General features: G+C 71.3%; 57 protein-coding genes, 2 tRNA genes and 1 pseudogene (2 of these 60 running past the window's edge). 28 read left to right on the forward strand and 32 right to left on the reverse strand.

Annotation, left to right across the window (positions count from 1 at the left end; genetic code table 11):
* The 8 genes from ACWEN6_RS25180 to ACWEN6_RS25215 all read right to left on the reverse strand — a co-directional run.
* Positions 1-348 carry the 5' portion of a TIGR03668 family PPOX class F420-dependent oxidoreductase gene (locus tag ACWEN6_RS25180; protein WP_452573324.1) on the reverse strand. Its footprint begins 117 nt before the window's first position, so only the first 348 of its 465 coding nucleotides appear in the window; it begins with the start codon at positions 346-348; its stop codon lies off the left edge, out of view.
* A gap of 567 nt (positions 349-915) precedes the next feature.
* Positions 916-1554, reverse strand: coding sequence for a maleylpyruvate isomerase N-terminal domain-containing protein (locus ACWEN6_RS25185; protein ID WP_452573326.1), 639 nt, complete (start codon positions 1552-1554; stop codon positions 916-918).
* Positions 1555-1703: 149 nt separating this feature from the next.
* On the reverse strand, positions 1704-2654 hold the full coding sequence (locus ACWEN6_RS25190) for a DUF418 domain-containing protein (protein WP_452573494.1): 951 nt from the start codon (positions 2652-2654) through the stop codon (positions 1704-1706).
* A gap of 414 nt (positions 2655-3068) precedes the next feature.
* Entirely contained in the window at positions 3069-3725 is a 657-nt protein-coding gene (locus tag ACWEN6_RS25195) for a cadmium resistance transporter (protein ID WP_452573328.1), read from the reverse strand.
* A 373-nt stretch (positions 3726-4098) separates the two neighbouring features.
* On the reverse strand, positions 4099-4404 hold the full coding sequence (locus tag ACWEN6_RS25200) for a hypothetical protein (RefSeq protein ID WP_452573330.1): 306 nt from the start codon (positions 4402-4404) through the stop codon (positions 4099-4101).
* A 192-nt stretch (positions 4405-4596) separates the two neighbouring features.
* Positions 4597-5337, reverse strand: coding sequence for a DUF3618 domain-containing protein (locus ACWEN6_RS25205; RefSeq protein WP_452573332.1), 741 nt, complete (start codon positions 5335-5337; stop codon positions 4597-4599).
* Positions 5313-5705, reverse strand: a complete 393-nt coding sequence (locus ACWEN6_RS25210; protein WP_452573496.1) for a phage holin family protein — start codon at positions 5703-5705, stop codon at positions 5313-5315. The genes ACWEN6_RS25205 and ACWEN6_RS25210 overlap by 25 nt, the downstream gene beginning before the upstream one ends.
* A 2-nt stretch (positions 5706-5707) precedes the next feature.
* A complete protein-coding gene (locus tag ACWEN6_RS25215) occupies positions 5708-6577 on the reverse strand; it encodes a hypothetical protein (RefSeq protein WP_452573334.1) in 870 nt (289 codons plus the stop codon).
* Positions 6578-6903: 326 nt separating this feature from the next.
* Here ACWEN6_RS25215 and ACWEN6_RS25220 point away from each other — a divergent pair, with 326 nt between their 5' ends.
* Positions 6904-7659 carry a class I SAM-dependent DNA methyltransferase gene (locus ACWEN6_RS25220; protein ID WP_452573336.1) on the forward strand — a complete coding sequence of 252 codons (756 nt, stop codon included), beginning with the start codon at positions 6904-6906 and terminating at the stop codon, positions 7657-7659.
* A gap of 119 nt (positions 7660-7778) precedes the next feature.
* The gene (locus ACWEN6_RS25225) at positions 7779-7928 is read left to right on the forward strand and encodes a hypothetical protein (RefSeq protein ID WP_452573338.1); all 150 of its coding nucleotides are present in this window, start codon (positions 7779-7781) and stop codon (positions 7926-7928) included.
* A 121-nt stretch (positions 7929-8049) separates the two neighbouring features.
* On the opposite strand, the gene ACWEN6_RS25230 is transcribed toward ACWEN6_RS25225, so the two are convergent.
* Both ACWEN6_RS25230 and ACWEN6_RS25235 read right to left on the reverse strand, forming a co-directional pair.
* On the reverse strand, positions 8050-8361 hold the full coding sequence (locus ACWEN6_RS25230) for a hypothetical protein (RefSeq protein ID WP_452573340.1): 312 nt from the start codon (positions 8359-8361) through the stop codon (positions 8050-8052).
* A gap of 247 nt (positions 8362-8608) precedes the next feature.
* Positions 8609-9067, reverse strand: coding sequence for a MarR family winged helix-turn-helix transcriptional regulator (locus tag ACWEN6_RS25235; protein WP_452573342.1), 459 nt, complete (start codon positions 9065-9067; stop codon positions 8609-8611).
* Positions 9068-9130: 63 nt separating this feature from the next.
* Here ACWEN6_RS25235 and ACWEN6_RS25240 point away from each other — a divergent pair, with 63 nt between their 5' ends.
* Entirely contained in the window at positions 9131-9499 is a 369-nt protein-coding gene (locus ACWEN6_RS25240; protein WP_452573344.1) for a VOC family protein, read from the forward strand.
* A 150-nt stretch (positions 9500-9649) separates the two neighbouring features.
* On the opposite strand, the gene ACWEN6_RS25245 is transcribed toward ACWEN6_RS25240, so the two are convergent.
* A complete protein-coding gene (locus ACWEN6_RS25245; RefSeq protein ID WP_452573346.1) occupies positions 9650-10468 on the reverse strand; it encodes an SDR family oxidoreductase in 819 nt (272 codons plus the stop codon).
* 44 nt (positions 10469-10512) lie between these two features.
* Between ACWEN6_RS25245 and ACWEN6_RS25250 the strand changes: the two genes are divergently transcribed.
* From ACWEN6_RS25250 to ACWEN6_RS25265, 4 genes are all read left to right on the forward strand, one after another.
* A complete protein-coding gene (locus ACWEN6_RS25250; RefSeq protein ID WP_452573348.1) occupies positions 10513-11355 on the forward strand; it encodes a helix-turn-helix domain-containing protein in 843 nt (280 codons plus the stop codon).
* A gap of 74 nt (positions 11356-11429) precedes the next feature.
* A complete protein-coding gene (locus tag ACWEN6_RS25255; RefSeq protein ID WP_452573350.1) occupies positions 11430-12041 on the forward strand; it encodes a dihydrofolate reductase family protein in 612 nt (203 codons plus the stop codon).
* Between the two features lie 130 nt (positions 12042-12171).
* Complete coding sequence (locus tag ACWEN6_RS25260) at positions 12172-12441, forward strand: hypothetical protein (protein ID WP_452573352.1); 270 nt, start codon at positions 12172-12174, stop codon at positions 12439-12441.
* Positions 12442-12631: 190 nt separating this feature from the next.
* Entirely contained in the window at positions 12632-13246 is a 615-nt protein-coding gene (locus ACWEN6_RS25265; protein ID WP_452573354.1) for a hypothetical protein, read from the forward strand.
* A gap of 97 nt (positions 13247-13343) precedes the next feature.
* Here the strand turns inward: ACWEN6_RS25265 and ACWEN6_RS25270 are convergent.
* Positions 13344-13433, reverse strand: a tRNA-Ser gene (locus ACWEN6_RS25270).
* Positions 13434-13825: 392 nt separating this feature from the next.
* A complete protein-coding gene (locus tag ACWEN6_RS25275; RefSeq protein WP_354844122.1) occupies positions 13826-14389 on the reverse strand; it encodes a YceI family protein in 564 nt (187 codons plus the stop codon).
* A gap of 101 nt (positions 14390-14490) precedes the next feature.
* Here ACWEN6_RS25275 and ACWEN6_RS25280 point away from each other — a divergent pair, with 101 nt between their 5' ends.
* Entirely contained in the window at positions 14491-14991 is a 501-nt protein-coding gene (locus ACWEN6_RS25280) for a MarR family winged helix-turn-helix transcriptional regulator (protein ID WP_452573356.1), read from the forward strand.
* Here ACWEN6_RS25280 and ACWEN6_RS25285 read toward each other — a convergent pair.
* Positions 14972-16567 carry a long-chain fatty acid--CoA ligase gene (locus tag ACWEN6_RS25285; protein ID WP_452573358.1) on the reverse strand — a complete coding sequence of 532 codons (1596 nt, stop codon included), beginning with the start codon at positions 16565-16567 and terminating at the stop codon, positions 14972-14974. The two genes, ACWEN6_RS25280 and ACWEN6_RS25285, sit on opposite strands and share 20 nt — an antisense overlap.
* Before the next feature lie 191 nt (positions 16568-16758).
* The gene (locus tag ACWEN6_RS25290) at positions 16759-17298 is read right to left on the reverse strand and encodes a SigE family RNA polymerase sigma factor (RefSeq protein ID WP_452573360.1); all 540 of its coding nucleotides are present in this window, start codon (positions 17296-17298) and stop codon (positions 16759-16761) included.
* Between the two features lie 293 nt (positions 17299-17591).
* On the opposite strand from ACWEN6_RS25290, the gene ACWEN6_RS25295 reads away from it, so the two are divergent.
* On the forward strand, positions 17592-18533 hold the full coding sequence (locus ACWEN6_RS25295; RefSeq protein ID WP_452573362.1) for a hypothetical protein: 942 nt from the start codon (positions 17592-17594) through the stop codon (positions 18531-18533).
* Positions 18534-18535: 2 nt separating this feature from the next.
* Positions 18536-19378: a MauE/DoxX family redox-associated membrane protein gene (locus tag ACWEN6_RS25300; protein ID WP_452573364.1), complete on the forward strand. Its 843-nt coding sequence runs from the start codon at positions 18536-18538 to the stop codon at positions 19376-19378.
* A 98-nt stretch (positions 19379-19476) separates the two neighbouring features.
* Here ACWEN6_RS25300 and ACWEN6_RS25305 read toward each other — a convergent pair whose 3' ends face one another.
* Both ACWEN6_RS25305 and ACWEN6_RS25310 read right to left on the reverse strand, forming a co-directional pair.
* Complete coding sequence (locus tag ACWEN6_RS25305; protein ID WP_452573366.1) at positions 19477-20283, reverse strand: endonuclease/exonuclease/phosphatase family protein; 807 nt, start codon at positions 20281-20283, stop codon at positions 19477-19479.
* 267 nt (positions 20284-20550) lie between these two features.
* Complete coding sequence (locus ACWEN6_RS25310; RefSeq protein WP_452573368.1) at positions 20551-21732, reverse strand: AAA family ATPase; 1182 nt, start codon at positions 21730-21732, stop codon at positions 20551-20553.
* Positions 21733-22069: 337 nt separating this feature from the next.
* On the opposite strand from ACWEN6_RS25310, the gene ACWEN6_RS25315 reads away from it, so the two are divergent.
* The 4 genes from ACWEN6_RS25315 (at position 22070) to ACWEN6_RS25330 (ending at position 24807) form a co-directional block, all read left to right on the forward strand.
* The gene (locus ACWEN6_RS25315; RefSeq protein WP_452573369.1) at positions 22070-22864 is read left to right on the forward strand and encodes a M15 family metallopeptidase; all 795 of its coding nucleotides are present in this window, start codon (positions 22070-22072) and stop codon (positions 22862-22864) included.
* 152 nt (positions 22865-23016) lie between these two features.
* Positions 23017-23640 (forward strand): hypothetical protein, encoded by a 624-nt coding sequence (locus tag ACWEN6_RS25320; protein WP_452573370.1) that lies wholly within the window; start codon positions 23017-23019, stop codon positions 23638-23640.
* Complete coding sequence (locus ACWEN6_RS25325) at positions 23637-24227, forward strand: hypothetical protein (RefSeq protein ID WP_452573372.1); 591 nt, start codon at positions 23637-23639, stop codon at positions 24225-24227. The genes ACWEN6_RS25320 and ACWEN6_RS25325 overlap by 4 nt, the downstream gene beginning before the upstream one ends.
* A gap of 13 nt (positions 24228-24240) precedes the next feature.
* Positions 24241-24807, forward strand: a complete 567-nt coding sequence (locus tag ACWEN6_RS25330) for a hypothetical protein (RefSeq protein WP_452573374.1) — start codon at positions 24241-24243, stop codon at positions 24805-24807.
* On the opposite strand, the gene ACWEN6_RS25335 is transcribed toward ACWEN6_RS25330, so the two are convergent.
* Positions 24743-26062 (reverse strand): hypothetical protein, encoded by a 1320-nt coding sequence (locus ACWEN6_RS25335; protein WP_452573376.1) that lies wholly within the window; start codon positions 26060-26062, stop codon positions 24743-24745. The genes ACWEN6_RS25330 and ACWEN6_RS25335 overlap by 65 nt on opposite strands.
* Before the next feature lie 76 nt (positions 26063-26138).
* Between ACWEN6_RS25335 and ACWEN6_RS25340 the strand changes: the two genes are divergently transcribed.
* The 4 genes from ACWEN6_RS25340 (at position 26139) to ACWEN6_RS25355 (ending at position 29064) form a co-directional block, all read left to right on the forward strand.
* Positions 26139-27089 (forward strand): NUDIX domain-containing protein, encoded by a 951-nt coding sequence (locus ACWEN6_RS25340; protein ID WP_452573378.1) that lies wholly within the window; start codon positions 26139-26141, stop codon positions 27087-27089.
* Positions 27090-27167: 78 nt separating this feature from the next.
* Positions 27168-28199, forward strand: a complete 1032-nt coding sequence (locus tag ACWEN6_RS25345) for a permease (protein ID WP_452573380.1) — start codon at positions 27168-27170, stop codon at positions 28197-28199.
* A gap of 5 nt (positions 28200-28204) precedes the next feature.
* Positions 28205-28912 carry a TIGR03943 family putative permease subunit gene (locus ACWEN6_RS25350; protein WP_452573498.1) on the forward strand — a complete coding sequence of 236 codons (708 nt, stop codon included), beginning with the start codon at positions 28205-28207 and terminating at the stop codon, positions 28910-28912.
* Between the two features lie 62 nt (positions 28913-28974).
* Positions 28975-29064: transfer RNA gene (locus tag ACWEN6_RS25355), tRNA-Ser, on the forward strand.
* Between the two features lie 97 nt (positions 29065-29161).
* Here ACWEN6_RS25355 and ACWEN6_RS25360 read toward each other — a convergent pair.
* Entirely contained in the window at positions 29162-31648 is a 2487-nt protein-coding gene (locus ACWEN6_RS25360) for a nucleotide-binding protein (protein WP_452573382.1), read from the reverse strand.
* A 114-nt stretch (positions 31649-31762) separates the two neighbouring features.
* Between ACWEN6_RS25360 and ACWEN6_RS25365 the strand changes: the two genes are divergently transcribed.
* Together ACWEN6_RS25365 and ACWEN6_RS25370 are read left to right on the forward strand one after the other, a co-directional pair.
* The gene (locus tag ACWEN6_RS25365; protein ID WP_354844077.1) at positions 31763-32719 is read left to right on the forward strand and encodes an NAD(P)H-quinone oxidoreductase; all 957 of its coding nucleotides are present in this window, start codon (positions 31763-31765) and stop codon (positions 32717-32719) included.
* A gap of 15 nt (positions 32720-32734) precedes the next feature.
* Positions 32735-33259, forward strand: coding sequence for a bacterial proteasome activator family protein (locus ACWEN6_RS25370; protein WP_354924677.1), 525 nt, complete (start codon positions 32735-32737; stop codon positions 33257-33259).
* A gap of 84 nt (positions 33260-33343) precedes the next feature.
* On the opposite strand, the gene ACWEN6_RS25375 is transcribed toward ACWEN6_RS25370, so the two are convergent.
* Positions 33344-34141, reverse strand: coding sequence for an HAD family hydrolase (locus ACWEN6_RS25375; RefSeq protein ID WP_354844071.1), 798 nt, complete (start codon positions 34139-34141; stop codon positions 33344-33346).
* Between the two features lie 238 nt (positions 34142-34379).
* Here ACWEN6_RS25375 and ACWEN6_RS25380 point away from each other — a divergent pair, with 238 nt between their 5' ends.
* Positions 34380-34583, forward strand: a complete 204-nt coding sequence (locus ACWEN6_RS25380) for a cold-shock protein (protein ID WP_189164413.1) — start codon at positions 34380-34382, stop codon at positions 34581-34583.
* Between the two features lie 159 nt (positions 34584-34742).
* Here the strand turns inward: ACWEN6_RS25380 and serS are convergent, their stop codons facing one another.
* The 4 genes from serS to ACWEN6_RS25400 all read right to left on the reverse strand — a co-directional run bounded on the left by serS (position 34743) and on the right by ACWEN6_RS25400 (position 39049).
* Positions 34743-36002 carry a serine--tRNA ligase gene (gene serS, locus ACWEN6_RS25385; protein ID WP_452573384.1) on the reverse strand — a complete coding sequence of 420 codons (1260 nt, stop codon included), beginning with the start codon at positions 36000-36002 and terminating at the stop codon, positions 34743-34745.
* Between the two features lie 97 nt (positions 36003-36099).
* A complete protein-coding gene (gene pheA / locus ACWEN6_RS25390; RefSeq protein ID WP_452573386.1) occupies positions 36100-37020 on the reverse strand; it encodes a prephenate dehydratase in 921 nt (306 codons plus the stop codon).
* A 138-nt stretch (positions 37021-37158) separates the two neighbouring features.
* On the reverse strand, positions 37159-37563 hold the full coding sequence (locus tag ACWEN6_RS25395; RefSeq protein WP_354924673.1) for a DUF4446 family protein: 405 nt from the start codon (positions 37561-37563) through the stop codon (positions 37159-37161).
* A 37-nt stretch (positions 37564-37600) separates the two neighbouring features.
* Positions 37601-39049 carry a glycosyltransferase 87 family protein gene (locus ACWEN6_RS25400; RefSeq protein ID WP_452573388.1) on the reverse strand — a complete coding sequence of 483 codons (1449 nt, stop codon included), beginning with the start codon at positions 39047-39049 and terminating at the stop codon, positions 37601-37603.
* A gap of 932 nt (positions 39050-39981) precedes the next feature.
* Here ACWEN6_RS25400 and ACWEN6_RS25405 point away from each other — a divergent pair.
* Positions 39982-42468: a hypothetical protein gene (locus tag ACWEN6_RS25405; protein WP_452573390.1), complete on the forward strand. Its 2487-nt coding sequence runs from the start codon at positions 39982-39984 to the stop codon at positions 42466-42468.
* Positions 42469-43102: 634 nt separating this feature from the next.
* On the opposite strand, the pseudogene mptB reads toward ACWEN6_RS25405, so the two are convergent.
* The 3 genes and pseudogenes from mptB to ACWEN6_RS25420 form a co-directional block, all read right to left on the reverse strand.
* Positions 43103-44257: pseudogene (gene mptB / locus ACWEN6_RS25410) on the reverse strand (polyprenol phosphomannose-dependent alpha 1,6 mannosyltransferase MptB); the annotation flags it as partial.
* Between the two features lie 176 nt (positions 44258-44433).
* Positions 44434-45177, reverse strand: coding sequence for a glycosyltransferase family 2 protein (locus ACWEN6_RS25415; protein WP_452573392.1), 744 nt, complete (start codon positions 45175-45177; stop codon positions 44434-44436).
* 495 nt (positions 45178-45672) lie between these two features.
* Positions 45673-46023, reverse strand: a complete 351-nt coding sequence (locus ACWEN6_RS25420; RefSeq protein WP_452573394.1) for an STAS domain-containing protein — start codon at positions 46021-46023, stop codon at positions 45673-45675.
* Between the two features lie 269 nt (positions 46024-46292).
* On the opposite strand from ACWEN6_RS25420, the gene ACWEN6_RS25425 reads away from it, so the two are divergent.
* Entirely contained in the window at positions 46293-46751 is a 459-nt protein-coding gene (locus tag ACWEN6_RS25425; RefSeq protein ID WP_452573396.1) for a hypothetical protein, read from the forward strand.
* 99 nt (positions 46752-46850) lie between these two features.
* Here ACWEN6_RS25425 and ACWEN6_RS25430 read toward each other — a convergent pair whose 3' ends face one another.
* Positions 46851-47978, reverse strand: coding sequence for a sensor histidine kinase (locus ACWEN6_RS25430; RefSeq protein WP_452573398.1), 1128 nt, complete (start codon positions 47976-47978; stop codon positions 46851-46853).
* A gap of 46 nt (positions 47979-48024) precedes the next feature.
* Complete coding sequence (locus tag ACWEN6_RS25435) at positions 48025-48756, reverse strand: response regulator transcription factor (protein ID WP_452573400.1); 732 nt, start codon at positions 48754-48756, stop codon at positions 48025-48027.
* Between the two features lie 277 nt (positions 48757-49033).
* Here ACWEN6_RS25435 and ACWEN6_RS25440 point away from each other — a divergent pair, with 277 nt between their 5' ends.
* From ACWEN6_RS25440 to ACWEN6_RS25455, 4 genes are all read left to right on the forward strand, one after another.
* A complete protein-coding gene (locus tag ACWEN6_RS25440) occupies positions 49034-49201 on the forward strand; it encodes a hypothetical protein (protein WP_354844038.1) in 168 nt (55 codons plus the stop codon).
* Position 49202: 1 nt separating this feature from the next.
* Positions 49203-49475, forward strand: a complete 273-nt coding sequence (locus tag ACWEN6_RS25445) for a DUF6412 domain-containing protein (RefSeq protein ID WP_452573402.1) — start codon at positions 49203-49205, stop codon at positions 49473-49475.
* Positions 49476-49588: 113 nt separating this feature from the next.
* Positions 49589-50254 carry a YidC/Oxa1 family membrane protein insertase gene (locus ACWEN6_RS25450; RefSeq protein WP_452573404.1) on the forward strand — a complete coding sequence of 222 codons (666 nt, stop codon included), beginning with the start codon at positions 49589-49591 and terminating at the stop codon, positions 50252-50254.
* Between the two features lie 124 nt (positions 50255-50378).
* The gene (locus ACWEN6_RS25455; protein WP_452573406.1) at positions 50379-51578 is read left to right on the forward strand and encodes an arginine deiminase; all 1200 of its coding nucleotides are present in this window, start codon (positions 50379-50381) and stop codon (positions 51576-51578) included.
* Here the strand turns inward: ACWEN6_RS25455 and ACWEN6_RS25460 are convergent.
* Both ACWEN6_RS25460 and ACWEN6_RS25465 read right to left on the reverse strand, forming a co-directional pair.
* A complete protein-coding gene (locus ACWEN6_RS25460; RefSeq protein ID WP_354844026.1) occupies positions 51561-51995 on the reverse strand; it encodes an ATP-binding protein in 435 nt (144 codons plus the stop codon). The genes ACWEN6_RS25455 and ACWEN6_RS25460 overlap by 18 nt on opposite strands.
* Before the next feature lie 152 nt (positions 51996-52147).
* Entirely contained in the window at positions 52148-54034 is a 1887-nt protein-coding gene (locus ACWEN6_RS25465; RefSeq protein WP_380827505.1) for a PAS domain S-box protein, read from the reverse strand.
* A gap of 161 nt (positions 54035-54195) precedes the next feature.
* Between ACWEN6_RS25465 and ACWEN6_RS25470 the strand changes: the two genes are divergently transcribed.
* Positions 54196-54759, forward strand: coding sequence for a methylated-DNA--[protein]-cysteine S-methyltransferase (locus ACWEN6_RS25470; RefSeq protein ID WP_354844020.1), 564 nt, complete (start codon positions 54196-54198; stop codon positions 54757-54759).
* A gap of 99 nt (positions 54760-54858) precedes the next feature.
* On the opposite strand, the gene ACWEN6_RS25475 is transcribed toward ACWEN6_RS25470, so the two are convergent.
* A protein-coding gene (locus ACWEN6_RS25475; RefSeq protein WP_452573408.1) for a purine-cytosine permease family protein crosses the window boundary here: on the reverse strand, positions 54859-55241 show its end. Its footprint extends 970 nt past the window's final position; only the last 383 of its 1353 coding nucleotides appear in the window; the start codon falls outside the window, past its right edge; its stop codon occupies positions 54859-54861.

Raw genomic sequence — 55241 nt, forward strand, 5'->3', positions numbered from 1 at the left:
CGGGGCGAGCAGTGCGGGGAGACGCTCGTCCCCCCTCTCCACGACCGTCGCGAAGCCGTCGGCCCGCACCCACCACAGGGTCGTCCAGTCTTCGTGGTAGTGGTCCACGAGGACGCACACGTTCGGATTGACCTGGATGTTCCGCAAGCGCCGCAGCCGCGCGCCCGACTTGGGCTTGTGGTCGACGGCGGTGACGAGGCGATCGCCGTCGAGGGCGAAGGTGACCGGCACGAGATGCGGACGGCCGTCATCGCCGACGGTCGCCAGCCTCGCCACCCGGGCCTCGGCCATCCTGCCACGGGCCCATCCGGCGCCGGCCCCGTCCGAACCGATCTCGACCGTGCCCACTCGCGTATCCAAGCACGTCCCGCCCACGCGGACGGTGACCGCCACGGGCGGGCCGGCTCAGGCGGACGAGCGCACGCGGCGGCGCCCGCCGGGTCGTAATCCACGAGGTGGGGTGAGGTCAGGTCGTCCGCGACCGGGGCGGGTAGACGTGGTCACCGAGGTGGTCGATGGGCAGGACGCAGCGACGGCCGGAATCGGCGGTCGCGCATCGTTCGGCTTCGTCCCGGCGAGGCAACGGGGGTGAGCCGAGGGGGCGCGTATCCATGGGATCTGCCTGTTCTCCAGGGCGGGGGCACCCGGAAGTCACGGCCAGGCGGCGGATTCCCGGCCGTTACAGATGTTCTCATGTAGCCGTTCGCGGCTTCCATACTGAAGTGTGCCGTCTACGGTCTTTTCGCGATCGCCGGGCGAGCACGACCAGGGACACCGAGTCCATGCGTTCGAGTTCGACGTGCCGCGCGTCGAGGAGGGGCAGATCTCGCGATCACGACGTTCGACGCGCTCTGCAGGGGGCCCCGGCCCCTCCCGGCCGTCCAGCGGCCAGGACGGTCAGAAGGGGCCGAGGCTTCAGAACGCGGCGATGGTGGCCGGCGCGCGCTCGGCTCTGCTCAGGGCGCGCAGGACGGCCGTCGCACCGTGACGGCGCACCGCGAGGCGGGACAGCAGACCGACCACCGTCTCGACGGCGCTCTCCGGAAGTTCCGGAGTCGGGACCCCGACGCTGACCGCCAGGTCGTCCGAGTGGACGGCGAGCTCCATCAGGCGAGTGACCAGCAGGTCGTCGAGCGTCAGCGACCAGGGCCCCCACACCGGCATCCGGACCGTCCGGTCCGCCGTCCTCGGCAGAACCTCGGCGAGCTCCTCGACGGCTGAGGCGGCGCGATCGGCCAGGGCCGCCGGCCCTTCGGCCGCGACCTCCTCGCCGCTGAGCCGGATGCCGACGTTGAACTCGTCGTCAACGCTCGCGCCGACCCACCGCGCCCGCTTGTAGTGCTCCAGGAGCGGGATGGTCTCCTCCGAAGGGACCGGCCCCGCGAGGACCTGCCGGACGACGAGGATCTGGTAGGCCAGGTGACCGGCGAGACCGCTCACGGTGAACTCGGGCAGTGCGCTCGGCTCCTTCCAGGCGCCGGCGACGGCCGGGTCACGCAGCAGTCCCACGGCCGCGCGCGCCGCGGACAGGAAGTCGTCTTTGATGCCGCTCATCCCTGTGCTCCCTTCACGAACCCATACCGCCTCACGATCTTGTCACGTCCGGTATGGGCGGTGAAGCCGAAGCTCCCTTCCGACCGCCGAACGGGAGCGACCGCCGACACGAAGCGACCGCCGACACGGAACAGCCACGGCCGTCGCGCTCAATGGGCGCGGCGCAAGGGTGGGCGGCGGGCCCAGGTGGCCCAGCGCCAGAGCCATTCGAGCGGGCCTTGCCGGTACCGGCGCAGCCACAGCGTGGACCACGACCACTGGACGGCGAGGATGGCGCCCGCGAGCGCGAAAACCGCCGTCCACGACGAGCCGGCCGGCACTCCGAGGACACGGACGGCGAACAGCACCAGCACCGTCGCGGTCAGGTAGTTGGTCAGCGCCATCCGGCCCAGCGGCTCGAACACCGCCCGCAGCGCCGGCCGGAGCGGCGTCCTGAGCAGAAGCAGCAGGACGCACACGTACACCCCCGCCAGCAGCAGTCCGGGTACGGCCAGCGCGAGGGCGGGGCTCAGGCCATGGGAGTCGCCCGCTCGCGGACGCCCCTGCCACCACAGAGCGGGCGCCGCCCCCGCCGCGAGGAGCAGGCCGAGCACGGCCGGACCACGCGCCGACCGCTCGATCCGGTCGACCACCCCGTACCGGGTCAGCGCGGACCCCAGCAGGAACAGCGCGGGGACGAGCATGGTCCCGCCGCCGTAGAGGGTCAGTGCCACCGCGGCGAGCACGGCGGCGAGGACGGCCACCGCCCAGCGCGGCAGCCAGGTCGAGGGCAGCAGCACCAGCAGGCCCACGACGGCGTAGATGGTGAGGACGTCGCCCCGCCACAGCAGCATGTGCGCCAGTCCGAGGCCGGACAGCACCAGCAGCCGGCGCAGCAGGACCACCCGCGGATTGGCGGTCCGGTCATGGGCCGATCGCAACAGCAGCGAGAATCCGACACCGAACAGCAGGGAGAAGATGGGAAAGAAGCGCTGTTCGACCAGCATTCCCATCCACGGGCTCTCCAGGGCGGCGGACGAACGCCGCATCGCGTCGTCGACGTTGGCGATCGGCTGGACGTTCGCCAGCAGGATCCCGCACAGCGCGAACCCGCGCACCACGTCCAACGCGACGATCCGCGTCCGACGCGTCGGAACCGTCGCGGGGGCACGACCGGCGCCGAGCGTCACGGGAGGATGATCGGCACCGGACGTAGCAGACGTTCCACCGTCGATGGGCGCCGCGGACGGACGACCGGCGCGGGGCCACGCGGGCCCCGCGCCAACGTGGGACGCCGAGGGTGGGGGATCTTCAGGGGGCATGGTGTCATCCTGCGGTCCCCCGCGAGCGCGGACATGAGCCGAAAGCCCGGTTCACCATCGCCGCGGCCGTACTTTCGGCCGACCGGACACCGAGGCGACCACCGTGGTCGCCGGTCGGACACCGAGGCGACCACCGTGGTCGCCGGTCGCACACCGAGGCCACCACCGTGGTCGCCGGTCGCGCATCGAGGCGACGACCAGTGGTCGTCTTGCTCACAGGAGGTCGACCAGGCGGCCGGCGACGCCGGACTCCAGCACGATCACCGCGCCGATCGCGACGAAGACGAGCGGCACCAGCCAATGTCCGAACCGCTCCACGAACGCGATGATCTTCTTGTGGGAGCCGAGCCAGTACCCGGCAGCGCACCACACGGCGATCAGCACGGCGAATACGGCGATGGTGACCAGACTCGCCGTCAGGCCGATGGTGCGGAACATCGGCGTGTACACCGAGAGGTTGTCCGCGCCGTTGGCGATCGTGACGCCCGCGACCGAGAAGGCCCCGCCGGCCACCGCCACCGCCGCCCCGCCCTCCTGCCCACCCTCACGCCCGGCACCTCGTCCACCGTTCCGGTCGCGATGGCGGGCGCGGAGGGCGGCGATCAGGCCGCGGATGCCGAGGGCGAGCGGCACCAGGCCCAGCAGACCGACCCAGCGGTCGGGGATGACGGTGAGGCCGAGGGCGGCGATGGCGGAGACGGCGACCAGCGTGGCGATGCCCGCGTACTGCCCGGCGACGATCTGCCGTGCGCGGGGCTCGCGGCCGGCGCGGGCGGACAGGAACAGCACGGTCAGGATGATGATGTCATCGACGTTCGTGCCCGCGAAAACGGCGCAGGCGGCGCCGAGGGTCGCGACGAAGCCATCCATGAGCGGCCAGCCTATGGCGAACAGGTTCGCGCACTCGACCTCGGTTGCGGCCCGGGCCGCAACGCCGACCACCTCGCTTCCGCCGGCCATGGAGGATCAGCCGGATCTCCCATGACCGGCAGGACTGCAGAGGTGCCTCTACGTCTCAACGCCCGCAGACCCCGTGGCCGCGGAGACCGGCGCACGACTCCATCAGCGGCAAGCCTGGGTCCGCCATCTCCTACTTCAGCTCCTACGGTGGCCAGGTGGACGATCCAGATCTCGCCTTCATCGCCGGCCTGCCACGCGTGCGCGCCGCCGCCGGCTCCGCGTTCGAGTGCGTCGCGGGTCGCGTCATCCCGCGCGGCGCCCGAACGGCCGCCTTGCCCGTCGGTCACTCTGGCGGTTCTCGCAGGCTTTCGAGTTCTACCTGCTGTGCCGCCAGGATGCGGGCGATGGCCAGCTGGACGACGGTCTCTATGGCCTCGGGGTCGGCCGCGGCCGCCGACTCGTAATGCGTCAGTGCTTTCCGGCAGGCTTCGACGGCACGGAGCTGTGCTCGTGCTTGTTCGGCCTGTGCGCGTTCTCGCAGGGGGATGACCCCTCGTGCCCTGTGTTCTCGCAGGTCGGTCAGGGCGTCCAGTGCGGCTTGTTCGGTGAGGTCGAGTTGGGCCTTGATGAGCTCTACGGAGGAGTTCATGGTGGTGCCTTACGTCCATGACCGGCGCCTGATGCGCCCTGTTGTCGACAGCCTGGTGCTTAATCCCCGTTTAGATAGGACGTAGGGGCGATGCACATGGTTGTCGTGCCATGTCTGGGAAATCCCTGAGAGTTTGTGCACGAGCGACCGGCGGTGGCCCCAGCGCCTCCCGGGACCACCGGCCGGGATCCGTTACCGCTCTGTGACGCCCGTCGCCGTCTCCTTGACCCGGTCCGCCTGCTCGCCCGCCTGCTCCCGGGTCGCCTGGACGGCATCGGTGGCGGTGCTCCGGATCTGCTCGGTAGCCTCCTGCACCACCTCCGCGGCCCCCTGCTTGAGGTTCTGCGCCGACTCCTTCAGCGACTCGGTCACCGGCTGGGCCAGTGTCTGCGCCTGGTCCTTCATCTGCCGGGCGGCCTGCCGCTCGGCGCGGGTCTCGGGGATGACGGTGGCCGCGAGCAGCCCTGCGCCGAACGCGATCAAGCCCACGGCCATCGGGTTGCCCCGCGTCGTACGGGCGGCCTGCTGGGGCACCGACTTCACGGCTTGGGCGGCCTCGTAGGCGCCGTGTTTGACGGACTCGGCGGTCCTACCGGCCGTGTCCGCCGCCTGGTGCGCCCCATGCTGGACCGTCTCGGCCACCTGGTGCGCTCCATGACGGACCGATTCGGCCGCCTGGGAGGCGCCATGCTGCACCGCGCCCGCCCCCTGCTGGAGGGTGCCCACCGCCTGGTGGGTCCCGTGCTGAAGATTGTCCATCGGTGTCCCCATCATTCGCTCTCGAAGGGTGCGGGCCGCCGAACGGACGCGTTCGGTGCGCCGCCGGACGATCCGCGCCGGACTGGTGCGGTCGGCCAGCCGGTCCACGTCGTACGTGAGCTCGGCACGGGTGCGTGCGATCTCCTGTCTTATCTCGTCAGATCTCGTGCCCATCGAGCGTCCTCCTTGAGCGTCTCTACGGTCTCCTGCGGCTTTGGGGACACCTGGCGCATGCGCGTGCGCCCGGTGCTGAACAGCACCGCTCCGGCGATGGCCCACAACACGCCGACGATCAACGCCGCCCAGCCCGCGTCCATGACGTTGGCCAGCGCGAAGACCAGGGCGAGGCTGAGCAGTACGGCGGCCATGGCGCCGGCGAAACCGGCCCCTCCCAGCATTCCGGCCGCCTTGCCCGCCTTGCCCGCCTCCTCCCGCATCTCCGTCTTGGCCAGCTCGAGCTCCTGGCGGAAGAGCTTCGACAGGTCCTCGCCGATCTCCCCGACCAGTTCGCCCAGCGAGCGTTCCGGCGGGTCATGCGGCATGGTCATCTCCGCTCCCCACCCGGACCGGCCGACGGCGTCTGCGTGGCATCGGTGGTACCCGTCCTTTCCGTGTATCGCGTGGGACCGGACGACGTGCCGTAATCGCTCTGAGGCGGGGTCTGGCCGGAGGCGGCGGCGCCGCTCCGGGCGGGCTGCGGCGAGGTGGTGTACTGAGTGGCGGTGTACTCGTCTCCTTCAGTGGTGGAGTACTCGCTTTCCGCGGTGGTGGCGTACGGGCTGCCGGTGTACTGCTGCCGCACAGGGGGCTCGTAGCCGTAGGCGGCCGCTGGGGACCGGTCGAAGTCCCGGTCGCCTCCCTGCCAGGAGTCACGGCCGGTCTGCCCGCGGTCCGCCTCATCCGCCTTCATGCCGGCCTTGGCCAGTCGCCCGACCAGGAAACCGGCCGCCACGGCGCCCGCGAGGAAGACACCCGGACGCCTGCGCGCGAAGCGCTGCACGTCATCGGTGACCCCGGCGACGCCGTGCTCCTCCAGGTAGTCCGCGGCTCGCCTGCCGGTGTCGGCGACGTGGTGGGTCACCGTGCGCACCGGCGACTCCGGCTTGCCGTTCTCGGCCATGGCGCTCAGGTCGTCGGCCCACTGGCGGATCCCCTGGACGGCTTTACGGGTCTGCGAGTCCACCTCCTGGGCGGCGCGGCCGCGAAGCTGGCCGATGGCCTGACCGGCCTGGTTCCGCACCTCACCGGCCACCGCGGCGACCTGCTCCGTGGCCGTGCCGGCGACCTCGCCGACCGCATGTCCGGCCGTGCCGGCCACCTCACCGGCCGCTTCCTTCGCCCGCTGCGGAGCGCTCGGCCTCGCCTGAGGGTCGGATGCCCTCTCGGTGCCGTAACTCGATGGGTATTCGCTCACCGGTTCCTCCGTAGGTGTCCGGTTATGGGAACCCCCGCGCTACCCGACGATCGGCGATCTCACGGAAAAAGACATATTTGTAGTGGTAGATAGTTCTAGCCGACAAGCAAGCAGATATTGGCGGCTGGTTAGGTTTGAGGCGCCCCCGACCTGCAAATCACGTCTTTCGACGCCGGAAATGATTCGCGACGTCTGAAGCGCAGAGCCGTCAGAAGCGCCGCGAGGGTGATCCACAGGCCCCGGACAAAGCCGGAGTCCGTGGTGATCGGGACGGATTCAGGGTTAATGGGTGGCGGTCGTGGAGTGACTGCGGTCACAGTGGGACCGTGCCGGAGAACAACTTCGACGAACGGACAGCGGAAACGTACGAGGCCAAGTGGCCGGAACTGTTCGACCCGGCGGTCGTCGACCCGGCGGTGAGCTTCCTGGCCGATCTGGCGGGGTCAGGCGCCGCTCTCGAACTCGGCATCGGCACGGGCCGCATCGCGTTGCCGCTCAGCCGGCGAGGCATTCGCGTACACGGCATCGAGCTGTCGCCGGCCATGGTGGCGCAGCTGCGGACCAAGCCCGGCGCCACGAGCATCGGTGTGACCATCGGCGACTTCGCGACCACCGGGCCGGGCGGCACTTTCCAGCTCGCCTACCTGGTGCGCAACACGATCACGAATCTGACCACGCAAGATGAGCAGGTTGAGTGCTTCCGCAACGTGGCGGCGCATCTCGGACCCGGAGGCTGCTTCGTCATCGAGGTCTACGTGCCGGAGCTTCGGCGTCTCCCGCCGGGCCAGAACATCCACCCCTTCATCGTGACTCCCGCGCATCTCGGCTTCGAGGAGTACGACGTCACGTCGCAGATCGCGTTGTCCCACCACTACTGGGTGGTGGACGGCCGGCTCGAAACCCGCTCGTCACCGCATCGCTACGTATGGCCGTCCGAACTGGACCTCATGGCGCGACTCGCCGGGATGACGTTGCGAGAGCGCTGGGCCGACTGGAAGCGCGAGCCCTTCACCAGCGACAGCACGAACCACATCTCGGTCTGGCAGAAGACGCCACAGCGGTCACCAGAAAGTGACGATTGAAACGGCCATCAACGCCCCGCGAACAGTGACCGGACGACGCTGTCACTCGTCATCGTGGCGATCGAAATCGCGAACGGAACCCTCGTCGGACAGACTGAGCCCATGGAGTACCTCGGCCAGTGTCCGCACTGCCGCTCGACCGGTTCATCGACGACATCTACTGCCTGACCGGAGTGCCACGCCACCGCCTGATGAACGTCCCCTCGTTGCCGCCGGCACACCTGTTCATCAACCTGGGCGAATGCGGACACGACGGAAACCCGGTGTGAGGATGTCCACGATATCGTCTGCCCGAAGTCCTGCACCGGCGCGGACCGGCACCCGGCATCCCTGAACATCACCATCGGAGCGCTCCTTCCGGCCATCATCACCGGCTTGTGGTCTGGGCGCTCATGACCGGCGAACTCCCGCCACGATGGCGACCGCCGCCACCTCCAACCCGACGCCGACGAGCCCGAAGACCAGCGGACGTTGCAGGTCGGCCAGCTCTGAGCCCGCCTCGTACAACGGGTTGCCACTGGAGCCGTCGCATTGCGTGGAGCCGTTCTCCTGCTCCTCTTCCTGCGCTTTTTCGCACTGCCAGGAGAAACGTGTATCGAACCCGTTGGGCTCGAAACTCGCCATCTGCACCATGGCCAGCACGAGGAACGCGAAGCCGGCCAGTATCACAGCAATCTGGAGGTAGCGCACCTGTTTCGACACGAACGGGGACTATAACGGATGACGCCCTACGATGAGGGTCCGAGTTCGCAGGATTCATCGAGTTGGGGGTCGACGAGGGCGCGGGTAGCGGCCCTGAGTCGCAATGCGGGCGACTTTCCCGGAACAAGGGGCTCATCGCAGAAGAGGGTGTAGTCGGGGTCCGTCGGTTTTCGAGGTCGCCCGCACGGATTTTCACGCTGGGCTGCACTCCTATCCGAGCGCGACGAGACGTGTGCCGGGGAACGAGCTATGCGCCGTCGTTGCCATCGCGCAGGGAATGGATCATGCTCCGCAGGATCCGGAACGCGTCTGACTGCTCGGTCTCGGTCATGCCGGCCAGCATTCTGACCTCGACGGACCGGACCGCTACGGTCGCCTTCTCGAGGCTCCGTCGGCCGCGAGGCGTGAGCCGCGTGGGAAGAACCTTCCCGACGGGTGCCTCCGCAGGCCTGGTCACGTAGCCGTCTCGTTCCAGGGCCTGGAGCAGCACATTCATCGTCTGCCGGGTCACGAACGCGCCCCGCGCGAGCTCGGAGTTCGACAAGCCCGGTCGTTGAGCCAGCAGCTCGAGGCAGGAGTAGTGCGTCACGCTCATCCCGAGCGGCCGCAGCACCTCCTCCATGGCTGCACGCAGGGCGCTCGACGCCTCTTTCAGCAGGTAGCCCAGCGACGTCTCCAGGTCGACGCCGACACCGTGTTGACTCATGTCAGTATTCTGACATAGATTGGCCCATGTCAGAAAACTGACACGAAGAGAAGGAGTATCATCATGCCCGCCACCGGCCCCGACTTCATCTCGCTCCAAGCGCGCGACCTCGACGCTTCACAGGCGTTTTACGAGCAGTACCTCGGCCTCGTCCGCTCGCAGACCGGACCACCGCACGCCGTCGTGTTCGAGACGAAGCCGATCGCGTTCGCACTCCGCGACATCGTTCCCGGCACCGATCTCGCATCCGCCGCTCAGCCCGGCATCGGTGCCGCGATCTGGCTCCACGCCACAGACGTCCAGGCCATTCACGATGCTCTGGTCGCCGACGGTCACACCATCGTCTCCGCACCGATCGACGGCCCCTTCGGTCGGACATTCACCTTCGCCGACCCCGACGACTACCAGGTCACTCTCCACGACCGCGCCTGATAAGCCGAACGCCACCGGACGATCACCGGCCCCAAAGACCGAAACCTCACCAACTACATCGCTAGGCCCCTGCTCGAGACCGGCGGCTTCAGGCCGCGACTACACCCTCGTCTGTGAAGAGCCGAACAAGGCCGCGATCACCATTCGGCCTCAGGACAAAAAGTGCCGCGCGCCACGCAGTACGGTCCGGAGGCGTCGCTGGGTCATGTCGCATTCCAGGCGCACGTCCGCCGGTGCGGACAAGCCGGTGTCCGCTCGCCGGCCTGCGGGCAACCGGTCCGCGTCGAGTCCGTCTCGTCGGGCGATGAGCAGCCCCAGCTCGTACCGGGTCACCGCGTCGGTTCCGGCGACATGGTGGACGCCGTGGTAGTCGGACGCGGCGAGTTCGAGGAGCGCCGCGGCGAGATCTACCACATGCACGGGACATCGGACGACGTCCGTGAACAGCATTCCTTTCACCTGGCCGGTGGCCAGTGAACGCACCAGCGCCTCGTGCGGAGAACCACCGTCACCGATGATCAGGGACGTCCGGGCCAGCACCGCGGTCGGCGCGATCGCGCTCACGGCCGTCTCGGCAGCGGCCTTAGCCGCACCATACGGGGTGATCGGGTCAGGAACGCACGTTTCGTCATAGCGAATCGCGGCCCCGGAGAACACCGCGTCGCTGGATACGTGGACCAGGCGCCCGCCTGTCGCAGAGGCGGCGAGGGCCACGTTCGCGGATCCGGTCGCCGTGGTCGCCCAGTCCGTCCGCCGGTACGCGGCGTTGATGACGACCTCCGGGCGAACCGCCCGGACCAGCGCGTCGACGTCCTCTCGTCGGCGCACGTCAAGCGGCAGCCACTCGACACCCGCGGTCTCTGCGGACCGGCTCGAATAGGTCGCGGTCACCTCGTGTCCGGCGCTCGAACTCCGCCGGACGAGTTCGCCGCCGAGGAATCCGCTGCCACCGACGATGAGGACTCTCATGGCCGGTCACCCTAGCCCGGGCTCTCTTCGGCCAGACTGAGCCCATGGAGTACGTCGGCCGGGTGCCCGCACCGCCGCTCGACCGGTTCATCGACGACATCTACTGCCTGACCGGAGTGCCACGCCACCGCCTGATGAACGTCCCGCCGATGCCGTCGGCACACCTGTTCATCAACCTGGGCGAACCCGCCCGCCTGTGGGACTCCGACCCTTCGGTGCCGCCGGCGCTGTTCGCCGATGGGTGGTTCATGGGTGTGTGGACCAGGCGTTTTCTGTTCGAATACCCGACACGGATGCGACTCGTCGGGGTGCACTTCAAGCCGTGGGGGATCTCGCCGTTCGTCGACATGCCGGCGGACGAGCTGCGGAACCGATGGGTGCCGGTCGACGCCGTCTGGCAGCGGTCCGTGGACCGGATACGCAATCAGGTCGGTGACCTCGCATCCGCCACCGAGACGTTGCGTGCTCTGGAGGACGAACTGCGATCACGGCTCGCCGAAGGACCATCGCGCGGTCTCGACCTGGTCCAGCACACAGGTGGACGTCTGGAGTCCTCCTACGGCGTGGTCCCGGTCAGTGTGCTGGCGGATGCCGCCGGAGTGAGCGGCAATCACCTGGCCACGCAGTTCAAGTCCCATGTCGGGGTCACCCCGAAGCGGGTGGCGCGGATCTACCGCTTCGCGCGGCTGATCGTGTCCGTGGACGCGCTGCGTCCGGTCGACTGGTCGCAGCTCGCCCAGACGGCGGGCTACTTCGACCAGGCCCACTTCATCAGGGAGTTCAAGGACTTCACCGGCCACACTCCGACGGAATACCTGGCTCTGCGGCGTCGATTCCCCGCCGAGCCGGGATTTCCGCCGGACAGCGGTCCGATGCCCGCTGAGTGATTTTTTACAAGCTCGCTCGTGCCCGGAGACGACACGATCGGAGGCGAACGCGCAAGGCGACCCAAGGAGAACCAGTGGGCACAGTGATCATGCACAACGTGGCGTCGGTCGACGGCTTCATCGCCGACGAGAATGACGAGGTCGGGCCGCTCCACGACTGGTACTTCAACGGGGACACCCCGATCACCGGAGGCGGCGACCAGCACTACGACCATTCCGGATCCGGAAGCCGCATCAAGGTCCCACGCGCATCGGCGGAGTACGTCCGGTCGGTGTGGGACGCGATGGGCACGATCGTGATGGGCCGTACCCTTTTCGACCTGGTGAACGGCTGGGAGGGCCGGCCGCCCGCCGGCGAGCACGTGGTCGTGGTGTCCCACCGTCCCAAGCCCGAGGGCTGGCACCCCGAGGCGTCGTACCACTTCGTCGCTGACGTGACGGCCGCGATCGACAAGGCCCAGGAACTCGCCGGGGACCGCATCGTCGCCGTGAACGCCGGCGACGTGGGCGGCCAGATCCTCGCCGCCGGCCTCGTGGACGAGGTGGCGATGGACGTGGTGCCGGTGGTGTTCGGGTCGGGCAAACGCTTCTTCGGCGGCATCGACAAGCAGCACCTGCTGGAGGATCCCCACGTGGTGATCCAGAGCGACCGGGTCCTCCACCTGAGGTACAAGGTACGCCGCTAGATCCCCGACGCCGTCGATATCGGCGAGCTCAACACCACTCTCCTGTGGACGGCTGTGGGCTCCCTGGACTGCAACTCCGCGTCAGAAGCGTGCAGCCTGGATATCGTTCCCAAGAAGCTATGATCATCAGATGTTCGACGGAGACTTATTAGGTACAGGAATCTTCCTTTTCGCCGCCGCATGGGTTCTCTGCATCTTCGTCCTTGTGGCCGTGAGAATGGTCAAGAGTGTCCGGCAGCGCCGGATACTGAAGTACACGGATCCGGTGAGGGCCATGGACCTGATCGGACGCGTGCGTCAGCTCAAAGTCCGAGGCCGTGAAGCGGACGCCGTGCTTCTCGTCCACGAGGAACTGGCGATGCCCGCCGACAAGGCCCGCTCCTGGGTGAAGTCGATCTGAAAGCGATGCGCGACGTGAGCAATAAGGCCGGCGGGCCGTGGAGCATGGTTCGCGGCTGGCTCGACGTCCGAGGCTTGTCCCTACTCCTGGGCGGGTTCGCCGGCCGTCTGAGGCACCCGGTCGGGCCCGCCGTCGCGGATGGCCGCGTAGACCGCCTCAACCCTTGCTGAGCCGTGACTAGGGTGCCGTGGTGGGCACATCCCGATCCTCTTGGCGTAACACCACCCATGACTGGGCGACCGACGTCGATCTCGGTCACCTCGCCGGTATCCGAGGGAACCCGGCCGAGTTCGCCCCCGGCGGCGTCCGGCATTTGATCCTCGAGGTCCTCGCCTACGCGGCCGACGAGGCGGCGAGCACGGGCGCCGGACGCTGCACCATCACCCTCCACCCCGACGGCTCGATCTCCGTCGCCGACGAAGGACGAGGCACCGACACCCGCTTCGATGAGCAGGGACGGCCGGTGAAGAAGCCCGTCATGGCGTCCAAGGACCTGCGTTTTTTCGACGACCCCGGCGCGGAGACGCTTCCCGACGGGCATCCGCGCCGTGGCATGTCCGTCGTCGCCGCGCTCAGCGAGTGGCTCGTCCACACCAACCGCCGCCTGAGTGGATCCTGGATCCAGCGGTACGAGCAGGGCGTCCCTGTCACCGGCCTGGAGACCGTCGCCGGCGATGGTGCCACAGGGACGACCGTGCACTTTCTGCCCGACCTGCACCTGCCCCCACTCGCCGACGACCTGCGCCGCTTGGCGGACGGCTGGCCTGGCCTGGTCGTGACCGTCGACGACCGCTGTGGTGGCTGACTGATCGAGGGCTGTGCCATCTGGCAGAACCGCGGCCCTGACTGTTCGAGCAGCAGAAAGGCCCTCGCCCGATAATCGGGAGAGGGCCTCTGAAGTGCGGAGGCTCGGGGATTTGAACCCCGGATGGGCTGTAGACCCAAACCGCATTAGCAGTGCGGCGCCATAGACCTGACTAGGCGAAGCCTCCTGGTGCCCGACCGGCCTGTTGAGGGCCTGACTGGCTCAGCACAGAGTACCGGCCTTGATGCTAAGCGGCAAAGTGGATTCGGCGTGGCAACCGAACATGTCGCGCGAGAGCGGTTCGCCGGCCTTCATGCCCGGGCCGCGGGATGTCCGGATGCCGGGGCGGAAGACGGCCGTACGCCCGGGTTGCGGGGTGTCCGTGTGCCGGGTGTTGACGACGGCCGTGTGCCGGGTGTTGAGGACGGGCGTGTGCCGGCCTGGCGGTGTTGCATGGGGGGTGGAGGACCGATGGCCAGGGCCGGGGAGTGGGCCGGCCCTGGGGGTCCATGGGGAGAAGAAGGTTTCCCACACACTCTGTCCACAGGCTGTGGACACAGGGTGTCGCGACACCGGCGGTCAGGCGCGGCGCTGGGCCTCGCCCTCGATCTCGATCTTGATCTTCTTGCCGACCAGGACGCCGCCGGTCTCCAGGGCGACGTTCCAGGTGAGCCCGAACTCCTCGCGCTCGATCTCGGTCTCGATCTCGAAGCCGAACAGCTCCTGGCCCCAGGGGTTGGTGCCGGCGCCGCCGTACTCGACCTTCAGCGTGACCTCCTTGGTGACGTCACGGATGGTGAGGTCGCCGACGACGACGAGCTCGTCGCCGGAGTGGCTGACGACGCGGGTGCTGCGGAAGGTCAGCTCGGGGAACTTGTCCACCGCGAGGAAGTCGTCGCTGCGCAGGTGGTTGTCGCGGTCGTCGCTGCCGGTGTCGATGCTGGCGGTCTTGATGGTGAGCTCGGCCGAGGACTCCATCGGGTTCTCGGCGATGGTGACGGTGCCGGCGAAGTCGCCGAAGCGACCGCGGACCTTGCTGACCATCATGTGCTTGGTGACGAATCCCACGCGGGTGTGGGCGACGTCCAGGTCGAAGACGCCGGGGGTCGGGATGGCGATGCCTTCCCAGGTGCGAGTGCTCATGTTCCATCTCCCGTGGACTAGTGGATCGCTGGGCTTGATGCTTGCTCCAACAGATGTCTACCTGAGGAATATTCCACCCGTCAACTAACGTCGTCTAGAGTATGAGCGTGACACCAGCTGACGACCCCAGGCTCACGGCGATGGGCCTGATGGCCGAGGTCTACTTGGGCCTTACCGCGAAGATGAACGCCGCATTCACCGCCTCAGGATTGTCCGAGATCGACTTTGAGACATTGATCCGCCTGTACCGGTCCCCCGGCCGCAGGCTCCGCATGAGCGACCTCGCGGCCCAGACGTCGCTGTCCACCAGTGGGGTGACCCGCGTCGTGGACCGCCTGGAGCGCGAGGGCCTGGTCGAGCGGGTGGCCTGCGCCACCGACCGCCGGGCCTCCTACGCGACGCTGACCGACGCCGGCGCCGCCCGCCTCGAGGCCGTGCTCCCCCAGCACATCGAGGACATCGAGACGTGGTTCACCGGCCTGCTGCCCCCTGAGCGACTGGAGGATTTCCTGGCCAGCCTGCGCATCATCCGCGACGTCGTGCGGCCCTGTGCCACCGCCGGCGCGACGGACCTTTCGGATCTCAGCTCTCAACAATCGTGAGCTCCCCGCGGGCGTGCATCTCGCGCAGGCTGCGCTTGGCGAACTTGCCGACGCTCGTCTTGGGCACCGCATCGATGAAGGCCCAGCGTTCGGGCACCTGCCAGCGCGCCACCTTCTCCGACAGGAACTCCCGGAGCTCCGCCACTCCGGTCGTTCCGTCGAGCACGACACATGCCAGCGGACGCTCGCCCCAGCGTTCGTCCGGCACCCCGATGACCGCCGCCTCCACCACGGCGGGATGCCCCATCAGGGCGTTCTCCAACTCGACCGACGAGATCCACTCCCCGCCGGACTTGATGACGTCCTTGGCGCGGTCGGTCAGCGTGACGTAGCCGCGCGCGTCCAGGCGGCCCACGTCGCCCGTGCGCAGCCAGCCGTCGTGGAACCGCGAGGGGTCCTCCTCCAGGTGGTAGGACGCGGTGACCCACGGCCCGCGCACCTCCAGCTCACCCACCGCGACCCCGTCGGAGGCCAGCACGGCGTCGCCCGCGCCGACGATGCGGGCCTCGACGCCGGCCAGCAGCCGCCCCTGCGTGGCCCGAAGGTCCCAGGAGTCCCCGTGGGCGACCGTCGCCAGCGGCGAGGTCTCGGTCATGCCCCACGCCTGCACGACCTGGACCCCGAACTCGTCGGAGAGCGCGCGCATCAGCGACTCCGGCACCGCCGATCCGCCGCACGGCACCAGGCGCAGGGACGACAGGTCCGCCCCGTGCCGGCGGGCGTGGCGCAGCAGGTCGCCCCAGATCGTCGGGACGGCGCCCGAGACCGTCGGCCGTTCCTCGGCGATGATCCTCGCCAGGTGCTCCGCCTGCAGGAAGCGGTCGGGCATGACGAGCGAGGCTCCGGCCATCAGCGCGGCGTACGGCAGTCCCCAGGCGTTGGCGTGGAACATCGGCACGATCGGCAACACCCGGTCGCGGCTGGACAGGCCCATGGCGTTGGCCGTGCACACGCTCATGGAGTGCAGGTAGGCCGAGCGGTGGCTGTAGGCGACCCCCTTGGGGTTGCCCGTCGTGCCGCTGGTGTAGCACATGGCCGCGGCGGCGCGCTCGTCCAGGTCGGGCCAGTCGAACGCGTCGGGGGCCTGGTCGAGGAGCGTGCGGTAGTCGTGCACCTGCTTGCCCGCGGAGGCGAGCGGCGCGGTGTCGGCGGCCCCGATGACGATCACGTGCCGCACCGTCTTCATCTCGGGCAGGATCGGGGCGAGCAGCGGGACGAGCGAGGCGTCCACGATGACGACGTCGTCCTCGGCGTGCCCGGCGATGTAGGCGATCTGCTCGGGGAACAGGCGGATGTTCAGGGTGTGCAGGACCGCCCCCATGCTGGGCACGGCGAGATAGGCGGTCAGGTGCTCGGCGCTGTTCCAGCCGAAGGTCGCGACCCGCTGGTCGCCGTCCACGCCGAGGGCGCGCAGCGCGCCCGCCAGCCGCGCCGCCTCCCGGGCCAGTTCCCCGTAGGACATGCGGCGGTAGCCGTCGCCCGTGTACGTCACGACCTCGTGGTCGGCGAACAGTCCGGTGCCGTGCCGCATGATGGAGCTGATCGTGAGCGGATGGTCGGGCATGGTGCTGCGCATCTGACGGACCTCCGCTGGCGAGCCCCGGCCTGGGCGCCGGTTCGTGATTGTCGTCCGGCTCCGAGTCTCGTCCGCTCCCGCGTCTCAGACAAGCGCTCGTTCACGCCGGCCGCGCCACAGAGCCACTCGTTCGCCTCCTCCCGCCGAGGGGGCGGCTCGTTCACCTCCACCCGCCGCAGAGGGCGGCTCGTTCAGACGGGCTCGCGCCCCATGGACACGTGCGGCCGGGGGTCGGGCCGGCAGGGCTCGATGACGACGAGGTCGCCGCGCAGTTTCGCCATCGCGCGGGACACCGTGCTCTTCACCGTGCCGATGCTGATGCCGAGAACTCTGGCGATCTCCGGCTCGGTCATGTCCTCGTAGTAGCGCAGCACGATCGCCGTGCGCTGCCGGACCGGGAGCCGGTTGATCGCCTCTTCCAGCAGTTCGTGGATCTCTCCGGGCGTCGGCCCGTCCCTGGACGGCGTCTCCGGCAGCTCCTCCGAGGGGTACTCCTCCAGCCTCCTGCGCCGCCACCAGGAGATGTTGATGTTCACCATCGCCCGGCGGACGTACCCGTCCAGCGCGGCCCGGTCGTTGATCCGATCCCACGCCAGGTAGGTCTTGGTCAGGGCCGCCTGGAGGAGGTCCTCGGCGTCCGCGGGCTGGCCGGTGAGCTGGTAGGCCATGCGCAACAGTGCCGGACCGCGGGCAGCCACGTACTCGCGGAACTCCTCGTCTTTACCGCTCATGCGATCACCGGTGCCGTGACGAAGGCCATGATGAAACGATCTCGACGTCAGAATCGCAGCCGGACGCCCTGATACGGCTGATCCGTCATCCAGGTTTCGTCCCGGCGACGGCAAAGATCACCACAGGGTCATGGCATGCTGGGGCGTCGACGAATTCCTCCTGGAGTGGGAAATTTGCTACGCAGGTCGCCGCGGAGGAAAAATCCTCGTCCCGAAACGCGCGGCGGCGGCGACGATCTGTGTGACCCTAGGGGACGACGAGGAGACTCGCGGCGGCGACCGGGGAGGGGCCGATGGGAGTTGAGCGTCGCCATGCGCTGGCGTCGGCCGCACTCGGCAGGAGCACCGCCCCCGTGAGGGCCGAGGCCGAGGAGCCCGCCCCGCTCACCGGCGTCGCGGGTCAGATCATCGACATCAGCCCCCACCTGGTGATTCTGGAGAACCCGGACGGCGTGGAGGAGCGGCTGGTCATCGCGCCTTGGGCGACCGCCTGGCACGGCAGCCCCGTGAACCCCGTGGACCTGCCCGCCGGCACCCGCGTGATGATCCGCGCCCGCCAGTCCGGCCGGGTGGCCGAGCGCCTGTGGGGCGACATCACCCGCGTCACCGGCATCGTCCTCACCCTGGGCAAGGACGGCAGGGACCTGACGATCGAGCTCGACGGCGGCCCGCACCGGGGCCGGCGGGTGATCGTCGTCCCCTACGGCGCGTCGGGACGCATCCGGGTGCGCCATCCCCAGCTCGAACCGGGGTACCTGTTCGACGCGATCGGCACGCGGCGCGACGGGGTGACCCACGCGCGGCTGCCGGCGACCTCGCAGCCCACCTACCGCGCCGCCTCCGTGCCGGCGCCCCCGCACGCCTACCGGGCGGTCCAGTCGAAGATCTCCGGGGCGGCCGCCTGGTCGGACGCCTTCGACGACGGCGAGGCCGGGGTGGCGTACCCGATGCTGGAACGTGCCGATTCCGAGTGCGAGGACGCGGGCGTGTCCTGCAGCGGCCTTCCCTACCTCGCGCTCGGCTCCATGCTGTACGTCGGGAACGTGTGCGAGAGCCGCTCGTCGGTGCTGCCGATCGTCTCCTGCGGATGCATGGCCGGGCGGTTCTGCGACCGGTGCGTGGAGTGCGGCACCTCGCCGCGGGGCCGCATCGCCGAGCTGTCGCCGCTCTCGTACGTGGAGCTCGGGGGGGAGCTCACCAACGGATGCTTCAACGCCCGGGTCGGATTGGGGTGACCGTGGACACCGTGACAATCGCCGCCGCCGCGCTCGCGCTGCTCGCGCTGCTCCTGGTGCTCGGCGGCGGGGCGAAGCTCGCGACCGCCGGGAGCGACGCCGATCCGGGCGGGCTGTCCCGCCTCGGTCCCGGCGTGCTGGTGCCCGAGCGGTGGCGCGGGCAGTTCATGATCTTCTGTGCCGCCGTTGAGATCCTGCTGGCCGCGGGGCTGATCTTCACCCGCCATCCTCTGCCCCGCTGGGGGACGGTCTTCTTCTTCTCGGTGTCCACCTATGTCCTGTGGGAGCTGCGCCGGCGGCGCCCGGACGTAGGCTGCGGCTGTTTCGGCGAGGCGAGCAGCTCCCCGGTGGGGCTGCGCTCGATCGGCCGCGCCGCCGTCCTTGCCGCGATGGCGGTGCTGGTCACGCTGGTCCCGGTGTCGGGCGCGGACCTGCTGATGCGGGCCTCCTGGAACCTGACGTCGGCGCTCGGAGCCGGCCTGGCGCTGCTGGTCGCCCTGTCGCCCGAGTGGGGCGAGGCGATCGCCCGCATCAGGCACCGCGCGCCGTGCGAACAGCGTGCCGTCCCGGCGGCGCGGGCCGTCGCGCGCCTGCGGGCGAGCGCCGAGTGGCGCTCGTACGCGCCGCTGCTGGTGACCGACGAGCCGTCGGACTCCTGGCGCGAGCTGTGCTGGCGCTTCTTCGTCTACCCCGGGCGCACGGCCGTCGGGGCGCGGGCCGAGGTCGTCTTCGCGGTGTACCTCAGCGGGCGCCGGCCGCCGGTGCGGGTCGCCGTCGTGGGCGCGGAGAACCCGGCCGGGGCGGACCTTCTCCGAGAATCTAGCGGTGTATCGGTCGGAGGCTAGAAAGCCCTAGACGACCGGAGACGGACCGGCTAACGGGCGGACGGGGCCCGCGAACCGACCCGGACGTGCCGGAGAACGGCCGGCGGAACGCCGCCCGTTCACCAGGGGGCGGTGAGGGTGACCATGAAGGCGGCGTGGTCGGTGTGCGACATGCCGTACTTGTCGGTGCGGACGAAGGCGAACGAGGTGGACGCGATGACGTGCTGGACATCGCCGTCGCCCTTGCGGAAGTAGCCGGCCGGCACGCAGTTCTGGGCGTTCTCCGGGTCGGACTTGTCGTACTCGAGGTTCAGGTCGCCGCCCACGACGGTGGGCAGGGCGCCGTATTGGGCGTGCGACTGCGGGATGTACTCGTTCATCAACTGCTTGCACTGCTGCAGCGCGACCGGCTCGTCGGCGGCCGACAAGTGGGTGGTGCACGCCCAGAACCCGCCGAAGCGGCCGCACCCCCACGCACGTCGTTCGCTGCCGGAGTCCTGGGTGGAGTACCACCCGCCGGCGCTCGCGGTCTTGCCGTAGCGGGGGACGCTGAAGACGGCCACCCCGTACGCGCCACGCCCGCCGGTGCACTGGATGGCGGCGGCGACGCGCTCGTCCTGCACCTGCCGGAACTCGTAGTCGCCGTTGCCCATGGCGGAACGGAGCGGAGCGACGTCGCCCTCGCAGATCTCGTTGGCGGTGAGGACGTCCGGCCTCACCCGCCCGATGAGCGACTGGGCCTCGGGCACGGCGGCGCCGCCCTCGTAGCAGCCCGCGTACCCGCTGTTGCAGAGGTTGACCTGCAGAACCTTGAACGTCGTGGCGGCCCGCGCCGCGGTGGAGCCGGCCGGCCCCACCAGCGAGCCGAGGAGGACGACGACGACGGCCGCGCGGAGGCCGCCTCTCACGCCGATCAAGCGCTTCATACGGCCCATCACCCCGTGCGGTCGCGTAGCCGACTCCGGATCATCACCGCGTTCCATGGTCACGGTAAAACAGCCCTGAATGCTTGTCGATGCCCCGATGTGAGACGCACGGCGGCGCGTGGTGACCGGCCACGCCGACCGGCCACCACGCGGCCGCACACCGCGAATTCGACTCTCTACGGCTCTCTAGCTTCCCCTCTAGAAAGCCGTAGAGAGGTCAATGGGGGCGCAGGAACGCTGCGCCCTGTCTCGGGGTGCGGGCGCGGCCTACAGCGGCTGCGCCCGGAGAAACCTGCCGAAGTGCGGCACGGTGAAGGCGATGAGGCCGCGCTCGGCGCTGAAGATGAGCCCTTTCTTGATGAGGCTGTCACGGGCCGGCGAGAGGCTCGACGGCTTGCGCCCGAGCAGCTCGGCGACGTCGGCCGTCGGCACGGGCTCGTCGCCGACCGAGGCCATCGCGTGCATGTAGTCGCGTTCGGCGGGGGTGGCGCGCTCGTAGCGGCTGCCGAAGAAGCCCACCGCGAGCTCCTCCTCGGCCTCGGGGGCGGCCACCCTGATGTCGTCGGCGGTGATGGGGCTGCGCGGGGCGAGATCCCAGGCGACCTTGCCGTAGGCCTGGACGAAGTACGGGTAGCCGTCGGCGGCCTCGTAGAGGGCGTCGAGCGCCTCGGGGGTGAACTCGACCTCCTCACGCGCGGCGGGGGCGATGAGTGCCAGGTCGGCGGCATCGCGGTCGAGCCGGTCGATGCGCGCGTAGCGGAACAGGCGCTCGGAGTAGCTCTTGCTGGCGCTGAGGACGCCCGGCAGGTGGGGCAGGCCGGCGCCGACGACGATCAGCGGCCCGCCGCTCTGCGACAGCTCGTGACAGGCGGCGCACAGGGCGGAGATGTCGACCGGCTGGACGTCCTGCATCTCGTCGATGAACAGGGCGACCCCGACGCCGAGGTCGGTGGCGACGGAGGCGGCGTCGACGAACAGCTCGGTGAGGTCGATCTCGAGATCGCCCGAGTCGGCCCGGCCGCGGCCGGCCGGGACGTCGATGGCGGGCGACCAGTGCGAGGTGCCCTTCGCCGCGCCGGGATCGCGCATGGCGAACGCCTTGAGCACGCCGAGGAACTCCTCGATGCGCTCGGGGGCGCGGTGGCGGGGGGCCAGCTCGCGGATCGCCATGTGCAGCGCGGCGGCGACCGGACGGCGGATGGACTGCTCGGGGCGGGCCTCGATCTTGCCGGTGCCCCAGAGCCGCTGCATGGCCATGGACTTGAAGGTGTTGAGCAGCACGGTCTTGCCGACGCCGCGCAGCCCGGTGAGGACCATGCTGCGCTCGGGACGGCCACGGGCCACCCGCTCGAGCACGACCTCGAACTGTTGCAGCTCACGATCACGCCCGGCGAGCTCCGGAGGGCGCTGCCCCGCACCGGGGGCGTAGGGATTGCGCACGGGGTCCACGCTCTCGGACTTTATGACCGGATATAGAGGCCGTCCTAGATTTCCGTAGAAAGCGCTACGGCGTGTCGCCGATCGACGGGAGGCGGAGGGCCGCCCGGACGCCTGCCGGACGGGGGGCGAGAGCAACGCCACCTCACACCACCCTTCGCCTGAACCCTGCCGGACCGAACCCGTGTTCGATCCGATGCCGAAGACTGTAGCGCCTCCTCGAACATGTGCGCGAGCACTTCCGGGTAAAACGCGCGGCACACCTCCGACAGAGCCTCGCCCGGCGGGCCCGGACCCCGGACATCACAATTGCGTCACGAGCGGCGTCAGGATGGCCTTACTCTGGCGTATGCGCCACACAGCGAAGCACCGCCACCTGGGCCTCGCGGTCCTGGCGTGCGCGTCCGCCACCCTGACCGCGTGCGGCGGCTCCGGTTCCGGCGTCGTCGCCGAGCCCGCGCCTCCGTCCGTGGCCACGCCGCCGTCGGCCTCCCCGGAGAGCCCTACGGCCGGCCCGGCGGCCAGCCCCGCGCCGCCGTCCGCCACGCCGTCCCCCTCGCCTTCGCCCACCGGACCGCCGCCCTTCGCGGCGAAGGTCACGGCCGTCACGGCGACCCAGCTCCGCCATTCCTGGCGGCCCGGCTGCCCGGTCTCCCCGAGCGGCCTGCGGAAGGTGACGATGACGTACTGGGGCTTCGACGACAAGGCCCACACCGGCGAGCTGATCGTGAACCGCTCGGTCACCGACGACGTGGTGGCGATCTTCGGGCAGCTCTACCGGTGGCGCTACCCGATCGCCCGCATGGAGCCCGTCGACGTCTACAAGGGCAGCGACTTCGACTCCATCGAGGCCGACAACACCTCGGCCTTCAACTGCCGCAGGACGACCGGGGCGAGCAGCTGGTCCAAGCACTCGTACGGCAACGCCATCGACCTCGACCCCCGGGAGAACCCGTGGGTCGAGCCCGACGGCTCGGTCGCGCACGACAACGCGCGGCGGTTCGCCGACCGGCCGCTGCGCAGGCCGGGTGTGATCAATCCGGACGACCGCGTGGTGCGGCTGTTCGAGAAGCACGGCTGGGAGTGGGGCGGCTACTTCAACGGCGCCAAGGACTATCAGCACTTCAGCAAGGGCGGCGGCTGATCCCCGCCGAGGCCGCGGACCGCCACGCGGACCCTCACTCGGGCCGTCACTCGGGCCGTCACGAGGTCGATCTTCCCGCGAAGAACGGCAACGGCGGAGGAATCGTGACATTCGCGGCCCTCGCCGGGTTTTGCCGGATATGATCGCTGGCCGTGACCACTCCGGTGCCCGACCCCGGACGGACGGAGTCACGCCGGGGACCGCTGCGGCCGTGGATCGCCCTCACCGCCGTTGTGTTCGCGCTGGCCACGGTGCTCGCGCTGTCCTGGCCGGCGGGCGGCCTCCAGGAGGCCAAGCCGGAGGTCCCGCACCGCCGGCTTGGTGAGACCAGCGCGGGCCACCGTTTCGCGGTGAAGCCGTACAAGGTGGCGTACGTGACCAAGGACCCCGCGCCGGGCTTGGGCGACCCCAAGGACGGCCGCTTCCTGGCGATCGAGCTCGAGGTCGAGAACGTCAGCGACCAGACCGCGACCGTCGACGACCTGTCCGCCGTCACCTACCTGAAGATCTCCCCGGGCAGCGTGGTGCTCGACCGGTTCAAGGACAAGACGGCCGGCTTCGTCATCCGCGACGGCGGCTTCGACCGCACCCAGCTCCAGCCCGGCCTGGCCGAGCGCGTGAAGATCGTCTACACCGTCCCGGCGGGGACGCCCGACCCGACGAGCCTCACCGCAGCCTTCCGGGACGAGGACTACGGGCCGTGGTTCACCTCCGAGCTGTCCGACTGGCTTCCCGGCGGGACGCTGGCGATCTACGACCTCGAGGTGTCCAGGTGAGGCGCGCGATCGTCGGAGTGCTCACCGCGGCGCTGCTGCTCGCGGGCATCGTGGCGGTGCGCCGCGCCACTCCGGACGCCGACGCGAAGTACGCGCCGATCGCGTCGGTGGGCGAGATGGGCGAGCAAGTGAACACCGCCGCCTTCCAGCTCCGCGTGGACCGCGTCCAGCTCGGCCGGTCGGTGCGCCTGGAGGACGCCTACGGACTGCTCGGGCAGCCGAAGAGCACCGCGGGCGTCTGGGTGGTCGTCTGGGCCACCGTCGCTGCCACCACCGAGGAGGTGACGGTGCAGGGCGCACGGCTGCGCACGGCCGACGGCGCGGAGTACCTGGCCAGTTCGGTGTCGGGCACGCTCGACAAGACCGCCCTCGCCCCAGGCATGCCCTCCTACGGGCCCATCCTGTTCGAGGTGCCCCCCGGCAGGCTGGCCGGCGCGGCCCTGGAGGTCACCGTCCACAGCGTCAAGAGCCTGGACCACCTCGGTCCCGCGGCCGCCGTCGACCTGCGGCTGTCGGGCCCGTACACCAAAGCGCTCATCGAGCAGGCGCCGGCGTCCCTGACGGTCGGGCCGGTGCGCGATCTGTGAGGGGGGACGAGCCGTGAACTGGAAACGCGACCTCTGGTACGGCCTCGGCCTGCTGGCTCTGGTCCCCGCCGCGCTCGCCGCGCAGGTGCTGCCCTGGCGGGAGCGGTACGAGACCCTCGCCGGCAAGGGCGGGCGGGAGGCCGTCGCCGCGCACGGGCAGGCGGCCCGGTTCAACGGCATCGAGTGGCGTCTGAAGAGCATCACCGAGGGCCGGCCGCAGGACCCCGCGGCCCGGCCGCTGCCGCCCCGCACGAAGGTCGCGATCGTCGTCGTCGGCCTCAGACCGCTGACCGAGCAGGCGAGCAGGTGGTTCGGCGCGATGGGCGGCACCTGCAAGATCAGGGTCACCGACGCGGCGGGGCGCACGTGGGGGCCGTCGATCCGCAGCGACCTGGCGCCCAAGTCGGGGCTGTCACCCTCGTGCTTCAACATGGACGCCGACTTCAAGCTCGCCCCCCTGCCCGTCGGCCAGGAACTGGCCGTCGAGACGGTGTACGTCGTGCCCGCCGACGCGTTCAGGACCCTGCGGGTCGAGGTGCGGGTGGCCCCGGAGCCGGGAACGGTACGGCTGCTCCCGTAGGCGCGGGCGGCGCGTCAGGCCCGGCCGTGGGGACGGCCGAACGGACCGCCGAGCGGGCAGCCGAGCGGCGCAGCGCCAAGTCGAAGGCGACGGCGAGCAGGCAGATGCGCAGCACCTCGTGGAGCAGGTCGACCGGGAAGACGGCCGCGCCCTCCCACATCTGCCACCACAGGATCTCGTGCGCCCCGATGAGCCTGGTCACGCCGATGAAGCCGACCGCCGCGAGCGCTTCGAGCGCCACGTAGATCAGGCAGAACGTCAGGTAGAACAGCACCCCGCCGCTGAGGACGAACCGGAAACCGTTCACCAGCGGGACGTACTTGTCGCGGACCCCTCGGGAGAAGAACTCCGCGACAGCCTGGACCGGGGTCGGCAGCCGCTGCCAGAGCCGCGAGACGTGCGGCTCGACCCGGGTGCCCTCGATGACCTTGGCCTCCTGGGTGATCGAGGAGCTGTAGACGACGGCCGCCATGGCGAGCCAGACCAGCGGCTGGACCAGGCCGTCCTTGACCTCGGGCAGGTAGGGGGCCGCGTACTCGCCGAGCTGCCGGAGCGTCTGCAGCAGGGGGACGCGCTCGAACAGGCCCGTGAAGTCCGCCCAGACGACCCGGCCGGTCAGCCAGTCGACGCCGTCGCCGGTCCAGTTGCCCAGCGAGATGATCCCGAAGTACATCCACATGCATTCGAACGTGCTGTTGGCCACGCCGAAGACGCGCCTTCCCGTGGCGCTGTAGAGGCGCTCGAACGCCACCTTGACCGCGAAGATCACGGCGGTGATGACCATGATCAGGACGTTGACGTTGAACAGGTCGTTCAGCAGGCCGATGTAGCTGAGGTCGATCGTCGGGTGGAGCTCGTTCAGTAGCCGCTGGAAGGCGCGCAGGTCGTCGGTGAACAGGCCCCACGCGCTGTAGAAGATCAGGAAGGGCAGCAGGGTGTGGGCGATCGCGTCGACCATGTCGCGTTCGCGCTCGTCGGCCGTGCGGGCCTGCACCGGGCGCGAGCCGAGCGCGCGACCGGCGATGTTCAGCATCGCGATGTAGGCCGTCAGCGTCACCAGCACGCCGAGGCTGAGCACGCCGAAGGCCAGGTAGGCCCGCCATCCCGTGGGCTCGGCGACGCGCACGGCGGCCAGCAGCACGCCTTGGTGGACGAGGGCGCCCAGGGTGTAGTAGAAGGCCAGGGGCAGGAAGAGGCGCCCCGCGAGACGGAAGGTGTCGTAGGGCAGTCGGACCGGAGAGAGTGAACCGTCCATCGCCGTTGGATGCTAGCGGTCCGAAGGCCGACGAACGGTGCGATTCGGGCATGGGACCGTAAGGCAGGATGGAGACATGGCGGCGAAGGACGGCGACGGCTGGGCGCTGTGCGAGCGCGGCCACCGGCACTGGGGGCTGCACGGCGCATCAGGGCTGCTGGCCGTCCACTTCGACGCCGGGGGCACGCCGCACGTCCTGATGCAGAAACGCTCGTGGTGGAGCCATCACGGCGGCACGTGGGGGCTGCCCGGAGGCGCGCTCGACAGCCATGAGGACGCCGTCACCGGCGCCCTGCGCGAAGCCCTGGAGGAGGCCGCGCTGAGCGGCGAGAGCCTGCGCGTCCTCGGCGTCCACATCGACGACCACGGCGGCTGGGCGTTCCAGACGGTGATCGCCGAGGCGGACGCGCTGCTGCCCGCCGTCCCGGCCAACGACGAGAGCACCGACATGCGGTGGCTGCCCGCCGACGAGGTGGGCGGCGAGACGCTGCACCCTGGGTTCGCCGAGACCTGGCCGGCGATCAGGCCGTCGCTGCCGCCCTCGGTGGTGGTGCTGGACGCCGCCAACATCGTCGGCGCGCGCGCCGAGCACGGGTGGTGGCGCGACCGGGCGGGCGCCGCGCGGCGCCTGCTGGCGGACGTCGAGCGGCTCGTGGAGCACGGCCTGCGGCCTCCCGAGGGGTTCCCGGCTCCGGCGATGTGGTTCCCGCGCGTGATCATGGTGCTGGAGGGCGCGGCCAAGGGCGTGCGGTCCGGCGGCACGGCCAACACGGCGGACGTGGCGGACATGGCGGACACGGCGGACGTGGCGGACACGGCGGACGTGGCCGGCGTGGTGGGCGTGGTGGAGGCGCCGGCCAGTGGGGACGACGCGATCGTGGACACGGTGCGGGAGAACCGCGAGGTCAGGCCGTGGCAGCGGGTTCTGGTCGTCACCGCCGACCGCGAGCTGCGCCGGCGCGTCGCCGAGCTGGGCGCCGCGGCCGTGGGTCCGGGATGGCTGCTCGGCCAACTCCGGCGGGTGTAGCGTCGGACCGTCGAACCGCCACCCCTCACGCCTTATCCGCGCATATCCCCCGATATCCAGAAAAATCTCCAAACCTTGATGAGCGACCGAACCGCACTCGACTGGACCGCCGAGCCCGACAGTCCGGTCCCTCCTCCGACGTGGGGACGGCGCGCACCTGAGGCACATGTGCTGCCCTGGGTGTTCGCGGCGCTGGCGGGTTTCCTGCTGATCGGCAACCTGCTGCTGTCGCCGCACCTCACCGCGCCGGCCGTCACCACCTGGTCGACGATCTTCGTGACGATCTGCGTGCAGGCCATCCCGTTCCTGGTGCTGGGGGTCACGCTGTCCGCGGCCGTCACCACCTTCCTGTCGCCGTCCTTCTTCGAGCGCGCGCTGCCGCGCCGGCCGTACGCCGCCGTGCCCGTCGCCGGCGCCGCCGGGCTCGTGCTGCCCGTCCGCGAGTGCGCCTCTGTGCCGGTCACCGCCCGCCTGATGGCCCACGGCGTCACCCCGCCGGCCGCGCTCGCCTTCCTGCTGGCCTCTCCGGCGACCAACCCGGTCGTCCTGGTGGCGACGGCCGTGGCCTTCCCCGGCGAGCCGCTCATGGTCCTGGCCCGCTTCGGCGCCTCCCTCGTCGTCGCCGTGCTCGCCGGCTGGGCCTGGCGGCTGCTCGGCCACTCCGGCCCGCCACGCGTCACCACCGCACCGCCCGTCCCCGAGGGCGCCACCCGGCGCGCGGCGTTCCTGGCGGCGGTGCGCCACGACTTCCTGCACGCCGGCGGCTTCCTGGTCATCGGCGGGCTCGCCGCGGCGACCCTGAACGTGGTGGTCCCCCGCTCGTGGACCACCTCCCTCGGCGAGGTCCCCTGGTCGTCGGTGCTGGTGCTCGCGCTGCTGGCGGTCGTGCTGTCGGTCTGCTCCGAGGCCGACGCCTTCGTCGCCGCCTCGCTCACGACCTTCTCCCCGACCGCCAAACTGGTCTTCCTGGTCGTGGGGCCGATGGTCGACCTGAAACTCATTGCGCTGCAGGCGGGGACGTTCGGGCGGGCGTTCGCCGCGCGCTTCGTCCCGCTGACGCTCACGCTCGCCATCGTGGTCGGCGTGCTGGTGGGATGGGTGCTGCTGTGAACCGCATGGCCCAGAACCTGGTGCTCGCCCTGGTGGGCGGCGCGCTGCTTCGCGTGTCGGCCCTGTCCACCACCTACCTGAACTACGTCAGGCCGGGATTCCGCGCGCCGCTCGTCGCGGCCGGCGTGATCCTGTTCGCGCTCGGCGTCTTCGGCCTGGTCCAAGAGTGGCGCAGGCCCTATCCGCCCTCGGGGAAGCCGGCCACGCGCCGCCGGTCGCACGGACCACCGGTGGCCTGGCTGCTGTGCCTTCCGATCGTGGCCGTCTTCCTGATCAACCCGCCCGCGCTCGGCTCGTTCGCCGCCGCACGCGACCAGACGCCCCGGCCGCGCCCGGCGTCAGGGGGGTACGGCGCCCTGACCGGGGACGCGCCCACGGCCATGCCGGTCGGGGAGTTCATCGGCCGCGCCTGGAGCGACGGAGGCCGCACGCTCGCCGGGCGCCGGGTCAAGCTCACCGGGTTCGCCGTCCCGTCCGAGCACAAGGGCCAGTGGTACCTCGCCCGCATGCGACTGCGGTGCTGCGCGGCCGATGCCTTCCCGCTGAAGGTCACCGTGCTGGGCGTGCCCGCGCCCCGTCCGGACACCTGGGTGGAGGTGACGGGCGCCTGGGTGCCCGTCCCCTACGACCGCCTCCCCAAGGGCGCGGCCGCCCCCGAGTTGACGGCCACCGCGCTGGCCAAGGTCGCCCGGCCGGCCGAGCCGTACGAATAGGCGCGGGGCCCGCCACTCGCGCGCGAACGCCCGGCGGGCAACGCTATCGTTGGTGTCGCACTGGAGGGTTCGCATAGTGGACGAGTGCAGCCGCCTTGAAAGCGGCCAGGTCGGCGACGGCCTCGTGGGTTCGAATCCCACACCCTCCGCCACCGGCCTCCCGTGATCCCCTCAGATGCGGGCGGCCCACCTGCGGCCGCCGCCTCGGTCGCGGCCCGACCCGGACGCGGCCCGCTCAGATAGGCCCGCTCAGATATGGCCGCCCTGCGCGCCGCCGAAGCCGTCGCCCACCGAGGCCGCCAGCAGCAGGTATGCCTCCCGCGTGGCGGGCTGCAGCCGGTCGAGGTCGATCTCGGCGCCCTCCTCCAGGTGCGGGTCGTACGGCACCCTGATGACGGCACGGCAGCGCGCCGCGAAGTGCGCCTCCAGCCGGTCGAGATCGACGGTGGACTTCGACCTCGGCCGAACGCTGCACAACACGACCGTCGCGGCCTTGACCAGGTCGGCGTAGTGGTGCGCCTCCAGCCAGTCGAGGGTCGCCGACGCGGCCCGCGCGCCGTCCACCGACGGCGAGCTGACCAGAACGAGCTGGTCGGCCAGGCCCAGGACGCCCGACATGGCCGAGTGGAGCAGGCCGGTGCCGCAGTCGGTCAGGCAGATGGAGTAGAAGTTCTCCAGCACCTGCGCGACCGCCTGGTAGTCGGCGGCGCTGAACGCCTCCGACACCGACGGGTCGCGGTCGGAGGCGAGGATCTCCAGCCGCGAGGGCGCCTGCGAGGTGAAGGCGCGGATGTCGACATATCGCTTGATCTGCTGCCGCTCGTTGAGCAGGTCGCGCACGGTCGCCGAGGTCTCCAGCTCGACCTTGTCCGACAGCGTGCCGCGGTCGGGGTTGGCGTCGACGGCGATCACCCGGTCTCCGCGCACGGAGGCCAGCGTGGCGCCCAGCCCCACGGTCGTCGTGGTCTTGCCGACGCCGCCCTTGAGGCTGAGCACGGCCACGCGGTGGTGACCCGTGGCGACGGGGGTGCGCGCCCGCGAGACCAGCTCGCGGCGGCGGCGCACCTCGGGCGACTCGCCCGGCTTGATCAGGCCCGCGGACGCCTTGAACACGATCTTGCGCCAGCCGCGTGCGGGAGCGTTCCTGCGCCCGCGCAGCAGGGACACCGGGTCGAGGCTGTCGGCCGTCGGCCGCACGCCCGTGACGCCCTTCGCGCCCGCCGCCTTGGCGCCCGGCTGCTGCCGCGCCGGGGCGCCGAACGCCGGCTGGGCGGGCTGCGGCGTCGCGGCGGTCTGCCTGCGGCGCGGCCGGTACGGCTCGCGCTCCTCTGGAGCCTGGTCGGGCACCAGCGACTCGCCGGGCGGCGCGGAAGGGGCGTGCGTGGCGGCCGACGACCCCTGGGCCGACCGGCTTGGGGAGGCGGCGGGGAAGGCGGGGGCCGGGGCGGCGGCCGGCGGCTCGGCGGCGGGGGGCGGCACGGCCTGCCGGCCCTCCTGCGGCGCGGGCAGGCCGAGGTTCTCGGTCGGCTGCTCGTACATCGGACGCTCGACGCGGGGGACCACCACGTCGTCGGTGTCCGCGCCCGCGGCGAAGGCGTTGAAGCGCTCCTGCTCGGGGTCGGGCTCGGACGGCTCGGCGGCGGGCACCGCGGCCTCCAGCCAGCCGCGCACCGGCTGCTCCGGGGCCGTGTCGGGCTCGGACTCCTCACGCGGCTTGGACGGCTCGGCCTTGGCGCCGCCGAACGGGTCCTTGGAGAGCCAGTCGGCGCTCGGCGCGGCGCCGGGCTTGTCGGTGAGCGGCAAGAAGGTGAAGCTGTCGGTGTCGTCGCTCACGGCCTCGGCGCCCGCGGCGGCCGAGACCCCGGCGCCGGAACCCTCAGGGGCCTCCGAGCCCGCCGAGGATCCCGGGCGCTCGCCCAAAGCGGCCCCGCCGGACCCGGCCTGACGCTCGCCGAACGCCGCGAACGCCCCCGTACCCGACGACGGACGCTCGCCGAACGCGCCGGCGCCGGACGAGGAGAGCCCGCCGAAAGCGCCCGCACCCGACGACGGCGCGGGACGCTCTCCGAAGGCGCCCGTGCCCGACGAGGCCGGACGCTCACCGAACGAACCCGTATCGGAGGAGCCTGGACGCTCACCGAACGAACCCGTGTCCGAGGAGCCTGGACGCTCACCGAACGAGCCCGCGCCCGGGGATGCGGGGCGCTCGCCGAAGGCGCCGGCCCCCGTCCCCGCGGGGCGCTCGAACGTTCCCGTGCCCGAGGACGGCGGGCGCTCGCCGAAGGCGCCGGCGCTGGAGGAGTCCGGCGGCGGTTCGGCCTTGGTGTCGGCGCGTGACAGCGGCTCGCCGGGCGCCGTGATCGGCGCGGCGAACGCGGGCTTGCCGGGCGCCGCGGACGGCGGAGGGTCCAGCGGGCCGGTCCAGGCGCCGGCGCCCAGACCCTGGGTCGAAGGCGGGCGCACCTCGCGCGTCTCGCCCTCGGCGCGCCCGGCGAGGCCGTCGTCGTGCTGCCCCGCGCCGTTCGCGGGGTCGCCCGCGGCACGGAACAGCGGGGACGCGGGCGCCGGAGGCTCCGCGGGCACCATGCCCCACGGGTCCTTCGGGTACGGCGAGGCGGCGGTGTCGTCCGGGGTGACGCTCACCGCGAGGGGGGTGTCCTCGTTCTCCTTGATCGCGTCGAGCCAGGCGAGCTGCTCTTCAAGGGAATGAGGATCCTCACGATCGTGTCTTGCCACCGTGTTCCCCCTCGGGACTGGGCTAAAGGGGCAGCAAATAGAAGGAAGATTACCGCCCGCTATCACGACCAACGTGGTCAACCGCCGACTTGGCTACCCGGATAGTTTGGTCGCATGCACGCGATCGCTGTTACCCGGCCCGGCGGACCAGAGGTGCTGGAGTGGCGGGAGGTCCCAGATCCCCGCCCCGCACCAGGGGAAGTGCTGATCGAGGTGGCCGCCGCGGGCCTCAACCGCGCCGACCTGCTGCAGCGCCAAGGGCACTACCCGCCGCCGCCCGGCGCGTCGGAATTCCCCGGCATGGAGTGCTCCGGAGTCGTCGCCGAGGTGGGCGAGGACGTCGAGGGGTTCCGGGTCGGCGACGAGGTGTGCGCGCTGCTCGCCGGCGGCGGGTACGCCGAGAAGGTCGCCGTCCCCTGGGAGCAGGTGCTCCCGGTGCCCGAGGGGGTCTCGCTGGTGGAGGCGGCGGCGCTCCCCGAGGTCGCCTGCACCGTGTGGTCCAACGTCTTCATGGTGGGCAGGCTGCGGCGCGGTGAGACGCTGCTGGTCCACGGCGGCGCCAGCGGCATCGGCACCTTCGCCCTCCAGCTCGCCAAGGCCTTCGGCTCCCGCGTCGTCGTCACGGCCGGCTCGGCCGACAAGATCGCGCGGTGCCTGGAGCTCGGGGCCGACGAGGCGGTCAACTATCGCGAGGAGGACTTCGCCGAGAAGGTCACGGCGGACGTCATCCTCGACATCATCGGCGCGAAGTACCTCGCCAGGAACATCTCGGCGCTCGCGACCGGCGGCCGGCTGGTGGTGATCGGGCTCCAGGGCGGCGCCAAGGGCGAGCTCGACCTCGGCAGACTGCTGGCCAAGCGCGCCTCGATCCACGCGACCGCCCTGCGCACCCGTAGCGTCGCCGAGAAGGGCGTCATCGTCCGCGGCGTCCGCGATAACGTGTGGCCCCTGGTGGGCGCCGGTTCGGTCCGGCCGATCGTCCACGCGGTCATCCCCATGGCCGACGCGGCCCATGCCCACCGCGTGCTCGAATCAGGGGAGCACATCGGAAAAGTCCTGTTGGTCAGGTGAGCTAGGTTGAATGACATGAATGCTGAGGAGAGCACCCCGCACATCGTGGTCGTGGGCCCCAACGGTCTGTCGGTCGAGGGTGACGGCGGCGAGCAGCACGAAGAGCGCTCGGTCGCCGAGCTGGTGGAGCAGCCCGCCAAGGTGATGCGCATCGGCAGCATGATCCGTCAGCTGCTGGAGGAGGTCCGCGCGGCGCCCCTGGACGAGGCGAGCCGCAAGCGCCTGAAGGACATCCACCAGAGCTCCATCAAGGAGCTGGAGGACGGCCTGGCGCCCGAGCTGGTGGACGAGCTCGAGCGGCTCACGCTGCCCTTCACCGGCGACGACAGCGCGCCGAGCGACGCCGAGCTCCGCGTGGCGCACGCCCAGCTCGTCGGCTGGCTGGAGGGTCTCTTCCACGGGATCCAGACCACCTTGTTCGCCCAGCAGATGGCCGCGCGCGCCCAGTTGGAGCAGATGCGCCGAGCCCTGCCCGGCGGCATGTCCGGCGCCGTGGCCCCGGAGGACCAGCCCCACCGCAGTTCCGGTCCCTACCTGTAAGACCTTGTAAGACCTGTCAGCACGTGTGAGATCCCTCAGGCGATGCCGCGCGGCCGCCCCCGGCGTCCGGGGCCGCGGGACGCGTCAGCCGAAAAGCTTCTCCAGGACGATGGCGACGCCGTCCTCGTCGTTGGCCGCCGTCACGTGGGTGACGGCGGCCAGCACGTCCGGGTGGGCGTTCGCCACGGCGTAGGACGTGCCGGCCCAGCCCAGCATCGGCAGGTCGTTCGGCATGTCCCCGAACGCGATCACCTCGGCCGCGCCGACGAGGTGCCGCTCGGCGAGGGTGGCCAGCGCGCTCGCCTTGGTCACTCCCTGGGCGCTCATCTCGATCAACGCCCGGCCGCTCGAATGGGTGGCCGTGAGCAGGTCGCCCACGATCTCGTCCACGAGGGCGTGCAGGATGTCGGGGTCCATGGAGCGGTGGAAGGCCAGCAGCTTCGCGCCCGGCCGGGAGATCAGCCCCGAGACCCCCATGCGGAGCCCTGAGACCTCTGTGCTGTCCCAGCCGCCGAGCCGGAAGCTCGTCTCATGGGCGAAGCCCCCTTCGTACTCCACGGAGAAGCTCAGGCCCGGGACGCGGTCCTTCAGCCGGCCGACGGCCTCGGACAGCACGTCGGGCTCGATGAGATGGGACTCGACGATGCGCTCGGCGTGCAGGTCGTACACCAGCGCCCCGTTGGCGCAGATGGCCAGCCCGCGGTTGCGCACCGCCCCGGCGACGTTGCCCATCCACCGGGGCGGCCTGCCGGTGACGAACACGAGCGTCGCACCGGCCTCCTCCACGAGCGCGAAGGCGGCCGCGGTGCGGGGCGAGACGGTGCCGTCCGAGCGCAGGGCGGTGCCGTCCAGGTCGGTGGCGACGAGTCTGGGGCTGACCATAACAAGCTCTAGTTTGCCCTGTGTTGCCCCGAGCTCGGGTGTCAGCCCTGGGAGTAAAAGATTCTCGCCAGGAGGGGGGAACAAAGGCCCTCTGATGGTGTTAGATGTGGTGGCGTTGTATTAGCTGAACCCGATGTGCAGAACCAGCTTGACTGTCTGAGCGGCCCCGGGAAGCTGTGCGACACAACCCGGGGTTCGCGAGGTGTGAACCCCAAGATCAATTGCAGGGAGAGCTTTAATGGCTCAGGGAACCGTCAAGTGGTTCAACGCCGAGAAGGGCTACGGATTCATCGCCCCGGACGGTGACGCTCCGGATGTCTTCGTGCACTTCTCCGAAATCGTCGGCAACGGCTACCGCAGCCTCGAGGACGGCCAGCGCGTCGAGTTCGAGGTCACGCAGGGACAGAAGGGCCCGCAGGCGTCGCAGGTCCGCGCCGTCTGACCACTGACACACAGAAGGCGGGGTTCGCGTCAGGCGAACCCCGCCTTCTTGTTTGTCCAGACCCGAACGTCCTGACAAACCGGACATACGTCTCAGACAGTATGAGAGTAAGCCGCTTATCCTCATCAGGGGATAAGCGGCTTACTCAGCAAGAAATAGCTACTTGACCGGCTCGAGGACGTCTAGTCCGACATAGGGCCGCAACGCCTTGGGGACCACGACAGAGCCGTCGGCCTGCTGGTGGTTCTCCAGGATGGCCACGATCCACCGTGTGGTCGCCAGGGTGCCGTTGAGGGTGGCGACGTGCCGGGGCTTCTCGTCGGTGTCCCTGTAGCGAACAGCGAGCCGCCTGGCCTGGAACTCGGTGCAGTTGGACGTCGAGGTGAGCTCCAGATAGCGGTTCTGCGTCGGCAGCCACGCCTCGCAGTCGAACTTGCGGGCGGCGCTCGACCCGAGGTCCCCCGCCGCGGTGTCGATCACGCGGTACGGCAGCTCGACCTTGGCCAGCATCTCCTTCTCCCAGGCGAGCAGGCGCTGGTGCTCCTCGGCGGCGTCCTCCGGGCGGCAGTAGGAGAACATCTCGACCTTGTCGAACTGGTGGACCCGGATGATGCCTCGCGTGTCCTTGCCGTACGAGCCCGCCTCGCGGCGGAAGCAGGACGACCAGCCGGCGTAGCGCCGGGGCAGCGACCCGCCGTCGAGGATCTCGTTCCAGTGGTAGGCCGCCATGGGCGCCTCGGAGGTGCCCACCAGGTAGAGGTCGTCGGCCTCCAGGCGGTACACCTCGGCGGCGTGCGAGCCGAGGAAGCCCGTGCCGGCCATCGCCTCGGGCTTGAGCAGCACCGGGGTGATCATGGGCGTGAAGCCGGCCTCGATGGCCTGCTGCATGGCCATGTTGAGCAGGCCGAGCTGCAGCCGCGCGCCGGCCCCCGTCAGGAAGAAGAACCGCGCCCCGGAGACCTTGGCGCCGCGCTCGGCGTCGATCGCGCCCAGCATCTCGCCCAGTTCGAGGTGGTCGCGCGGGGTGAAGTCGAACCGCGGCTTCTCGCCGACCTCCTCCAGCACGACGTAGTCGTCCTCGCCCCCGGACGGGGCCTCCTCGATGATGTTGGGGACGGCCATCAGCAGCTCGTCCAGCTCCTTGGCGAGCTTCTCGGCCTCGGCCTCCGCCCCCTTCACCCCGGCGGCGAGGTCTTTCGCGCGCGAGAGGAACGCTGCCCTCTCGTCGCCGGAGGACGAGGAGACCGACTTGCCCACGCTCTTCTGCTCGGCGCGCAGAGACTCATAGGCGGTCAGCGCGCTTCGGCGGCGCTCGTCGAGGTCGAGCAGCGTGTCGACGACCGAGTCGTCCTCACCGCGGGCACGCTGCGACGCCCGTAGCCGGTCGGGGTCCTCACGAAGGGTACGCAGGTCAATCACGTAACAAAGGCTACCGATGTCCGAGCGGCGCTCGCGCGCCTATCGCCCCGACATGTGATCCGTCACACCCGGCCGCGACGCGCCGCCGGGCGCGCCGTCACATCCCGCCGGTGCGGATCTTGTCGATCCAGCCGGAGGCCTCGGTGAAGTCAGACTCGGAGGTGCCGTGCTTGAGCTGCGGCGACACGCGGTCGGCCCGCGGATAGCTGCCCAGGAACCGGACCTCGGCGCACAGCCGGTGCAGACCTGACAGCGCCTCGCCCACGCGGGCCTCGGCGACGTGCCCCTCGGCGTCGAAGTGGAAGAAATAGCGCCCGATGCCGTCACCGGTCGGCCGCGACTCGATGCGGGTCAGGTTCACCCCGCGCACCGCGAACTCGCTCAGCATCTCCAGCAGCGCGCCCGGGTGGTCGTCCCGCAGGAAAGCGACCAGGGACGTGCGGTCGGCACCGGTGGGCGCGGGCGGCGGACCCGGCCGTGCCACCTGGACGAACCGGGTGACGGTGTCGTCGCGGTCGCCCATGCGCGCGGCGAGCTCGTCCAGGCCGTAGTGCTCGCCGGCGATCGCCGGGCCGATGGCCGCGTCGTACGGAGAGTCCTCCATGGAGACCTCCAGCGCCGCGGCGGCCGTGGACGGCGCGGCCACCACCACGGCGTCGGGCAGCTCACGGGCCAGGAAGTTGCGGCACTGGGTGATCGCCGCCGGGTGGGTGTAGACGCGCTTGATGTGCGTCATCTCGGTGCCCGGCCGCACCAGCAGCGAGAACTCCACCGGCAGCAGCAGCTCGGCGGTGATCAGCAGCGGATCGCCCCAGGCCAGCTCGTCGAGCGTGACCGTGATCGCGCCCTCGACGGAGTTCTCCAGCGGGACGACCGCCCCGTCGGCCTCTCCCGAGCGCGCCGCGTCGAGCGCCGCCGTGACATTGGCACAGGGCAGCCGCTCGGCATCCGGGGCGAGGATGCGCAGGGCGGCTTCGCAGAACGTCCCCTGCGGCCCGAGGTAGGCGATTTTCGGCATACCAGAAGGCTACCTGCCGCAGGTCACCGCCCACCTGGCATATTTACCGGTTTCTTGCCACGCCTTCCCCGAACGATCCGAAATGATCCGGAACGACCCCGCGTCCCGCGCCAGGACCCGGCCCGGAGGCGGGCACCGCTAACGCCGGAGACGCTGTGGGGCGACATCGGGGCCGATGCCGAGGCGCGCGGCGCGGACCGCCTGCTCCTCCTCGGGGGACAGCGGCTGCAGCCCACGGCCACTGCGCACCGGCCGCGCGTACGTGCGGGTCTCGGTGCGGCCGTTTATCGAGGTGAGGACGACGCCGTCGCCCAAGCCGTCGATCATGGCCACCGAGAAGGACAGGCGGCCTGTCATCTCGGCCAACGCGTCGTAGCGGAACACCGCCACATCGCGGATCGCCTTGACGTCGACCACGCCGTCGATCGCGCAGCGGCGGCCCAGCACGTCGAGGCAGTCTTCGACGGCGCCGCGCGCGCTGCGCAGCGCCAGCAGGCCGATCGCCACCCCGGTCATGCCGGCGATGCCGCCGATCAGCGCCATTACAGTTCCGAGCACATCACGAAGAGTAATGGATCAGTCACGGAATCGCACGCGAACCCAGACGCCGCCCATCGTCCGGGCTGGTCTCGTCCGGGCTGGTCTCGTCCGGGCCGGAAACGCCTGCGGCCGGACGGCGGCCGAGCAGCCACACCAGGGCGACGGCGCCGAGCCCGAAGGCGTCCTGGACGACGCGCCCCGCCACCGGGCTGAGCACCGGGATGCCGGCGGCGCGCAGCGACACCCCCCACCAGGGGACGGGCAGCACGTAGTACAGCCAGACTCCGGCCACGACCGCCGCCCCCGTCAGGCCGGACGACACGGAGGCTCGGGCGCCTGCATCGCGCCCATCGGCGGGCCCGCCGGTGAGGGCTCCGCCGGCCAGGGTTCCGCCGATCAGTGCTCCGCCGGCCAGCGAATCGCGGGCCGGCGGACCCTCGGCCAGAGGGCTGCCGGCCAGAGGGGTGCGGTCGCCGAGTGCGCGGCCCGCGAGCGCGGCGAGGACCACGACCAGCCAGGCGAGATGGTGGATCCAGGCCACCGGCGAGACGAGCACCGCCATCAGGCCCGTCAGCGCCACCGCGGTCATCCGGTCGCCCCGCAGCAGGGCCTCCCGGGCGCGGCGGAAGCCGTACCAGGCCACCACGGCCACCAGCGCGAGCCAGATCAGCGAAGTGAGCCACCCCGGCAGGTAGAGCCGCAGCAGCATCCCGCGGATGGACTGGTTGGTGGTGGCGTTGTTCGCCCCGACGCGGTCGCCGTCGAGCAAGGCCGAGAACCAGAAGGACGCGGCATCGTGCGGAATCACCAGGAAGGGCAGCACCGTCAGCAGCGTGGCGGTGAAGACGGCCATGAAGAACGCCCGGCGCTGCTCGGGCACGGCGTCGCGCCCGAACCCCGTGACCAGCAGATAGACCAGGAAGACGCCGGGAGTGAGCTTGATCGCCGTCGCCAGCCCGATCAGCATGCCGCGCGGCCACCACGGCCGGCGCGCGACGCAGTCGGCCAGGCACAGCATGACCAGCAGGATGTCCACCTGCCCGAACCGGATCTGGTCGCGCAGCGGCATCAGGTACAGGCATGCCGCCGTCACCACGCCGAACACGACGGGCCCCGCCCAGGCGGGCCGCAGCCGCGCGAGCGGCTCGCGAAAGCCGAACCAGGCCGTGACGCCCAGGCAGGCCAGCACGCCGGCCGTCCACACCCACTGGGCCGCGGGCCACGACATCACGGCCAGCGGCACGGCCAGCAGCGCCGCGATCGGCGGATAGGTGAACGGCAGGAGCTGCGGCGCCGGCGTGACCGCGTCGTAGACGGGGAGCCCGCGCAGGAGGCTCTCACCGCCCGTGCGGTAGACGTCCAGGTCGACCAGGCGCTGGTCGGCGGGGTTGGTCAGCCAGTAACGCACCAGCGGGACCGCGGCCACCCCGATGATCAGCAGGGCGATCGGCCACGCCCACCACCGCCCGCGCCCCCCACCAGTCGTCACGACCTGGCAGGCTACCCCTTTCCCGCGCCCCCCGCCGCCCACGTCGACCGGCGCCCCCACCACCCGCACCCTTCTCCGGCCGTGACCCACCACCGGCGCCGTGCACCAGCCGTGACCACCCCCCGCACCGCACCCCTCTCCGGCCGTGACCCACCGCAGAAGACCACCGGCATCGCCCTGCCTCCCACCCACTTCGCGGCGCCCGAGCGCCGGCCGTCCACAGGCCGATCGCACGTGGGAGAGGGAGGTCGGGGTTCTGGCTATGGTTTGCAGGGCGGAGGTGGTCGGCGCACGTGGAGGCGAGGTTCCCGGTGGACAAGCGAACGACGGTCCCGGGGGGCCGCGCGTCCGGAACCGGGCGGCGCCCCTGGCGGCTCCCGGCCGTAGCGCTACTCGGCGCCATGGCCCTCGCCGTCCTGCCTACCAGCGCCCACGCGAGAACAACGCCCCCGCACGCCACCGCCACACCTACCGAAACGACAGACACAAAGACCCCCCACGCCGGCACAACGGACATCCACGCCACCACCCACGCGGGAACAACCGGCCCCCAGGCCACCGCCGCCCATGCCAGGGCAGCGGACACCCAGGCCGTCCACGCGGAGACGACGAACACGCGCACAGCCGCCACCCATGCGAGACGGACCGGCACACAGACCACCGCCTCTCATGCTGGGGCGCACACACAAACCACCCGCGTAGGGACGACGAACACACAGACCACCACCGCCCATGCCGCGACGGCGGACACCCAGGCCACCCACTCCGAGACGACGGACACGCGCACAACCGCCACCCATGCGGGGACGGCCGGCCCGCGGGCCGCCGGGCGGTCGCAAATGGCGGACGCGCCGGCTGCCCGGGCCGGGGCGGTGGTGAGTCGTCGGGCGCCGGGCCACACCCGTACCGGCGCGGCGGCCACCGGTCGGGTCGTGCTCGTCGGGGTCCCCGGGTTGCAATGGGCGGACATCAGCCAAAGTGGAACGCCCAACCTGTGGAAGCTCGTCGCGAACGGCGCTTCGGCGTCGATGTCGACCCGCGCCTACCCTCGGCCCGACCACGCCGGCACGTGCCCGGTCGCCGGATGGCTGACGGTGTCGGCGGGCAGGCGGGCCGGCTCGGCGGCGAGCGAGTGTGCGCCGCTCCCGGTTCCCCAAGTGAGCCCGGACGGCTCGGCGAGCGTGCCCGGCTGGCCGGCGCTGGCGTCGTTCAATGCCGCCACGTCCTACCGCGCGACGATCGGGTCCTTGGGCCAGGCCGTGCGCGACGCCGGGGGCACGGTCGCCGCAGTCGGTCCAGGAGCCGCGCTCGCCGCAGCCGACAAGACCGGAAACATCCAGCGATATGCCGATAATGCGGGCTCGCTTGGTGACCTGAGCCGGTACAACCTGGTCGTCGTCGAAGCGGACGACCTGGCGCGCGCCTGGATCACCCGGCCGCCGGCCGCCGCGAACGCCCCCGCCTCCGACCTCGACGGCCCCGCCTCCGACCTCGACGCCGGCGCCCGCGCCCGAGCGGCCGCCGCGGCCGACGGCACGATCGGCCGTCTGCTCCCCCTGGTGCCTTCCGGTGCGACCATCCTGGTCGCGGGCCTGTCCGACGCCTCCACCAGCGCCCACCTCCACGTGGCGATCGCCCAGGGTCCGTCCCCGCAGGCGGAGCCGTACCGCCACGGCCACCTCACCGCCACCTCGACCCGCCAGGACGCACTGGTCGCGGTCACCGACGTCACCACCACCGTGCTGCGCCTGCTCGGCGCCCCGGTCCCCGCCGAGGCCGTGGGGCGCCCCTGGACCTCGGGCGGCCCGGCCCCGGCCGACGTCTCGCGCACCGTCACCGAACTGGCCGACGCCGATCTCGCCAGCCGGGTGCTGGTACAGGTGCGGGCGCCGTTCTTCGCCGTCTTCGTCTCCGTCCAGCTCCTGTTCTACGGGCTGACCGCCCTGGCCATGCGCCGCCGCTGGCCCGGCTCAGGCATACCGGCCACCACCGCGCTCCCTTCCACCGGCGCGGGACCAGGCGCTGGACCAGGCACGGGGCCGCACATCGGACCGGGCGCGGGACTGGACACTGGACCAGGCGCGAGATCGGACACACAGCCAGGCTCGGCACTAGACACTGGACCAGGCACTGGACCAGGCGCGATGCCGAACACCGGGCCAGGCACGGGACTAAGCACTGAACCAGGCGCGGAGCCAGACACCGGACCGGGCGCGGGGCTAGGCACTACACCGGGCGCTGGGCGGGACGCGGAAGTGGGAGGCGCTCCGGACGCGCGTGGGGTTCCCGTAGAGGCGCGTGTCGGCGCCGGTATCGGCGCGCGTCGCGTGCTGCGCGGCTGGGCTTGGTGGGTGCCGGTCGCCACACAGGTCATGGCCGTGCTGAGCGGGGCCGTGGCCGTGTCCACCTTCCTCGCGCAACTCGTGCCCTGGTGGAGCCTGAGCCGTCCGATGGCCGCGCTCATCGTGACGATCATGGTGTTCACCGGCCTGCTGGCCGGCTTGGCGTTCGCCGGGCCCTGGCGGGCTCACCCGCTGGGGCCGCTCACGGTCGTGGCGGCGGTGACCTCGCTCGCACTGCTGGCCGACGTGGTGACCGGCTCGCGGCTCCAGGTCAACGCGGTCACCGGGTACGAGCCGGTGACCGGCGGCCGGTTCTACGGTTTCAGCAACATCGCCTTCGCCGTGTACGCGACCGGCACCCTCCTCGCGCTGGCAGGGGTGGCGCAGGCGCTGGCCGAACGGGGCCGGCGCGTGCTCGGCCTGTCGGTCTGCCTCGGGTACGGGCTCCTGGCGATCTTCGCCGACGGGTGGCCGGGGTGGGGCGCCGACTTCGGCGGCGTCCCGGCGTTCGTGCTGGGGTTCGCGGTGTTCATGCTGCTGTTGTCCGGGCGGCGGGTCACGGTGGCCAGGCTGGCGGCCGTCGCCGTCGCCGGTGCCGTGCTGATCGGCCTCATCGCGGTGGCCGACTGGCTGCGGCCGAGCGACCAGCGCACCCACCTGGGCGCGTTCGTCCAGCAGGTGGCCGACGGCGAGGCGCTGCCGGTCGTCGGCCGCAAGATCGGCGCGATGCTCGGCACGCTGGGCAACTGGCAGCTCACCGTGCTGTCGCTGGCCGCCCTGGCGTTCCTGTTCCTCGTCCTGGCCAGGCCGTCGCGGTGGGGGGCCCCGGCGCTCGGGCTGGCCTACGCGCAGGCGCCGGCGCTGCGGGCGGGGCTGTTCGGCGTGCTCACCACGGCGCTGGCCGGGTTCCTGGTCAACGACTCGGGCATCGCCATTCCGGCCATGGCGCTCACGGTGGCGGTGCCGCTGACCCTCGCCGCGTCGATCCGCGCGCTCCAGAGGTCAGTGCCCACCACGCCAGAGCTACCGTCAGCGCCAGCAAAATCCACGGCACCACCTGGGACCGCAGGACCGTGACGAGCAGGTCGTGCAGGTCCTGTGGCTGATACTCCTGGCGGGCCGGCAGGTAGGCCGCCGAGAGCACGGCCAGCCGCGCCACCAGGAAACCGTCCAAGAAGGTCGCCGGGACGGCCGCCAACAGCGCGAACCCGAGCCCGTCGTACCAGGGCAGGGCATAGGGGGTCGCGAACAGCCAGGCGGCCACAACGACGACCGCGACCCCGGCTTCTTCCCTCCAGACCGCCCGTGTCTCTACTCCCCAGGCGCCTGGCGCCCCCCCGCCGCCTCCGGCATCCCCCACCCGCCGGAGCGACCCACCATCGGCTTCGACACCGGCCACCCGCGAAAGCGACCCGTCCTCGTCCCCCACGCCCGCCACTCGCCGGAGCGACCCACCGCCGTCCCCAGCCTCCACCACCTGCCGGAGCGACCCACCATCGGCTTCGACACCGGCCACCCGCGAAAGCGACCCGTCCTCGTCCCCACCGCCGGCCACCCGCCGGAGCGGCTCATCGCCGTTCCCGGCCTCCACCGCCCGCTGGAGCGGCCCGCCGTCGTCCTCGCGGCTTGCCGTCTGCTGGGGCCGGTCCCGGGCGCCTGGCGTACGCGGGAGCAGGCCCGTGGTCAGGCCGTACGGCTCCCGCAGGGCCCGTGACAGCGTGAGGGCGAGGAAGACCAGGAGCGCCACGGACCCCACCTGGATCCAGACCCGGTACCCCCCCGACCCGAAGGTCGCCTGAAGTCCGCCCAGGACCACGTGCCACGGAGAGGCCAGCGAGATCGACTTGGTGGCGTGCAGGACGGGGTCGAGGGCGTGCGGCCCGGCCAGGGCGTACGCCACCAGGACGGTCGCCGTCGCCGTGCCGGCCACGACCGCGAGCGACCTCGGACGCGACCGCAGCGCCCATGCCGGCCCGAGCGCGACCAGGCCGGCGTTGGCCTTGACCGCGATGCCCAGACCGAGCAGCGGCCCCGACGCCCAGCGGCGCCCGCTCGCGCCGGCGGCCAGAGCCGCCACGACCAGGGCGATGGCGAGGGTGTCGACGTGCATTCCGGCGACCAGTTGGTAGATGACGAGCGGGTTGGCGGCCCAGAGCAGCGCGGCGCGCGCCTGCCGGGCCCGGTCTCCGCGCACCGTGCGGTGCAGCAGCCACGCCGTCACGACGAAGGCGGCGGCGTTGACGGCGGCGAGCGCGAACACCGTCAGCCGCACCGAGCCGCCGCCGGCCAGCGCGGCCAGCGCCTGCACGGCCGTGGCCACCGGCCCGTAGACGCTCGGCTCCTCCTGCCACGGACGCTCGACCGCGGCGGCCAGCGGGTCGCCGGGCATGGTGTCCGCGCCCATGGCGTACGGGTCGTGCCCGAGGACGGCCATCCGGCCGTAGGCCGCGTAGTTGAGGTGGTCGGCCGAGCCGGAAGGCGGCAGGAAGGCCAGCACCACGGCGGCCAGGCAGCCGCCGAGCAACAGCAGACGCGGATCGGGTGCCCACCCGCGCCGCAGGGCGAGCAGCCCGGCCGCCAGACCGGCGGCGCCCAGCAGCACGGCCAGCGCCTCCATGGCGATGACCAGGTGGTCGCCCGGCTTCAGCGACAAGGAGTACGGCGGCTGCCACCCCGGCCCGGGAAGCGGCGGCACGGCGGCCGAAGGCCCGAGCGCGCCGATGACGACGGTGGCCAGGACGCTGAGCGCGACCCCCGCGACAGCGACGGCCGCCAGTACGGTGGGCGCCGCGCGCGTGGCACTGACACCCGCCCACCGTTCACGGCCCACCGGCCCGACCCGAGTCACCGCACGATTCCAGCACATCCGCGGCCCCACCCGAGCCACCCCTCACCGAACCCCCGGACACGCCGGGACATCGGTAACGCGGCGACACCACTCACGCCGAGACAGTGGCCACGGAACCGGCACCGGCACCGGCCACGCCGGGACACTGATCACGCCGGTCGCGGGCGGTGTTGGTCATGCGGGTGTGGTGGAGATCAGCGGCGGGGGCCGCGTACGGCGCTTGTGATGTCGGCGACGACTCGCTCGCGGGCGGCGATGGCCAGCGCTACGTCCCGGAACTGGCGAGCCCGGTGGATCTGGGCGTGCCAGTCGGTGCCGGTCGCCCGGTGGGACATCTCGACCTCGACCTCCATGACGCGAAAACCCTTTCGCACCAGGTCGATCGTCATGCCGGTCTCGACCCCGAACCCGTGCGCGAGCGGGCGGGCCGCCTCGAAGGCCGCCCGGGTGAGGCACCGCTGCCCGTTGAGCGGCTGGCCGGCCTCCCAGCCCGAGGCACGCCTGATGCCCTCGCGGGCAAGGCGCACGACGAAGCCGTGCCCGCCCAGCTTGACCCGGGTGGCGAACCTGGCGATGGTCATGTCGGCGGAGCCGGCCCGCACCGGTTCGACCAGCGGCGCGGCGCGGCCGGCGGTCTCGGCGAGGTCGGCGTCCAGGAACAGCAGGTGACGAGCCCCCTGCTCGTCGAGGAGACGCACCGCCTCGGCGCCGCTCTCCATCGCCGCGGCCTTGCCGCGGTTGCGGCTGTGGCGCACGACGCGCGCCCCCGCCGCCTTGGCCACCCGGCCCGTGGTGTCGGCCGAGCCGTCGTCGACCACCACGACGAGGTCGACGCCCGGGATGGCCAGCGCCGCGGTCACGGTGGCGCCGATGCGGTCGGCCTCGTCCTTGGCCGGGATGATCACCGCGGTGTCGGGCTGTGCGGATGGGTCGCTCATCGCTCCTCGTCCGGTCGGCTGCCATGTGACGGTCGACCGACGCTAGCACCGATCAGCGCCGGCGCGAGGCCCCGTCACGCCCCTTGTGCCGAGCCCATGCGGGACCTCCTGCGGGACCCGCATGCAACTCCCGGCGAGACCCTGATGAGGACCCCCGCCGAGAGCCCTGCCGGAACTCCCGCAAGCACCCCAATAGAACTCCCGCAAGCACCCTGCAGGGACTTCCCCCGAGAACCTTGCCGGGACTCCGCAAGCACCCTGCCGGGACTCCCGCCGGGGACTCTGCCGGGGCTTCCACCGGGACTCTGCCGGGGCTTTCGCCGAGACCTCGTTGAGACCGGGTCGAGACCTGGGTCGAGGCTCGCCAGGGTCCCCGTGCCGAGGCCACGGTGGGAGGCTCGGCCGGGGCCCTGCGCTGAGGGCACGGCGGCGCTGCGCGCGGTCACGTCCCGCCGGCCGGGCCGGGGGCCAGGGCGGCGGGAGGTGGCGGCGCGGTCAGCCGGGGTGTTCGGCGGCGAGCAACTCGGCCGGGATGGTGTCGTGCACGGTGAACACCGAATCCAGCCCCGTCACCTGGAGGATCTTGCGGACGGCGGGACGCGGCGAGGCCACCTCCAGCACGCCGCCGCGTTCTCGCATCCTCTTGAGCGCGGACAGCAGGACGTTCATGCCGGTGGAGTCGCAGAACTCCACGCCGGACATGTCTATGACGACCCTGTCGGGCCCGGTCTCCAGCAGGCGGGCGAACTCCGCCTGGAGACGAGGCGCCGTATATAGGTCGATTTCGCCGGCGACCGTCAAGATGGCGTGTCCGGCATGTGATCGAGTCGAGACCTTGAGCTCCACAGCGGGCACACTAGCGCCGTACCGCCCCCGGGTCACGCTCTACCGCTATAACCGAAGAGTCGTCCGCCCTTTGTTCCCCGTTTCGGCCTCATGGAAACGCTCCGTGCGCGAAGCTTGACGCTATGCGACACCGGCTCGGCCGGAAGGGGGGGAGGCCCGGAACCTCCGCGTCCGGTCGTCACTTCGAGAGGGAGGGACGGGCGTGGAGCGTGACGAGCCCGACATCGCCGATGAACAGTGACATACCCGAAGATCCTGGACGACAATGCATGCGCGAGCGGCTGGAGAGCATTCTCGCCCGCACCGAGAAGGCGCGCGCCTGGGGAGCCGCCGCCCTCCCGCTGCAGTCATTGCTCAACCGGGAAGGTTACGTCCCGATCAAGACGCGGCTCACGGTCGACGACCTCGACCTGCTCATGGCCGCGCGCGAGGAACTGCTGTGCTTCGCCGAGCTGGGCCTGCGCCTGCTCGACCTGCACCAGCCGCGTGACGCCGGCGGCATCACCAGCGACGCCGCGCATCCGATCCTGCGCTGCCGCAGCTGCATGTGGCGCTGGCCGTGCCCGACGTTCCGCGCCATGTCCGAGGCGCTGGAGTCCCTGCCGCCCGCCATGCCGCGGGATGAGGCCCTCCCTGCCGGCGTTCCCCTCGGCGGCTTCTCCGAGGTGGACGCCGCCGGCCCGCTGGAGGCGGTCGCGTCCGGCCGCCCGGTGGCCGCGCACCTGTGAAGGGCCCGGCGCGCCCGTCCGATGGCCGCGCACCTGTGAACGGCCGGTGCGCCCGTCCGATGGCCGCGCACCTGTGAACGGCCCGGTACGCCCGCCCTGTCAGGCGGTCGACTCCGAGATGGGCAGGCTGATCTCGAAGCGGCAGCCCGGGCCGTCGTTGACGACCGCGATGGCGCCTTCGTGGGCCTCCACGATGCCGCGGGCGATGGCGAGCCCGAGGCCGGCGCCTCCGTCCTTGCCCGGGGTTCGCGCGGTCTCGCCGCGGAAGGCCACGTCGAAGACGCGCGGCAGGTCGTCCTCGGGGATCCCGCCGCAGCAGTCGGCCACCGACAGCCGCACGGTGCGCTCGTCGGCCTCCGCCCGCACCACCACGGCGCCGTCCTCAGGGGTGTGCCTGATGGCGTTGACGACCAGGTTGCGCAGGGCGCGCCCGAGCTCGGCGGCGTCGGCGTAGATCGGCAGCACCGGCTCGGCCTCTCCGGTCAGCCGCACGCCCTTGGCCTTGGCCAGGGCCTCCACACCCGCGAGCGCGTCGGCCACCAGGTCGCCGAGACCGACGCGGTGCGGCGAGAGCCGCAGCGTGCCGGCGTGGATCCGCGACAGCTCGAACAGGTCGTCCACCATGTGCGACAACCGGTCGACCTCGTGCCTGATCTGGTTGTGGTAGCGGCGCACGGTCTCGGCGTCCTCCACGACGCCGTCCTCCAGCGCCTCGACCATGGCGCGCATGCCGGCGAGCGGCGTGCGCAGGTCGTGGCTGACCCAGGCCACCAGCTCGCGCCGCGCCCCTTCCAGGGCCCTCTCCCGTTCGCGTCCCTCGCGCAGCCGCTCGTACGCCTGCGCCAGCGCCTCCGCGATGGTGGTGAGCTCGGCCGGGAGCGGACCGGCGGGCGGGACGAAGTCGCTGGAGGGGCTGACGTCCTCCACGGCCGCGACCAGGCTCCTGCTGGCGGCGACGACCTGCCGGGCCACCGCCAGCGCGACGCCGAGGCCGACGAGCCCGGCGACGGCGACGACGGTGAGCACGACGTTCTTGGGGTGGCCGTCGATGATCATCTCGATGGTGATGGCGACCACCCCCGCGAGCGTGGCGGCGACGGTCACGACCGCGACGACGGCCAGCATGACGCCGATCGACCGGCCGCGCAGCAGCCGGAGCACCGCGAGGCCCAGCCCGGCGATCACCAGTCCGAGGCCGCCGGTGACGGCGACGATCTGCAGGATCATCGGAGCCCGCTTCCCCACCGGCACGTCGACGGCGGGCGCGCCCCCATCATGAGTCCTCCTCCGTGGTGGGCGCGTCGTCCACGGGCTCGTACCGGTATCCGACCCCCCACACGGTCACGATGCGGCGGGGCGCGGCCGGGTCGAGCTCGATCTTCTCGCGCAGGCGGCGGACGTGGACGGTGACCGTCGAGGTGTCGCCGAACGACCAGCCCCACACCTGGTCGAGCAGGGCGGCGCGGCTGAACGCCTGGCGCGGGTTGCGCATGAGGTGGGCGAGCAGGTCGAACTCGCGGGCCGTGAGGGTGATCTCGCGTTCTCCGAGACGCACCTCGTGGGCGCCCACGTCGACCAGCAGGTCACCGTCGCGCAGCACGCCAGTCCCGGAGGTGACCAGGGCCCCTCGGGCCCGCCGCAGCACCGACTGGACGCGCAGTGCCAGCTCGCGCGGGCTGAAGGGCTTGGTGACGTAGTCGTCGGCGCCGGTCTCCAGGCCCACGACGCGGTCGATCTCCTCGCCGAGGGCGGTCAGCATGATCACCGGGACCGGCCAGCGTTCGCGCAGCTTCTTGCAGACCTGCAGGCCGTCCATGCCGGGGAGCATGAGGTCCAGGACGAGCAGGTCGGGCGGGTCGGCGAGCGCCCTGCGCAGCGCCTCGGCCCCGTCGCCGACGCTCTCGACGGTGTGCCCGTCACGTTCCAGGTATCTGACGACGACCTCGGCCACGGTCGGGTCGTCGTCCACGACGAGGATGCGCGGCGGGGAAGCGGTACTCATCATCGGCCCCCCAGCTCGCCCAATTTGTCACATTTTATCGCCACAAAGCACCTGGAATAACAGAATCGACTATCCGGTGAAACCGACATAACAGACGACACGCGAAATGGACCGTCCCCACGGACAATGACACCGCACAGTGAGCCCGTCCGGGAGAGCGCCACCACACCCGTCATCACTTCGTAAGAGCCGTGCGGTGCGTTGCCGTCCGGAAGGTCACGATCCGGGGAAAGATCGGTGTCGCCTCGCGGCCGGGGCCGGTGCGACGTACCTTCTGCATATGGCCCGCATTGTGCTCACCATCCTCGGAGTCCTCCTCGCGCTCTACGTAGTGTTCGGGCTCCTCATCCCCCTCATCACCGGCATCCTGAAGATCTTCCTGATCATCGCCGTGATCGGTGTCGTCGCCGTGGCGGCGGTCACGGTGGTGGGCAAGCTGACGAAGTGACATGACCGCCCTCCACGCCACCTTCGCGCTCCTCGCGCAGCTCCTGGCCGGCCAGACCGGCCCGGGGACGCTGGCGACGGCCGGCCTGGTGGGCGTCACGCTGATCCTTTTCGCCTGGGCGCTGGCCCGGCCGGCCGCGCAGCCCGCCGTGGCGGTGGCCGCCGGCAGGCGCCCACGCGCGGCGCACGCGGTCTTCGTCCGGCTCGCTCACCCCGCGGCGCCCGGCCGTCCCCGGCCCAGAGCCCCTTCGTCCAGCCCCGCGCCCGTCTTCTAGCGCGCCGGCCACCACAGCGTGGCCGCGCGAGCGGCGTCCCGCCCGCCACCGGCGGCACCGGACGCCTGACGGGCGCCTCGTCATGTCCGCACACCGACGAATGGGGCTCTTTCATGCTTTCACTGCTCGACACCGTCATCGACTTCGCCTACCGGCTCATCGGCGCCGTCGGCTCGTTCACCGGGCCGGTCGCGGCGATCGTCCTGTGCACCATCGCGGTGCGCCTGCTGCTCCTGCCGCTCAGCGTCCGGCAGGCGACCGCCCACAAGGCGCGCCTGCGCCTGGCGCCGCAGGTGGCCAAGCTGCGCGAGCGCTTCGCCCGCGATCCCGAGCGGCTGGTCCGCGAGACCTCCAAGCTGTACGCCGCCGAGGGGACCTCGATGTTCGCCGGGCTTCTGCCCGGCCTGGCGCAGGCGCCGTTCTTCATGGTCGTCTACCGCGTCTTCGTCTCGGCGACGATCGCCGGCCATGCCAACCTGCTGCTCGCCCAGAGTGCCCTCGGCGTGCCGCTGGGTGAGCACTTCGCCGCCGCGCTGGCGTCCGGCGGCCTGTTCAGCGCGCCCGTCCTGGTCTTCGCCGGGCTGTTCGCGCTGCTGGCGGTGGTCGCCTGGCTGACCTGGAGGCGGATGGACGACACCGTGCCGCGCGCGTTGCGCCTGCTGCCGTTCGGCACGATCGCCGCCGCCGCCGTCCTGCCGCTCGCGGCCGGGCTGTACCTGCTGGTCAGCACCGCGTGGACGGCCGCTGAGCGCGCGGTCCTCTACCCCCGTCCGGTCTGACCCGGCGGTCCCGCGCACCCCCTGCCGGCCCGATACGGCGACCTCGCGCCCTCATGGAGGTTTGTACGCCATTAACGTGGAATGCCGGGAACGATGACCGCACGCCGACCGGGAGGTCCGAACGATGAACGGTGCCGACAGCGAGGTCGGACGGCTGGAGACGGTGCTCCTGCACCGTCCCGGCGCCGAGCTCAAGCGGCTGACCCCCCGCAACAGCGACAAGCTGCTCTTCGACGGCATCCCATGGGTCGGCAGGGCCCAGGAGGAGCACGACGCCTTCGCCCAGGCGCTGCGCGACCACGGCGTCGAGGTGCTCTACCTCACCGAGCTGCTCCAGGACACGCTGGAGTACGACGCCGGGCGTGAGGAGATCATCAGCGCCGTCCTCCAGGAGCGCCAGCTCGGCGACCGGCTCGCCGAGCTGGCGCGCCGCCACCTTTCGGAGCTGCACCCCGAGGACCTGACCCAGACTCTGATCGCGGGCCTGGCCCGCGAGGAGCTGAAGACCGGCCGGGGTCTTGTGTACGAGCTGATGGACCGCCACGACTTCGTTATCGACCCGCTGCCGAACCTGCTGTTCACCAGGGACTCCAGCGTGTGGATCGGCGACCGGGTGGCCGTGACGAGCCTGGCCATGCCCGCCCGCACCCGCGAGAGCCTGCTCACCCGGTTGATCTACACCTACCACCCGAGGTTCTCCGGCACCGGCCACCTGTACGAGCCGTGGCTGGAACACGTGGAGGGCGGGGACGTGCTGCTGATGGCGCCCGGGGTCCTCGCCGTGGGCACCGGCGAGCGCACCACTCCGGCCGGGGTGGAGCGGCTGTGCCGGCGGGTCTTCGCCGCGGGGCTGGCGCACACCGTCCTCGCGGTGCCGATCGCCCAGCAGCGGGCCACCATGCACCTGGACACCATCTGCACGATGGTGGACCTGGACACCGTGGTCATGTACCCGCCGGTCGCCTACTCGCTGCAGGCCTACACCGTGACCTCGGCGGAGGGCGGTGAGCTGCGCGTCTTCGAGCCCCGGCCGTTCCTGGAGGCGGCCGCGCAGGCCATGGGGGTCGAACGGGTGAAGGTGATCGACACCGGGCTGGACCCGGTGACCGCGGAGCGCGAGCAGTGGGACGACGGCAACAACACTCTGGCGCTGGCGCCGCGGGTGGCGGTGGCCTACGAGCGCAACGTCGAGACCAACGCCCGCCTGGAGGCCGCGGGTGTGAAGGTCATCCGAATTGCGGGCAGCGAACTCGGCAGCGGCCGGGGAGGTCCACGCTGCATGTCATGCCCTGTTAGCAGGGAGCGTCTAGCCGCACTCGCGTAGGGCCCCTATTTCGGGCGTCCGAACTTGCGAATTAAGGACAGCGACCGGGGCATGGATGACCGCCCACACCGTGGTCACGTCTTCGTCGTGACGCACCCCCCAGCGCTCGGCGAGGAACTCGACGATGCCGAGCCCCCGGCCGCCCAGCGAGGACAGGGCCGGCCGGCCCGCGCGGGGCTCCGTGGCCGCTCCCCCGTCACTCACCGTGACCTCGAGGTGGTCCTCCGCCCACTCCCAGGTGGCCATGATCTGGCCTGATGGGAGGGGGTGGGCGTGACGCAACGCATTGCTCAGCAACTCGCTCACCACCAGGACGGCGTCCTCTATGGCGGTGGCGAACACCCCGCATGCCTCGAGATCGGCGCTGAGACGCTGGCGTGCGACGGCGACGCTGGTCGGCGCATACGGCAACAGCACGACGCCCTCACTTCCCCGTTCTCCTGCATTTCCCCCTGAGGAAAACACATCCCAGTACGACCGAAATGCCCCGTTCGATGGTTCTGGAAACCGCGCGGCGATCATTGCTTGTGCAGATTCGACAATAGGCGCGGTCATCTGTGACCAGCTCGTTACCGCTTCGGTGTGTCGGATCCGATATAGGCGTCGGCGATGCTCAAAACGAATCGCATTCGGGTGCCGCCGCCGGGACGCGCGTGCGCGGTCACCTCGCCGCCCTGCGCACGGGCGAGGGTGCGCGCGATGTAAAGCCCGAGCCCCACGCCGCCGAAACGCCGGCGGTCGCCGCTGTCGGCCTGAACGAACCGCTCGAAGACCCGCTCGCGGTCCTCCGGCGCGATGCCGACGCCCTCGTCGTCGACGGCCAGGACGACGCGGCCGTCCTCCGGCCAGGCCAGCACCCTGATCAGGCCGCCGTCCGGCGAGTACTTGAAGGCGTTCTCCAGCAACTGGCCGAGCAGGATGTCGGTGGCCAGGGCGTCCCCGTCGACCAGCGGCAGGTCGCCCGGGATGTCCACCTCCACGTGGTGCCGGTCGGACAGCACCGGCATGCCAAGCGTCGCCGCGCGCACGCGCTCGCCCAGGTCGAAGCTCTCCAGCCGGATCTTGAACTTCTCGCCGCCCGCCCGCGCGCCGAGGAGCAGATGGTCCATGAGCCGGCCGAGGTCGCGCGCCCGCTCGGCGATGGTGCGCACGGCCGAGCGCCGCTCGACGTCCGACAGCTTGTCCCACCGCGCGTCCAGGGTGCTGGCGAAGCCCTGGACGACCGTGATCGGGGTGCGCAGCTCGTGGCTGGTGGTGGCCAGGAACAGGTCCTTGGCCTCCTCGAGCTCCTTGGCCAGCGTCACGTCGCGGAAGTCCACGACGACCTCGGCGGTCTCGCCGATCCCGGCGCTGACCACGTCCAGCCAGCGGCCGGAGGGGAGCTGCGTGGTGAGCTTCTCGCCGGGCCCGGGCAGCGGGAACGGCGGGTGGACGCCGATCACCTCCGCCGCCGCCAGGCCGGTCAGCTCCTCCGCGGCGGGGTTCCACTGGGTGACCCGCCCGCCCCCGTCGAGCACGGCGATGCCGTCCGCGCTGGCGTCGACGACGGCGCGCTCGTGCGCCCGCTGCCGCACCGCGTCCTGGTAGGCCATGGCGTTGGCGAGCGCGATGCCGGCGTGCCCGGCGAGCAGCTCCAGCAGCTCCAGCTCGATGTGGCCGGCCTTGTGCTCGGCGAACAGCGCGTACAGGGCCCCGTAGGGCCGGCCGCCGACCGCGGCGACGCCCAGCGCGATGGTGTGCAGGCCCGGCAGCTCCGACCAGATCAGCTCGTCCAGCACCGCCTGGTCGCCGGTCTCCAGCAGCACGGTCTTGCCGGTGCGCAGCAGCTTGCCGACCAGGCTGCTGTGCAGGTCGGCGGTCGCGCCCTTCACCCGCTCCGGCAGGCCGTGGGTGCTCACCAGCCGCAGCCGCTCGTCCTCGATCAGCACGAAGCCGCCCGCGTCGGCCCCGGTCAGCTCGGTGAGGCTCGCGGCGATGCGGTCCAGCACCGGCTCCAGCTCCAGCTCGGCGTTGATGTCGCCCACCACGTCGGTGAGCCGCCGCACGAGCCGCGCGCGGCGGGCGGCCCGCTCGCGGGCGACCGCGTCGTTCTCCGCCGGGTGGTAGACGCTCACGTACCCGAGCAGCGCGCCGGCCTCCGACCGCAGAGCACTGATGTCCACGCCCACGTCCAGCAGCGAGCCGTCGCAGCGCAGGCGCTTGGTGCGCAGGGAGACCGGGCCGCCGGTGCGCACCCGTTCCAGTACCGCGTTGTGCTCGGCCACCAGCTCGTCGGGCACGAGCGGCGCCCGGCGCCCGGTCATCTCGGCCGCGGACCAGCCGAACAGGCGCTCCGCCGCGGGGTTCCAGATCAGTACGGTAAGATCACGATCGAGGGTTACGACGGCATTGGGCGAGCTCGCGATGACAGCGCGGGCAAAGCCGTCATCGAGGTTCTCTCCCCTGTCGTCACTCATGACCCCCATCGTGCCCGTTTTTGCCCCCGCGCCTTGGCACTTTCGATGTGCGAATCATCGCATTCGGCGCAGCGGCCGATGACATGGGCGCCACTCCCTCCGGCGCGGCCGGGAGCAGGGCTCCCTCCGATACGCTGCCGGTAGGCGAGAGGGGTACGGCCATGACGACAGGGGATCTCGAGGCCCTGGTGCGGGTGACCGCTCCCGGCTATGTGGGCGAGACCCCGCCCGAGGTGGCCTTCGGCACCACCGACACGCCGGTCGGGCCGCTCGCGCTCGCCGTCACCGCGCGCGGCGTGGTCGCGTGCAGCTACGAGAACGAGCACGTCATCTTCGCGCGCGTCTCCCGCGAGATCGGGACGTTCATCGGCCCCGACCCGCGGCGCCTGGACCCGGTCCGGCGCGAGCTGGACGCCTACTTCTCCGGCAGGCTGCGCGCGTTCACCGTTCCGGTCGACCTGCGGCTGGCCACGCCCTTCGCCCGCACGGTGCTGCAGATGACGATGGCCGTGCCCTACGGCCGCGTGACGACCTACCCCGAGATCGCCGAGCGCATCGGGCGTCCGCAGGCGCTGCGCGCGATCGGCAACGCCCTGACGGCCAACCCGGTGTGCGTCATCGTCCCCTGCCACCGGGCGCTGGAGGCGCCGGGACGGCCGGGAGGTTACGCCGGCGGCCCCGCCGCCAAGGAGGTCCTGCTCCGCCTGGAGGCCGCGGCGGACTAGGCGCACTCGATCGAGGCCGGCGACCGGCTACGACCGGGCCATCGACTACGGCCGGGCGACCGAGTGCGACCGGGCCACGGGTGCCACCGGCCACGGGCGCTACCGGGCCACCGGCGCGTCGGTGAGGGCGGCGCCGTCGCGGGCGCGCCGCCTCAACAGGCCCACCAGCAGCGTCACCAGCGCCGAGACGACGAACGCGGCCAGCGCCGCGCTCATCCACGGCTGCCGCTCGAACCCGATCAGCTCGCGGAGCGCCGCCCAGCGCTCGTCCCACCACTTCAGCGTGGCCGCTCCGGTGAACACCCAGTACGCCACGAAGCCGAGCAGCCATGGAACGAGCATCGCCCAGCGCGAGGGCGCGTCCTGCGAGGTGTCCCATCGCGCGGCCCCGCCCAGCAGGAAGTAGTCGACCACGAGCACGGCGAACATCGGGACGAACACCGCGCCGATCACCCCGAGGAAGGCCCCGTAGGAGTTCACGT

Source organism: Sphaerisporangium sp. NPDC004334 (assembly GCF_053602655.1).

Coding starts and splice junctions, on each gene's coding strand:
- ACWEN6_RS25470 (WP_354844020.1), top strand. CDS start 54,196: ATGACGACAGGGGATCTCGAGGCCCTGGTGCGGGTGACCGCTCCCGGC.
- ACWEN6_RS25200 (WP_452573330.1), bottom strand. CDS start 4,404: ATGAACTCCTCCGTAGAGCTCATCAAGGCCCAACTCGACCTCACCGAA.
- ACWEN6_RS25260 (WP_452573352.1), top strand. CDS start 12,172: ATGTTCGACGGAGACTTATTAGGTACAGGAATCTTCCTTTTCGCCGCC.
- ACWEN6_RS25350 (WP_452573498.1), top strand. CDS start 28,205: ATGGCCCAGAACCTGGTGCTCGCCCTGGTGGGCGGCGCGCTGCTTCGC.
- ACWEN6_RS25440 (WP_354844038.1), top strand. CDS start 49,034: ATGGCCCGCATTGTGCTCACCATCCTCGGAGTCCTCCTCGCGCTCTAC.
- ACWEN6_RS25285 (WP_452573358.1), bottom strand. CDS start 16,567: ATGCGCAGCACCATGCCCGACCATCCGCTCACGATCAGCTCCATCATG.
- ACWEN6_RS25415 (WP_452573392.1), bottom strand. CDS start 45,177: ATGAGCGACCCATCCGCACAGCCCGACACCGCGGTGATCATCCCGGCC.
- ACWEN6_RS25210 (WP_452573496.1), bottom strand. CDS start 5,705: ATGCCGCATGACCCGCCGGAACGCTCGCTGGGCGAACTGGTCGGGGAG.
- ACWEN6_RS25375 (WP_354844071.1), bottom strand. CDS start 34,141: ATGGTCAGCCCCAGACTCGTCGCCACCGACCTGGACGGCACCGCCCTG.
- ACWEN6_RS25425 (WP_452573396.1), top strand. CDS start 46,293: ATGCGCGAGCGGCTGGAGAGCATTCTCGCCCGCACCGAGAAGGCGCGC.
- ACWEN6_RS25435 (WP_452573400.1), bottom strand. CDS start 48,756: ATGATGAGTACCGCTTCCCCGCCGCGCATCCTCGTCGTGGACGACGAC.
- ACWEN6_RS25195 (WP_452573328.1), bottom strand. CDS start 3,725: ATGGATGGCTTCGTCGCGACCCTCGGCGCCGCCTGCGCCGTTTTCGCG.
- ACWEN6_RS25380 (WP_189164413.1), top strand. CDS start 34,380: ATGGCTCAGGGAACCGTCAAGTGGTTCAACGCCGAGAAGGGCTACGGA.
- ACWEN6_RS25395 (WP_354924673.1), bottom strand. CDS start 37,563: ATGGCGCTGATCGGCGGCATCGCCGGCATGACCGGGGTGGCGATCGGC.
- ACWEN6_RS25205 (WP_452573332.1), bottom strand. CDS start 5,337: ATGGGCACGAGATCTGACGAGATAAGACAGGAGATCGCACGCACCCGT.
- ACWEN6_RS25235 (WP_452573342.1), bottom strand. CDS start 9,067: ATGAGTCAACACGGTGTCGGCGTCGACCTGGAGACGTCGCTGGGCTAC.
- ACWEN6_RS25315 (WP_452573369.1), top strand. CDS start 22,070: ATGCGCCACACAGCGAAGCACCGCCACCTGGGCCTCGCGGTCCTGGCG.
- ACWEN6_RS25450 (WP_452573404.1), top strand. CDS start 49,589: ATGCTTTCACTGCTCGACACCGTCATCGACTTCGCCTACCGGCTCATC.
- ACWEN6_RS25290 (WP_452573360.1), bottom strand. CDS start 17,298: ATGAGCGGTAAAGACGAGGAGTTCCGCGAGTACGTGGCTGCCCGCGGT.
- ACWEN6_RS25295 (WP_452573362.1), top strand. CDS start 17,592: ATGGGAGTTGAGCGTCGCCATGCGCTGGCGTCGGCCGCACTCGGCAGG.
- ACWEN6_RS25250 (WP_452573348.1), top strand. CDS start 10,513: ATGGAGTACGTCGGCCGGGTGCCCGCACCGCCGCTCGACCGGTTCATC.
- ACWEN6_RS25445 (WP_452573402.1), top strand. CDS start 49,203: ATGACCGCCCTCCACGCCACCTTCGCGCTCCTCGCGCAGCTCCTGGCC.
- ACWEN6_RS25280 (WP_452573356.1), top strand. CDS start 14,491: ATGAGCGTGACACCAGCTGACGACCCCAGGCTCACGGCGATGGGCCTG.
- pheA (WP_452573386.1), bottom strand. CDS start 37,020: ATGCCGAAAATCGCCTACCTCGGGCCGCAGGGGACGTTCTGCGAAGCC.
- ACWEN6_RS25345 (WP_452573380.1), top strand. CDS start 27,168: ATGAGCGACCGAACCGCACTCGACTGGACCGCCGAGCCCGACAGTCCG.
- ACWEN6_RS25275 (WP_354844122.1), bottom strand. CDS start 14,389: ATGAGCACTCGCACCTGGGAAGGCATCGCCATCCCGACCCCCGGCGTC.
- ACWEN6_RS25305 (WP_452573366.1), bottom strand. CDS start 20,283: ATGAAGCGCTTGATCGGCGTGAGAGGCGGCCTCCGCGCGGCCGTCGTC.
- ACWEN6_RS25365 (WP_354844077.1), top strand. CDS start 31,763: ATGCACGCGATCGCTGTTACCCGGCCCGGCGGACCAGAGGTGCTGGAG.
- ACWEN6_RS25240 (WP_452573344.1), top strand. CDS start 9,131: ATGCCCGCCACCGGCCCCGACTTCATCTCGCTCCAAGCGCGCGACCTC.
- ACWEN6_RS25335 (WP_452573376.1), bottom strand. CDS start 26,062: ATGGACGGTTCACTCTCTCCGGTCCGACTGCCCTACGACACCTTCCGT.
- ACWEN6_RS25340 (WP_452573378.1), top strand. CDS start 26,139: ATGGCGGCGAAGGACGGCGACGGCTGGGCGCTGTGCGAGCGCGGCCAC.
- ACWEN6_RS25185 (WP_452573326.1), bottom strand. CDS start 1,554: ATGAGCGGCATCAAAGACGACTTCCTGTCCGCGGCGCGCGCGGCCGTG.
- ACWEN6_RS25430 (WP_452573398.1), bottom strand. CDS start 47,978: ATGATCCTGCAGATCGTCGCCGTCACCGGCGGCCTCGGACTGGTGATC.
- ACWEN6_RS25455 (WP_452573406.1), top strand. CDS start 50,379: ATGAACGGTGCCGACAGCGAGGTCGGACGGCTGGAGACGGTGCTCCTG.
- ACWEN6_RS25465 (WP_380827505.1), bottom strand. CDS start 54,034: ATGAGTGACGACAGGGGAGAGAACCTCGATGACGGCTTTGCCCGCGCT.
- ACWEN6_RS25245 (WP_452573346.1), bottom strand. CDS start 10,468: ATGAGAGTCCTCATCGTCGGTGGCAGCGGATTCCTCGGCGGCGAACTC.
- ACWEN6_RS25370 (WP_354924677.1), top strand. CDS start 32,735: ATGAATGCTGAGGAGAGCACCCCGCACATCGTGGTCGTGGGCCCCAAC.